This window comes from Streptomyces sp. NPDC102514 (assembly GCF_055584525.1).
Genome location: NZ_JBVJLW010000015.1, coordinates 115,344 through 169,341, shown reverse-complemented (window position 1 = coordinate 169,341; position 53,998 = coordinate 115,344). Strand labels below are relative to the sequence as shown.

Annotated in this window: 51 protein-coding genes and 2 pseudogenes (1 of these 53 running past the window's edge); 22 read left to right on the top strand and 31 right to left on the bottom strand. The window is 70.8% G+C overall.

The window, feature by feature from the left end; genetic code table 11:
- Together ACZ60E_RS32920 and ACZ60E_RS32915 are read left to right on the top strand one after the other, a co-directional pair.
- The coding region (locus ACZ60E_RS32920) for a WD40 repeat domain-containing protein (protein WP_469445155.1) at positions 1-490 on the top strand (490 nt) is incomplete at its 5' end.
- Positions 491-729: 239 nt separating this feature from the next.
- Positions 730-960 (top strand): hypothetical protein, encoded by a 231-nt coding sequence (locus ACZ60E_RS32915; RefSeq protein ID WP_469445153.1) that lies wholly within the window; start codon positions 730-732, stop codon positions 958-960.
- Between the two features lie 148 nt (positions 961-1,108).
- Here the strand turns inward: ACZ60E_RS32915 and ACZ60E_RS32910 are convergent, their stop codons facing one another.
- The 5 genes from ACZ60E_RS32910 to ACZ60E_RS32890 form a co-directional block, all read right to left on the bottom strand.
- Positions 1,109-1,654, bottom strand: a complete 546-nt coding sequence (locus ACZ60E_RS32910; protein WP_469445151.1) for a hypothetical protein — start codon at positions 1,652-1,654, stop codon at positions 1,109-1,111.
- On the bottom strand, positions 1,654-2,616 hold the full coding sequence (locus tag ACZ60E_RS32905) for a hypothetical protein (RefSeq protein ID WP_469445149.1): 963 nt from the start codon (positions 2,614-2,616) through the stop codon (positions 1,654-1,656). Before ACZ60E_RS32905 ends, ACZ60E_RS32910 begins: the two co-directional genes overlap by 1 nt.
- An 8-nt stretch (positions 2,617-2,624) precedes the next feature.
- The gene (locus ACZ60E_RS32900; protein ID WP_469445148.1) at positions 2,625-4,832 is read right to left on the bottom strand and encodes a hypothetical protein; all 2,208 of its coding nucleotides are present in this window, start codon (positions 4,830-4,832) and stop codon (positions 2,625-2,627) included.
- Complete coding sequence (locus ACZ60E_RS32895) at positions 4,829-5,578, bottom strand: hypothetical protein (RefSeq protein ID WP_469445146.1); 750 nt, start codon at positions 5,576-5,578, stop codon at positions 4,829-4,831. The genes ACZ60E_RS32900 and ACZ60E_RS32895 overlap by 4 nt, the downstream gene beginning before the upstream one ends.
- Before the next feature lie 127 nt (positions 5,579-5,705).
- A complete protein-coding gene (locus ACZ60E_RS32890; protein ID WP_469445144.1) occupies positions 5,706-6,254 on the bottom strand; it encodes a Pycsar system effector family protein in 549 nt (182 codons plus the stop codon).
- 89 nt (positions 6,255-6,343) lie between these two features.
- Here ACZ60E_RS32890 and ACZ60E_RS32885 point away from each other — a divergent pair, with 89 nt between their 5' ends.
- A complete protein-coding gene (locus ACZ60E_RS32885) occupies positions 6,344-6,667 on the top strand; it encodes a hypothetical protein (protein WP_469445143.1) in 324 nt (107 codons plus the stop codon).
- 40 nt (positions 6,668-6,707) lie between these two features.
- Here ACZ60E_RS32885 and ACZ60E_RS32880 read toward each other — a convergent pair whose 3' ends face one another.
- Positions 6,708-7,157, bottom strand: coding sequence for a spore-associated protein (locus tag ACZ60E_RS32880; protein WP_469445141.1), 450 nt, complete (start codon positions 7,155-7,157; stop codon positions 6,708-6,710).
- A gap of 131 nt (positions 7,158-7,288) precedes the next feature.
- Here ACZ60E_RS32880 and ACZ60E_RS32875 point away from each other — a divergent pair, with 131 nt between their 5' ends.
- On the top strand, positions 7,289-7,861 hold the full coding sequence (locus ACZ60E_RS32875; RefSeq protein WP_469445140.1) for a dihydrofolate reductase family protein: 573 nt from the start codon (positions 7,289-7,291) through the stop codon (positions 7,859-7,861).
- A gap of 17 nt (positions 7,862-7,878) precedes the next feature.
- Here ACZ60E_RS32875 and ACZ60E_RS32870 read toward each other — a convergent pair whose 3' ends face one another.
- From ACZ60E_RS32870 to ACZ60E_RS32855, 4 genes and pseudogenes are all read right to left on the bottom strand, one after another.
- Positions 7,879-8,601: a restriction endonuclease gene (locus tag ACZ60E_RS32870; RefSeq protein WP_469445138.1), complete on the bottom strand. Its 723-nt coding sequence runs from the start codon at positions 8,599-8,601 to the stop codon at positions 7,879-7,881.
- 222 nt (positions 8,602-8,823) lie between these two features.
- A pseudogene (locus ACZ60E_RS32865) lies at positions 8,824-9,543 on the bottom strand (polysaccharide deacetylase family protein); the annotation flags it as partial.
- Positions 9,540-10,211 carry a glycoside hydrolase family 11 protein gene (locus tag ACZ60E_RS32860; protein WP_469445136.1) on the bottom strand — a complete coding sequence of 224 codons (672 nt, stop codon included), beginning with the start codon at positions 10,209-10,211 and terminating at the stop codon, positions 9,540-9,542. The pseudogene ACZ60E_RS32865 and the gene ACZ60E_RS32860, both read right to left, overlap by 4 nt.
- A 260-nt stretch (positions 10,212-10,471) precedes the next feature.
- Positions 10,472-11,155 (bottom strand): TetR/AcrR family transcriptional regulator, encoded by a 684-nt coding sequence (locus tag ACZ60E_RS32855; RefSeq protein WP_469445134.1) that lies wholly within the window; start codon positions 11,153-11,155, stop codon positions 10,472-10,474.
- Between the two features lie 112 nt (positions 11,156-11,267).
- Between ACZ60E_RS32855 and ACZ60E_RS32850 the strand changes: the two genes are divergently transcribed.
- Positions 11,268-12,071 (top strand): SDR family NAD(P)-dependent oxidoreductase, encoded by an 804-nt coding sequence (locus ACZ60E_RS32850; protein WP_469445131.1) that lies wholly within the window; start codon positions 11,268-11,270, stop codon positions 12,069-12,071.
- Positions 12,072-12,099: 28 nt separating this feature from the next.
- Here the strand turns inward: ACZ60E_RS32850 and ACZ60E_RS32845 are convergent, their stop codons facing one another.
- Positions 12,100-12,771: an enoyl-CoA hydratase-related protein gene (locus tag ACZ60E_RS32845; RefSeq protein WP_385834419.1), complete on the bottom strand. Its 672-nt coding sequence runs from the start codon at positions 12,769-12,771 to the stop codon at positions 12,100-12,102.
- 339 nt (positions 12,772-13,110) lie between these two features.
- On the opposite strand from ACZ60E_RS32845, the gene ACZ60E_RS32840 reads away from it, so the two are divergent.
- Both ACZ60E_RS32840 and ACZ60E_RS32835 read left to right on the top strand, forming a co-directional pair.
- Positions 13,111-14,571 carry an extracellular catalytic domain type 1 short-chain-length polyhydroxyalkanoate depolymerase gene (locus ACZ60E_RS32840; RefSeq protein ID WP_469445129.1) on the top strand — a complete coding sequence of 487 codons (1,461 nt, stop codon included), beginning with the start codon at positions 13,111-13,113 and terminating at the stop codon, positions 14,569-14,571.
- A gap of 5 nt (positions 14,572-14,576) precedes the next feature.
- Positions 14,577-15,955: pseudogene (locus ACZ60E_RS32835) on the top strand (SGNH/GDSL hydrolase family protein).
- A 26-nt stretch (positions 15,956-15,981) separates the two neighbouring features.
- Here ACZ60E_RS32835 and ACZ60E_RS32830 read toward each other — a convergent pair.
- Positions 15,982-16,524, bottom strand: coding sequence for a MarR family winged helix-turn-helix transcriptional regulator (locus ACZ60E_RS32830; RefSeq protein WP_469445127.1), 543 nt, complete (start codon positions 16,522-16,524; stop codon positions 15,982-15,984).
- Positions 16,525-16,642: 118 nt separating this feature from the next.
- On the opposite strand from ACZ60E_RS32830, the gene ACZ60E_RS32825 reads away from it, so the two are divergent.
- Entirely contained in the window at positions 16,643-17,176 is a 534-nt protein-coding gene (locus ACZ60E_RS32825; protein ID WP_469445126.1) for a YceI family protein, read from the top strand.
- 183 nt (positions 17,177-17,359) lie between these two features.
- Here ACZ60E_RS32825 and ACZ60E_RS32820 read toward each other — a convergent pair whose 3' ends face one another.
- The 5 genes from ACZ60E_RS32820 to ACZ60E_RS32800 form a co-directional block, all read right to left on the bottom strand.
- Positions 17,360-17,683: a MazG-like family protein gene (locus ACZ60E_RS32820; RefSeq protein WP_469445124.1), complete on the bottom strand. Its 324-nt coding sequence runs from the start codon at positions 17,681-17,683 to the stop codon at positions 17,360-17,362.
- A gap of 5 nt (positions 17,684-17,688) precedes the next feature.
- Positions 17,689-18,249 (bottom strand): DoxX family protein, encoded by a 561-nt coding sequence (locus ACZ60E_RS32815; RefSeq protein ID WP_469445122.1) that lies wholly within the window; start codon positions 18,247-18,249, stop codon positions 17,689-17,691.
- A 188-nt stretch (positions 18,250-18,437) separates the two neighbouring features.
- Positions 18,438-19,130, bottom strand: a complete 693-nt coding sequence (locus ACZ60E_RS32810) for an ABC transporter ATP-binding protein (RefSeq protein WP_385834427.1) — start codon at positions 19,128-19,130, stop codon at positions 18,438-18,440.
- A 53-nt stretch (positions 19,131-19,183) separates the two neighbouring features.
- Positions 19,184-20,674, bottom strand: coding sequence for an ABC transporter permease (locus ACZ60E_RS32805; protein ID WP_469445120.1), 1,491 nt, complete (start codon positions 20,672-20,674; stop codon positions 19,184-19,186).
- A gap of 284 nt (positions 20,675-20,958) precedes the next feature.
- On the bottom strand, positions 20,959-21,768 hold the full coding sequence (locus ACZ60E_RS32800; protein ID WP_469445118.1) for an SDR family oxidoreductase: 810 nt from the start codon (positions 21,766-21,768) through the stop codon (positions 20,959-20,961).
- Between the two features lie 145 nt (positions 21,769-21,913).
- Between ACZ60E_RS32800 and ACZ60E_RS32795 the strand changes: the two genes are divergently transcribed.
- Positions 21,914-23,560 carry an alkaline phosphatase D family protein gene (locus ACZ60E_RS32795; RefSeq protein ID WP_469445116.1) on the top strand — a complete coding sequence of 549 codons (1,647 nt, stop codon included), beginning with the start codon at positions 21,914-21,916 and terminating at the stop codon, positions 23,558-23,560.
- 161 nt (positions 23,561-23,721) lie between these two features.
- Here ACZ60E_RS32795 and ACZ60E_RS32790 read toward each other — a convergent pair whose 3' ends face one another.
- Positions 23,722-24,723 (bottom strand): Gfo/Idh/MocA family protein, encoded by a 1,002-nt coding sequence (locus ACZ60E_RS32790; protein WP_469445115.1) that lies wholly within the window; start codon positions 24,721-24,723, stop codon positions 23,722-23,724.
- Between the two features lie 123 nt (positions 24,724-24,846).
- On the opposite strand from ACZ60E_RS32790, the gene ACZ60E_RS32785 reads away from it, so the two are divergent.
- The 4 genes from ACZ60E_RS32785 (at position 24,847) to ACZ60E_RS32770 (ending at position 29,183) form a co-directional block, all read left to right on the top strand.
- Entirely contained in the window at positions 24,847-26,214 is a 1,368-nt protein-coding gene (locus ACZ60E_RS32785; protein WP_384812616.1) for a Bcr/CflA family multidrug efflux MFS transporter, read from the top strand.
- Complete coding sequence (locus ACZ60E_RS32780; RefSeq protein WP_469445112.1) at positions 26,142-27,344, top strand: serine hydrolase domain-containing protein; 1,203 nt, start codon at positions 26,142-26,144, stop codon at positions 27,342-27,344. The genes ACZ60E_RS32785 and ACZ60E_RS32780 overlap by 73 nt, the downstream gene beginning before the upstream one ends.
- A gap of 22 nt (positions 27,345-27,366) precedes the next feature.
- Complete coding sequence (locus tag ACZ60E_RS32775) at positions 27,367-28,359, top strand: small ribosomal subunit Rsm22 family protein (protein ID WP_384812621.1); 993 nt, start codon at positions 27,367-27,369, stop codon at positions 28,357-28,359.
- Positions 28,360-28,568: 209 nt separating this feature from the next.
- On the top strand, positions 28,569-29,183 hold the full coding sequence (locus ACZ60E_RS32770; protein WP_453796125.1) for a TetR/AcrR family transcriptional regulator: 615 nt from the start codon (positions 28,569-28,571) through the stop codon (positions 29,181-29,183).
- On the opposite strand, the gene ACZ60E_RS32765 is transcribed toward ACZ60E_RS32770, so the two are convergent.
- A complete protein-coding gene (locus ACZ60E_RS32765) occupies positions 29,162-30,052 on the bottom strand; it encodes a glycerophosphodiester phosphodiesterase (RefSeq protein WP_453796124.1) in 891 nt (296 codons plus the stop codon). The two genes, ACZ60E_RS32770 and ACZ60E_RS32765, sit on opposite strands and share 22 nt — an antisense overlap.
- Positions 30,053-30,221: 169 nt before the next feature.
- On the opposite strand from ACZ60E_RS32765, the gene ACZ60E_RS32760 reads away from it, so the two are divergent.
- Complete coding sequence (locus tag ACZ60E_RS32760; protein WP_384814091.1) at positions 30,222-30,953, top strand: bifunctional DNA primase/polymerase; 732 nt, start codon at positions 30,222-30,224, stop codon at positions 30,951-30,953.
- Positions 30,954-31,069: 116 nt separating this feature from the next.
- On the opposite strand, the gene ACZ60E_RS32755 is transcribed toward ACZ60E_RS32760, so the two are convergent.
- The 7 genes from ACZ60E_RS32755 to ACZ60E_RS32725 all read right to left on the bottom strand — a co-directional run bounded on the left by ACZ60E_RS32755 (position 31,070) and on the right by ACZ60E_RS32725 (position 38,829).
- Positions 31,070-32,092: an SCO2278 family lipoprotein gene (locus ACZ60E_RS32755; RefSeq protein ID WP_469445109.1), complete on the bottom strand. Its 1,023-nt coding sequence runs from the start codon at positions 32,090-32,092 to the stop codon at positions 31,070-31,072.
- A gap of 139 nt (positions 32,093-32,231) precedes the next feature.
- Positions 32,232-33,080 (bottom strand): iron uptake transporter permease EfeU, encoded by an 849-nt coding sequence (gene efeU / locus ACZ60E_RS32750; RefSeq protein WP_469445107.1) that lies wholly within the window; start codon positions 33,078-33,080, stop codon positions 32,232-32,234.
- A 3-nt stretch (positions 33,081-33,083) separates the two neighbouring features.
- Positions 33,084-34,433 carry an iron uptake transporter deferrochelatase/peroxidase subunit gene (gene efeB / locus ACZ60E_RS32745; protein WP_469445104.1) on the bottom strand — a complete coding sequence of 450 codons (1,350 nt, stop codon included), beginning with the start codon at positions 34,431-34,433 and terminating at the stop codon, positions 33,084-33,086.
- A gap of 10 nt (positions 34,434-34,443) precedes the next feature.
- Entirely contained in the window at positions 34,444-35,604 is a 1,161-nt protein-coding gene (efeO, locus tag ACZ60E_RS32740) for an iron uptake system protein EfeO (protein WP_469445102.1), read from the bottom strand.
- A 188-nt stretch (positions 35,605-35,792) separates the two neighbouring features.
- Entirely contained in the window at positions 35,793-36,629 is an 837-nt protein-coding gene (locus ACZ60E_RS32735; RefSeq protein ID WP_469445100.1) for a heme ABC transporter ATP-binding protein, read from the bottom strand.
- Positions 36,626-37,843, bottom strand: a complete 1,218-nt coding sequence (locus ACZ60E_RS32730) for a FecCD family ABC transporter permease (protein ID WP_469445099.1) — start codon at positions 37,841-37,843, stop codon at positions 36,626-36,628. Before ACZ60E_RS32730 ends, ACZ60E_RS32735 begins: the two co-directional genes overlap by 4 nt.
- A 2-nt stretch (positions 37,844-37,845) precedes the next feature.
- Positions 37,846-38,829, bottom strand: a complete 984-nt coding sequence (locus ACZ60E_RS32725; RefSeq protein ID WP_469445098.1) for a heme/hemin ABC transporter substrate-binding protein — start codon at positions 38,827-38,829, stop codon at positions 37,846-37,848.
- A gap of 265 nt (positions 38,830-39,094) precedes the next feature.
- Between ACZ60E_RS32725 and ACZ60E_RS32720 the strand changes: the two genes are divergently transcribed.
- The 3 genes from ACZ60E_RS32720 (at position 39,095) to ACZ60E_RS32710 (ending at position 42,887) form a co-directional block, all read left to right on the top strand.
- Positions 39,095-40,564, top strand: a complete 1,470-nt coding sequence (locus ACZ60E_RS32720; RefSeq protein WP_469445097.1) for an HtaA domain-containing protein — start codon at positions 39,095-39,097, stop codon at positions 40,562-40,564.
- A gap of 75 nt (positions 40,565-40,639) precedes the next feature.
- A complete protein-coding gene (locus ACZ60E_RS32715) occupies positions 40,640-42,127 on the top strand; it encodes an HtaA domain-containing protein (RefSeq protein ID WP_469445096.1) in 1,488 nt (495 codons plus the stop codon).
- A 76-nt stretch (positions 42,128-42,203) separates the two neighbouring features.
- A complete protein-coding gene (locus ACZ60E_RS32710) occupies positions 42,204-42,887 on the top strand; it encodes a PhzF family phenazine biosynthesis protein (protein WP_469445094.1) in 684 nt (227 codons plus the stop codon).
- 256 nt (positions 42,888-43,143) lie between these two features.
- Here ACZ60E_RS32710 and ACZ60E_RS32705 read toward each other — a convergent pair whose 3' ends face one another.
- Complete coding sequence (locus ACZ60E_RS32705) at positions 43,144-43,803, bottom strand: biliverdin-producing heme oxygenase (protein ID WP_469445092.1); 660 nt, start codon at positions 43,801-43,803, stop codon at positions 43,144-43,146.
- A 182-nt stretch (positions 43,804-43,985) separates the two neighbouring features.
- Positions 43,986-44,843: a type I methionyl aminopeptidase gene (gene map / locus ACZ60E_RS32700; protein WP_384814123.1), complete on the bottom strand. Its 858-nt coding sequence runs from the start codon at positions 44,841-44,843 to the stop codon at positions 43,986-43,988.
- Positions 44,844-44,901: 58 nt separating this feature from the next.
- Here map and ACZ60E_RS32695 point away from each other — a divergent pair, with 58 nt between their 5' ends.
- Entirely contained in the window at positions 44,902-45,132 is a 231-nt protein-coding gene (locus ACZ60E_RS32695; protein WP_384814125.1) for a hypothetical protein, read from the top strand.
- A gap of 252 nt (positions 45,133-45,384) precedes the next feature.
- Here ACZ60E_RS32695 and ACZ60E_RS32690 read toward each other — a convergent pair whose 3' ends face one another.
- Positions 45,385-46,689: an MFS transporter gene (locus ACZ60E_RS32690; RefSeq protein WP_469445089.1), complete on the bottom strand. Its 1,305-nt coding sequence runs from the start codon at positions 46,687-46,689 to the stop codon at positions 45,385-45,387.
- Between the two features lie 81 nt (positions 46,690-46,770).
- The gene (locus ACZ60E_RS32685) at positions 46,771-47,385 is read right to left on the bottom strand and encodes a hypothetical protein (protein ID WP_384814131.1); all 615 of its coding nucleotides are present in this window, start codon (positions 47,383-47,385) and stop codon (positions 46,771-46,773) included.
- 107 nt (positions 47,386-47,492) lie between these two features.
- Between ACZ60E_RS32685 and ACZ60E_RS32680 the strand changes: the two genes are divergently transcribed.
- The 3 genes from ACZ60E_RS32680 to ACZ60E_RS32670 all read left to right on the top strand — a co-directional run bounded on the left by ACZ60E_RS32680 (position 47,493) and on the right by ACZ60E_RS32670 (position 49,682).
- Positions 47,493-48,620, top strand: a complete 1,128-nt coding sequence (locus tag ACZ60E_RS32680; RefSeq protein ID WP_469445087.1) for a sialidase family protein — start codon at positions 47,493-47,495, stop codon at positions 48,618-48,620.
- Between the two features lie 37 nt (positions 48,621-48,657).
- Positions 48,658-49,362, top strand: coding sequence for an NADPH-dependent F420 reductase (gene npdG / locus ACZ60E_RS32675; RefSeq protein ID WP_328496716.1), 705 nt, complete (start codon positions 48,658-48,660; stop codon positions 49,360-49,362).
- 131 nt (positions 49,363-49,493) lie between these two features.
- The gene (locus ACZ60E_RS32670; protein ID WP_453795573.1) at positions 49,494-49,682 is read left to right on the top strand and encodes a hypothetical protein; all 189 of its coding nucleotides are present in this window, start codon (positions 49,494-49,496) and stop codon (positions 49,680-49,682) included.
- Here ACZ60E_RS32670 and ACZ60E_RS32665 read toward each other — a convergent pair.
- Positions 49,672-50,472 carry a site-2 protease family protein gene (locus ACZ60E_RS32665; protein WP_384814140.1) on the bottom strand — a complete coding sequence of 267 codons (801 nt, stop codon included), beginning with the start codon at positions 50,470-50,472 and terminating at the stop codon, positions 49,672-49,674. The two genes, ACZ60E_RS32670 and ACZ60E_RS32665, sit on opposite strands and share 11 nt — an antisense overlap.
- Positions 50,473-50,664: 192 nt before the next feature.
- Here ACZ60E_RS32665 and ACZ60E_RS32660 point away from each other — a divergent pair, with 192 nt between their 5' ends.
- Positions 50,665-53,998, top strand: the 5' portion of a protein-coding gene (locus tag ACZ60E_RS32660; protein ID WP_469445085.1) for an AfsR/SARP family transcriptional regulator. The gene runs 41 nt beyond the window's last position; the window shows 3,334 of its 3,375 coding nt (coding positions 1-3,334); the start codon lies at positions 50,665-50,667; its stop codon lies off the right edge, out of view.

Here is a 53,998-nt window from a genome sequence, read left to right as displayed (position 1 = left end):
GGTGATGTCGGTGGCGATTGCGCCGGATGGGACCTGGCTCGCCACCGCCAGCGATGACAGGACGGTGCGGATCTGGGAGCGGGCGACCGGGACCTGTATCGCCATCCTTACTGGTCACACCAGGGCGGTGATGTCGGTGGCGATTGCGCCGGATGGGACCTGGCTCGCCACCGCCAGTGCCGACAGGACGGTGCGGATCTGGGAGCGGGCGACCGGGACCTGTACCGCCATCCTTACCGGTCACGCCGGCCCGGTGTGCTCGGTGGCGATTGCGCCGGATGGGACCTGGCTCGCCACCGCCAGCAATGACCAGAGCTGGCTCGCCACCGCCAGCAATGACAACACGGTGAGGATCTGGTCTGTCTGGGATCAGCGCACTGTGGCGATAGCGCGAAGTGAAGAATGGCTCTTGTCGTGTTTCTGGGGAGCTAGCGGCGACCTCGCGGTGGCGAGCAAGCGGGGCCTCTTCCTCTTCGCCCTCCTCACCTGAGAGGCGGCCCGCCGCGAGTTCGCTCGCGCCGTAATTTCATCAGGCCCCTGACAGCCCACTGGAGGCACGCACTGTGTGCGTTGAGTAAGGAGGGCGGCGTAGGTAGCCATCAAGGTAGCCATGGAGAGGGCGAATCTGTGTGTTCGCACAGGTCATAGCGTTGCGGTGATTCTCCCCGGCGTACAGCCCGACTCGTCCTGTCGCACCCCTCCGGCCCTGGTCGGAGGGGTGTTCCTCTCGTGCTCGGGTTTGTGCTCTACGGCATCAAACACAACGGTGACCTGCACTGGCACGGGCTGGACGGACGGCACGGTACGTTGGCCGCCGGAGCCGGAGCCGGAGCCGGAGCCGGAGCCGGAGCCGGAGCCGGAGCCGGAGCCGGAGCCGGAGCCGGAGCCGGAGCCGGAGCCGGAGCCGGGGAACAGGATCAGCGGCGGTTGGAGCATGTACAGCAGGGTGTTCAGTGGTGACGCGTATCGGGTCGCTTGAGCCGAGCGTGAGTGAGAAGCTGCAGCGGGTCGGCCCCGCCTCATTGCCGACGAGGCACCTTGCACCTCCGCCATGTGAGAGAAATGCGTCTCCCTGGACCCCCAAGTCCGCTTCGCCCTTAGGGCCCCCTCAAACACCGACGGGGCCGGGTTTGCGCTGGCCCTCCAGCAGGTCCGAGTCCGGCAGGTGCCACCAGACGTCGAGGTCGTTCCACCAGGTGACGACCGGGGCGTCCGTGCCTGGCCCGTTGGCGGGGCCGACGACGTGCATGTTGTAGCCGAGGAGGTAGACGACCACGACGATCACGGCGGCCGCGAACGGCATGCCGGAGGCCTTGGCGGCGCCCCGACCCAGCAGACGGCCCAGCTCGCAGACCCAGTCCGTGACGTTCTCGACCCAGTCTCCGTAGACCCGGACGGCCACCGGTATGCCGGTGCCGTTCCTGATGAGGAGCTGGGTGACCGCGTACTCCGGGAGGAGGAGCGCCGAACCGAGGAGGCGGCCGATGCGGGCCATGAGCCAGGGCGGCAGCGCCTTGAGCGCGGGGAGTAACCAGCGGGCCACGGCGTACAGCAGGAGAACCGCCGTGACAGTCGCGACCGGAACGCGGACGGGGTAGACGAGCCAGGAGAAACTGTCGGACCAGAGGTCCCGGAAGTCGTCGACGAGTTCCATCAGCGGTCCGGGTTGAGATCGCGCGGCTCGTCGGTGCCTTCGGAAGCGGAGCTGGCGCCGCCCTCGCCCCGCAGGCGGCGGTCGCGACGGCGGTCGTGGCCCTTGGCGAAAGGTTCGTCGCGGGGTTCCGGCACGTCTTTCGAGCCGGAGGGGAGTTCGGTCAGGGACGTGGGCAGGTCGTTGCGGAGGCGTTCCAGGAAGCCGTTGATGACAGCGTGCCGCTCGTGTTCCTCCGTGCTGTCGGAGATGGCGACCGCCTTCGCCATCTCCAACTCGGCCAGGAGCTCGACCCGTTCGTCCTGGCGCATGTCCTCGTAGATCCGCATGGCGCTCTCGGGGTCGTCGGCGAGGACCTTCTTCATGATGCCCGCCTTGCCTTGCGCAAGTACCTCGCCCGCCGCGTTGTGCTTGATGCCGTCGATGGTGACTTTGCGCATGACGCCTGTGACCTCGGTGTCGGAACGCAGCAAGCAGGCGATCCGCTCCACCGCCAGCAGTTCGTCACGCGGCGCCCATCCGTACACCTCCTGGCTGATCTGGTCCTCCAGCTCGTCGACCTGCGCCATGCCGTACCTCCTGGCCAAGCGGTTGAGCGGGGGCAGCAACCACCGCTCCAGGGTCGCGGCCACGCTGAACGGGGCTTCCTCCACGGCTCGTTCGGCGCTGCTGACCCGCCAGTCGACGTCCACGGTGCCTTGGAAACGCAATCCGGTGTCGGAGCTGTCGAGTTCGACTTCGAGGGTGGTGCCCTTGGTGCGCATGTCGACGATCCAGTACTGGCCTTTGGGGCGGAACCAGTTCATGCCGGAGGTCGGCATCTGGCCCTTCGGGAGGACGTTCGTACCGGCCCCCAGGTTCACGACCACTGCCTCACCGGTGCCGACTGTCGCCTCGGGCCGCACATCCCGGGGGCGCATCACCTGGAAAGGCCCGCGTACGGGGCTGTCTATGTAGGAGACCATCGTTGTCCTCATTTCTCCAGCAGTGCGCTGAGCTCGCGCCATGCCTTGCCTGCGGTGTGCGAGGGCCGTTTCCGGTCTTGGGCCAGGCGTCCGATGTGGTGTTCGAGTCTGCGGACGGCGGTTTCGCCTTCCGCGAGGAAGTCCAGCAGGTCGAGCAGGACCTCGCTGAACCCGCCCCGTTCGTCCGCCCAGCGGATCCAGGTGGTCAGGATTCCGAGGGCGGTTGTCCGGGTGGCGCGGGCGTCGAGGGCGGCGCGCCACAGGTCTGTGATGTCGTCGTGGGTTCGGCGTGCGGACCCAGACCTGGGTCTGGAACCCGCCCACTGCCGGGACCCGTTGTCGTCGCGGCTGTCGCCGCGGCCGAGGGAGCTGTCGAACATCCACAGGACTGTCGGCCAGGCGTTAGCGTCCGGGCGGCCTTTCGCCCCTCTGACCAGGCACAGCCGAAGGAAGGCGGCAACGAGGTTGTTCCGGGCGTCGCCGGCGGTGTCCGGCAGCCAGGTGCCCATGGCGTCCAGCACCAGCGGCTCAAGGCCGCCGGTGAAGGTGGTCACCAGCCCGGCCTGGACGGCGCTGCAGATGCCGGTGTCGGTGGTCCACAGCAGGCGCCGCAGCCCGCGCAGGCCGACCACCGGCTGGAGCGGGCTGATGCCGATGCCCCAGGCCAGCGCGGCGGTCATCCGGCGGTAGCGGTTGCCGCCCACGCCCCAGGATTCCACCAGGCCCATGGCGTGCGGGGCCACGACCGGGTCGCGGACCGCGACGGACACCGCGAGCGCCGCGGCCCAGCGATCACGCGGATCCGGTGACAAGGCCCACTCCTGGAGCACACCCTCCGCGATCTGGGTGAAGTCCAGCAGCGATAACCTCCCCAGCGACACGGCGGCCCGCCGCCGCACCGCCTCCATTGGGTGGCGGGCCAGTCCGGAGAGCCAGCGGAGCAGCAGACCCGGGGTGTCGTACTCCTTCCACAGCACGTCGATCAGCGCGTCCGCCAGTCCGGCGCCGATGAAGTCGACGGTCTCGGCGGGGCTACTGCCGTACGGGGTGGCCACCACCGACGACACCGTGGACGCCAGCACCAGATCAAGCCGCTGCGAACGAGTGGCGGCCAGGAAGGAGCGGGGGCGGAGCGTGTCGTGGCCCGCCGCTTCGTAGGTCAGGTCGGCCAGTCCTTCCTCCAGTCCGAGCACGGTGGAGTAGGCCAGGCCGCCGAAGAAGGCGATGGCGGTGGCGAGTTCCCAGGAGGCTTCGGTGCGGCCTAGCAGGGCCCGGGCGTCCTCGGTGGCGCGGGCGCCGACCTGGGCCAGGCAGTCCGTGACGGACCGGCCTACGGCCAGACCCTGGGCGAGGGCGCGGGCGGCGTGCGCGATCTCGGCCGGGGACGGCTCGGAGGCCAGCCAGTCGGCGAGTTCGGGCAGTGCGACCACCTCCTCGGCCCGATGCGCGTCCTTGGCCGGCCGGCTTGTGGGCCGACGGAGTTGAAGGTGGCGGAGCAGCATCTCCCGGCGGTCGCAGACGGCTTTCTGCTCGACCGTCCACTCCCGCAGCTCCTCGAAGACCTGGAGCGAGGCGTCGACGACGATCACCAGGTGCGCGTGCCGCTCGCCCAACAGCCGGGAGATGCGTGACAGGTGGAATGCCGAGGGGACGTACGTTGTGCCGGCCGCGAGGACATAGGCGCAGTCCCGCGCGATGTCGTCGATGCTCAGCATGTCGGGGTCAGTGCCGGGGGCCAGCAGCCGGCACTCGCCGTCCGAGCTGTGCACGGCGGCGGCAAGTGCCCTGGCGTAGAAGTGCTTTCCCGTACGACCGAGGCCGTGCACGACGAGCACCCGCTGACGGCGGAGCTGCCGCTGTGCCTCGGCCGCGCCGGGCGGCGCCACGAAGACGGCGTCGAGTTCTGCGGACTCGCGGCGCGAGAAGCGGCGCCAACTCGGGCGTGGGGCAGCCGAGTCATTGAGATTGATGATGAACTGGTCGCGTCCGACCAGGGATTCGGCGCGGACCTGCTCGTCGAAGTACACCGAGCCGGAGGAGCCGGAGGTGTTGAAACGGCGTACGTCGTGTTCCAGGACGGAGCGGAGGCGCTGGACGTCGTCCGTGCCGTAGGGGTCGTGCTCACGCTCGGCGGAGTCGTTGGGTGGGGTGTCCTTCGCGAAACGGGCCTTGTCCGTGCCGGGGTTCTGGCCGGCGCCCGGGTCCGGGCCGGTCATCCACGCCGCCTGTCGTCACGTCCGACGATGTTCTTCGCGCGGACCGTGCCGTTGAAGACGACGGAGTCGCGCATCTCACTCTTGGCTTCAGCTGCGGCCGCAGGCGCTTGTCTGATGCGATCCTCCTGCGGGGAGAGGGTCGGATCCTCCGCACCCACTGCGGTCAACTCCGTTCCGGGGGAGCTTCGTTCGGGTGGCTCCGGCGTGATCCAGGCCAGTGTCTCGCCACTCTTGTGGGTCAGCATCAGCGGCGCGTAGTTCTCCGGCTCCAGCTCCCCGTGTCCGTGCCGTACAACTCCTTGCCAGACCGGCTCGGAGACCGCGAGCACCCAGGGGGCACGGGAGGTGCCGAGGGCGGCGCGGAGCTGGCCGGCGTCCAGCATGCGGTGCAGCAACACTACGTCGGCACCGTCGGCGTCCGTGCCGTCCGGGGTGGGCACCAGGTAGCCGTCGTGCACCACGAAGCGCAGCTCCAGCCGCAGGCCGGGCGAAACCAACTTGTTGTGCGCCCGCAGCAGCGAGGGGACCGACACCGTGACCGCCTCGATCACCGGGACGGGCGAAACGCCCGGCGCGAAGTCGTAGCGGCCGCCGTCGCCCCGGCTGCGCTGCGCGTAATCCTTCGGCCCGACGCCGTGCCGCGCCAGCGCGTCGCGGAGTATCCGCTGCCAGGCCGCGCGTAGTTCGGGGAGCAGGCTGTCGTCCCGCTGCGGATCGCTCGAACCGCGGATATCGATGCCGAGCATGACGTGATGTGTCGGGTACGGGCTTGAGCTGTTCAGCAAGAACACCGCCTGCCAGGTCGCACATGGTCGCAGTCGCAGTCAGGAAATGTAGCCGCCGGACCCCGACATTTACTAATTGATCATCAGATCATGACCATGCTGACACGAGCAGTAGTCCCAGCAGGGCGACGCCCGCGACCACTGCGCAGCTCAACGCCTTGCGGAAGGCGGAGTACTTGAGCCGCGCAATTCCCGCGAGGTCCACGGCGTGCTGCCAGGCCTCGGCGCGCACCTGGCCGGGCGCCACGGCGGCGTAACCCTTCGGATCGGCGTCGGCGAGGATCGGCCAGGCGTACCGAGTGGGCAACCCGACGGTGGCGCGGGGCACCAGCGTGCTCCGGACGAACCATGCAGCAGCAGCCAGGCTCAGCACGACCAGGTGGGAGAGGAGCAGCAGGACCCAGTCCCGGACGGATTCCGGCGGCAAAGCGTCACGCAGCTGGCTCACCTGGGTCCCGAAGCCGCCTGCGAAGACGCCGAGCAGCGCCGCGAGCAGGCCCGCCTTCGTGTCGGCGCCCGATACCCAGCCCGTGACCTGGTCGATGGCCAGTTCTGCGTCCGCGCCGGGGGATGCGATCCCCTCGCCGTTCGTGTCGCCGCTTGCGTCGCGTGTGGCATCCGTGCCCGCATTACTCATATGCGCCCCCTGCTCGCCTCCACCAATCTGTCCCGCCGCCGGGTGGTTCATGCAAGGGATGGGTGCGACACCGAACATACGCTCCCTTTGTGAGTGATTTCGTCCTGGAACAGATCGCAACGCAGTCCTGGACCGTCTCGAAATCCGACAGCCCGTGCGGAGACTGCAAGGTGATCGCGGCGGCATGCTCGGCCGCCTGTTCGCCGACGGATACATGTCCGCGGACATCTCAGCCGGAACAGCTCGCGACGATGCTCGTCCAGAAACGCGAACACACTCCCGGACGGAATCAGATCACGGCACGTCTCCCTCACCTCCGGTCCGGCCATCTAGCCGATCCGCTCACCTATCACCACATGACGATTCTGGCCCTGCCGCTCGCGCGGCAGGGCCAGAATCCAAGATCTTCATGAGCCTTCTCGGGCCCGTTCCCTGAGGCACCGCCCACATGCGTCAGTGCGTCGATGTGACCCGCGTTTCCTTCAGGGTGCCGCAGTTCGAGCCTGTGATCTGGACGAAGACGTTGTTGATGCTGCCGCCCCAGTCGATGCAGTGGCCCTTGCCGTACACGTAGGTCGGGCCCGCGTACGACGTGTAGGCGCCGTCGTCGCTGGCGCCTTCCTGGGTTTCGGGGACGTAGACGTACGCGGACATGTTCACCGCGGTGCCCGGGTTGCTGCGGATGGTGGCCACACAGTTCTGGCCGTTCGAGGCGTTGTACGTCAGATAGACGGTGCCCTGGGTGCCGACGGCCGCCGAGTTCACGGTCTTGTAGGCGCTTCCGCAGACCTTCTGCGGCGTGGTGTTGGGCGCGGCCGAGGCGGGCACCGCCAGCGCGGTCGTGGTCCCCACCGCCAGGGCGGCGAACGCGGCAGCGGTCAGGACGGAACGGTTGAAACTCATGCTTCCCCCTTGTGGTCCAAGATCTGTGGTGCGAGTTCTGTGGTGCGCGGGGTTCAGTGTCCGTGCCTGTGTTCACGTGCCGCAAAGCTTTCAATGATGGTCAAATAGTCCGGACGCGGGGAGGACTTCTGATGCGCAACGTGACCTATTCGATGAACGTCTCGCTCGACGGCTACATCGTCGGGCCGGACGGCGGCTTCAATTGGACGGGACCCAACGAGGAGGTCTTCCGTTTCACCATCGAGGAGACGCGGAAGGTCGGCGCCTACCTGCTGGGACGACGGCTCTACGAGACGATGCTGTACTGGGAGGACGCCGTCCAGGACCCGTCGCTCGACGAGTCGAGGCTGGAGTGGGCCGGGGTCTGGAACCCGCTCCCCAAGGTCGTGTTCTCCCACACTCTGTCGTCGGTGCGGGGCAGTGCCCGTCTGGCCTCCGGTGGCCTGGCGGAGGAGATCGAGCGGTTGCGGGCCGAGCCGGGGGAGGGCGAGATCGCGGTCGGTGGGGCGACCCTCGCCGCCGAGGCTTCCGCGCTGGGTCTGATCGACGAATACCGGGTCAAGGTCTGCCCGTTGCTCGTCGGCGGTGGCATTCCGTTCTTCCCCCGGGCCGAGCGCCACGTGGATCTCGAACTCGTCGAGACCCGCACATTCGGTTCGAGTGGTTCAGACATTCTCTATCTTCGGTATCGCGTGGCGCGTTAGCCGACGCTTCCCGTCGGTCATTTGCCGTACGCCTGCCTCCAGCGCGCCCGGTGGCGGAAGTCCCCCTGGCCCCGGCCGTTCACGCCCCATAAAGAGGCGAGCGGGACTCCGTTGTTCCAGAGCCCCAGGTGGTCCCGGTGCACGGCGAGGATTCCGTGCTGGACCGCGAACTCCTCGGAAGGGCGGCTGAATCGCGTGGTCGCCACGAAGACGGCCAGATCTGCCCGGAAGTGCACCTTGGCGCCCAGCAGATCGCGCAGTTCGCGGCTCGCGATCGTGCTGCTCGGTGTGTACCGCTTGCACTGGATCACCATGGTCCGGCCGTCCGGGAGCCGCCCGAGGACATCGGCGCCGTTGTCGTGCGAACCGCCCACCCGACGGACCTCCGTACATCCGTCGCGGCGGCACAGACCGGCGACCAGTTCCTCGAACTCGGTGCCGCTCATGGCGTCCACCTCCGCGAGGGTCCGGCGGCCGGCCTCCACCTCGTCGTTCCGACGCCAGCGGCGGTCCTGCGCGCGCACGATCCGGTCGGTGCGCCACAGCCACCAGCCCACCGTCCCGATGGCGCCGAAGAGCACGGCAGCCATGACGTACGGCCACACGGTCGACCAGAACACCGCGAGGAGGGCCAGCAGTACGACGCCGCCGATCACGGCCGCCTTCAACCGAGCACGTGCCTGTGCCCGTGCCCGTACCTGCGTCCGTGCCCGTGACCTCTGCCGCTTGCGAGCAGTCATCCCCGTACCCTCCTGACGTTCCGCCGTTCTCACGTTCTGCCGTTCTGCCGTTCCGTTGGGCAGTCTGGGCAGTGCGTCGGTGGGCCGGAAGAGCGCGAGTCGGCCACGGTCCGATCGCCCTCCGCGCCTCACTCGACGGTGACGGCCGACACCAGGCCGGTCGTCACCGACGAGCAGGTCGTACGGTCGTACAGGTGGTGTCCGGCGTCTGGCGGTGGGTCAGGGAGCCACCGCCTGGCCGGTCTGCGGGGAGATCCTGCCGGCGCACAGGCCTCGCGCGGTCAGGCCCTGCGCGATGCGCGGGATCGCGGCGAGCGTGTTGGCCGGCCAGTCGTGCATGAGGATGACCTGGCCGTTTCCGAGCCGCCCGGCGGCCTGCACGATCGCGTCGGTGCTCGCGCCGTTCCAGTCCTGCGAGTCCACGTTCCAGATGATCTCGGTCAGCCCGTACTTGGCCTCGACCGCCCGCACCGTCGCGTTGGTCTCGCCGTACGGCGGCCGGAACAGTTTCGGCGTACCGCCGCCCGCGGCCGCGATCGCCTGCTGGGTCCGCGAGATCTCCGAGTCGATCTGCGACTGGCCGAGCTGGGTCAGATGCGGGTGGGTGTAGCTGTGGTTGCCGACCCACATACCCGCGCTGACCTGGGCCTGGACCCGGGACGGGTTGGCCGCGGCGTAATTGCCCTGGTTGAACATCGTGGCCCGCAGCCCGTTTCGCGTGAGTGCGCTGAGCAGGGCCGGTGTGCTGCTGGACGGGCCGTCGTCGAAGGTCAGCCCGACGTATCCGTTGCAGGCGGCAGCAGCAGTGCCGGCGGCAGTGGTGGCAGCAGCCGCTTGCGCCTGGGATGCGTCGGCGGCGCCGGCGGTGAGCGTGCCCGTCGCCGTCAGCGCGACGGCGGCCAGCGCGGTCGTCCAGGGGCGTGTCCGGGCGCCGGTGCTCATGCCGCCACCGTGATGCTTGAGCTGCCGCTGCTCTGGTAACCCTCGGTCGCGAGGATCATGTAGTACTTGAAGGTGCCGAGGGGCATCCCGGCCCGTGACCAGGCGTCGAAGTGGTTGCCTGTGGTGATGCTGCCGCCGGTCCTCCTCGACTGCCGGACGCTCCAGTACTGGTTGAAGGTCTTCGTGCCTTCGACGGACGGGGCGTTGTACCGCGTCGTCTGGTAGATGTCGTACGTGCCGCCGTCGCTGGTGACCGTGCCCTTGTACGTACCCGTGGGCCGGTAGGTGCCCCAGTTGTCGACGATGTAGTACTCGACCAGCGGGTTCGCCGTCCAGCCGTAGAGGGTCAGGTAGGCGTTGCCGGACGGGCTGAAGGAGCCGGAGTAGGTCACGGTCCTGCGGCTGCCGTTGCTCCAGCCCTTGCCGGTGACGAAGTTCCCGGTGTTCCGCCAGGTCGTGCCGTAACTGCCGCCGGAGCCCAGGTTCATGGAGACCGTGCCCTGTGCGTCGGTCCAGAACGAGTAGTAGTACCCGTTGTTGGTGCCGGTCTGGTTCGTGGTGACGACCGTGTCGGCGTGGGCCGTGCCGGGCAGCGTGAGCGCGGTCGCGGCGCCCAGCAGCAGGGCGCAGGCCTGCCTGCGGTTCGGCTGTGCGGGGGTGAGGTTCATGTGCGGGTTCCCTCCGTCTTCCACGGGGCGGGTTTGGTCGAACAGTGTTGACCTGGACCCGTCAAGCGTCAACAGTTTCGCCCATGATTACGAAACATTCGTGTCGCGTGGAGTGGCCTAGAGGGTCTAACTGCCTGGTGGGAGGCACCAGTTAGCGCCCTCGCGGCATTGTGTGCGGGGTATCCATCCAGGGGAGATCAGATAAAGGAGGTCACATCTTCGAATGTTTCGAAGAACTTACGGAGCGAAGTGCCGCGACATCATTCGGCGGTCGGGGCCGCCGCAGGCCCTTCCGTTCCCCAGCCCGCCGCCCTCGCCGTGCCGATGAGCAGCGGCCAGAGCGCGGCGGCCATCGTCTCGGGTGTGCCGGGGCAGTCGCGGCGGAGCCAGTCGATGACCGTGCCGAGCACCGCGCCCGCCACGAACGCGGCAGCCGGATCGTGCGGGACGTCCGCCGGGTCCTCGTCGGTGGGCGCGGGCGCGGGAGCCGGCGCGGGGTGTACGGGGGCGTCGGCCGCCTCTGCCGTCTCGGCCGGGACGCGGCGGACGTGTGCCGCGACCGTCATCCGGTGCAGCAGGTGGTTGATCACGCGGGCGCTGCCGTCGTCGCCCAGCAGGGCCCGGTAGAGCGGGGCGTGCTCGGCGACGTGCGCGAACAGCTCCGGCAGCAGCTCGACGGTGGGGCTGCCCTCGGCGTTGAGCGGCGGAACGACCGTCGGGCTGGCCGCCACCAGCTCGTCGAAGACCGTCGTGCACGCGGCGGCGGCCAGATCGTGCACGTCGGAGTAGTGCTCGTAGAACGTCGACCGGTTGACGCTCGCGCGCTTGGTGATGTCGGAGACCGAGATCTGGCTGAGGTCGCGCTCGGCGATGAGTTCCCGCAGGGCGGTCTCCAGGGCGGCACGGGAGCGGCGGGTGCGGGGATCCATGGAGCGCGCGGGCATGGTTCGAGCCTATCCTTTCCAGCATCTGTCGGATAACCGACACATGCTGGATAGTGGGGGATCAGCTGAGTACGGGCCGCGTGTCCGTGCGGACCTCCAGGGAGCACCAGCGATGAGCCCCACCAGGGACACCACGAGCACCATGAGCACCGCGAGCACCACGGGACTGTCCGGCAAGTCGGTCGTCGTCACCGGGGCCGGTTCCGGGATCGGCCGTGCCGCCGCGCTGCGCTTCGCGGCCGAGGGCGCCCGTGTCGTCCTCGCCGACCTCAACACCGACGGTACGAAGGCGGTCGCCGAGGAGATCTCCGAGGCCGGGGGCGCCGCCGTCGCCGTGATCGGGGACCTCGGCGATCAGCGGGTCGTCGACCGGGTCGTCGCCACCGCCGTGGACGCCTTCGGAGGCATCGACGTGCTGGTCAACAACGCGGGCGTCATGGACAGGATGTCGGCCGCCGCCGACACCGCCGACGAGGAGTGGGAGCGCGTCCTGCGGATCAATCTGACCGCGCCGTTCCTGCTCAGCCGGGCCGCGCTGCCCCACCTCCTCGCGAGCGGCGACGCGGCCATCGTGTTCACCGCCTCCGAGGCGTCCCTGCGGGGCAGCGCCGCCGGTACCGCGTACACGGTCTCCAAGCACGGCGTGGTCGGCCTCACCAAGTCCCTCGCCGTCATGTACCGCGCCAAGGGGGTGCGGACGAACGCGATCGCCCCGGGTGGCACGGTGACGGGCATCCAGGTCGACGTGGACGCGGAGGCGCACGGGCCGTCCGTGCTCATGGGCCACCTGGGCGCCATGGGCCGTACGGCGACCGCCGACGAACAGGCCGCCGCCATCGTCTTTTTGGCCTCCGACGCCGCGAGCAACATCAACGGGGTCGTCCTCCCGGTGGACAACGGCTGGTCCGCCGTCTAGGACGGGTTCAAGTCGGGTTCAAGTCGGGTCAGCCGAGAGGGTTGTCCCTGGTGCGCAGGGTGTCCAGGACGGGCGCGTACATACGGGACTTGATGGTGCCGAGGGTCGGCCCGGCCTTGCCGGCCTGCGCCCCGGCGAGTTCCACCGCCTTCGCGCGTACGGAGTCCTCGGCCACCGCGTGGTCGACGAGCCCGGCGTCGAGGGCGTCGCCGCCTCCGTAGCGGCGGGCGGTCAGCATGGCCTCGTGTGCGGTACGCGGATGCAGCCGGGACTGGATCAGCGCGGACATGCCCGGGGTGAAGGGGATGTTGATCTCGGCCTCGGGCAGGCACCAGTAACCGCGGTCGGCCCGCATCACGCGGAAGTCGTGGGCCAGGGAGAACATCGCTCCGGCCGCGAAGGTGTGCCCCTGCAGGGCGGCCACGGTGATCACGGGCAGGGACAGCGTCCGCGCGAACAGCTCCTGGACGCCGCGGACATAGTCCTCCTGCTGGTCGGCGTGGGCGAACAGCCAGTCCAGGTCGAGGCCGTTGGAGTAGAACTTGCCGGTGGCGGCGGTCACCAGGGCGCGCGGCCCCTCCGCCTTCTCGACCTCGTCCAGTGCGGCGTTGGCGGAGGCGAGCCAGTCGGGGTGGAAACGGTTCTCGCCGTCTCCGAGATCGAGAACGAAAACGTCGTCCTGGCGGTCGAGCGTCGGCATGGTGACTCCTCGCGGTAGCTACTTGTGAGTAACTTAATGCGTCAACCTAATGCGCGACGTGCGGGTCGTGCAATGGATGCGGCCGATCGCCCCGTCGAAATCATTCGTCCCCGCTGGCCGGTTTCGGTCTCCACCCCGTCCCCGTGGGAGCGCTTCCATGGCAGGGCGACAGCGCAGTCATGCGCATGCCATGCGGCTGGCCCCGTCTCTGGCCCCGTCTCCTGGCGTCGCTCCACCGCGCCATCCCTGCGTGCCTGAATGCCCGCGCTCCTGAATTCCCGTACGCCCGAATGTCCGCACGCCCGCATTCCTCACAGTCGTGCTCCGGAAGGGACGGACATGTCCGCCACTGGACGCAACACCGTGCACAGCCGCACCGCCGACCATCACGCCGTGCCCAGCAAGGCGGTACCCGGCAACGCCGTGTCCGGCAACACCGCGCGCAGACGCCCGCGTTCGGGGCTCGCGGTGCTCTTCGCCGTACTGGTGTCCCTGGCGTCCCTGCTCGCGACGACGCTCCTCTCCGCCCCCGGGGCCGTCGCCCGCGAGCCTGTCGAGAAGGCGCCTGTCGAGAAGGCGCCCGTCAAGAAGGCGCCGGTCGCGCAGGCCGCCGCCGCGCCCGCCGCGGCCCTCACCGAGGTCACCAACTTCGGCAGCAACCCCAGCAACCTCCAGATGTACCTCTACGTACCGGACAGCGTCACCGCGAACCCCGCCGTGGTGGTGGCCGTCCACTACTGCACGGGCTCCGGCCCGGCGATGTACTCGGGCACCGAGTACGCCTCGCTCGCCGACCAGTACGGGTTCATCGTCGTGTACCCGTCGGTCACCCGCGCCAGCAAGTGCTTCGACGTCTCCTCGCCCCAGGCGCTGACCCGCGGTGGCGGCAGCGACCCGGTCGGCATCAAGTCGATGGTCGACTATGTGACGCGCACCTACTCCGCCGACACCGGACGCGTCTTCGCCACCGGCATCTCCTCCGGCGCGATGATGACGAACGTCCTGCTCGGCGACTACCCGGACGTGTTCGCCGCGGGCGCCGCGTTCTCGGGCGTACCGTTCGGCTGCTTCGCGACCACGGACGGCTCCGAGTGGAACAGCGCCTGCTCCGGCGGCACGGTTCTCCACACCCCGCAGGAGTGGGGCAACCTGGTCCGCAACGCCTACCCCGGCTACACCGGCCCGAGGCCGCGCATGCAGGTGTGGCACGGCACCGAGGACGACGTGCTGCGCTACCCCAACTTCGGGGAGGAGATCGAGCAGTGGACGAACGTGCTGGGCGTCAGCCAGACCCCGGCCGTCACCGACTCGCCCCAGTCCGGCTGGACCCGTACGCGCTACGGAGCCACCGGTGACCAGGCCCCCGTCGAGGCCGTCAGCCTCCAGGGCGTCGGCCACAACCTGTACGCCTGGGGCATGGCGGCCCGCGTCCTCACGTTCTTCGGCCTGGACAGCTCGGGCCCCGGCCCCCAGCCCCAGCCGGGCGCCTGCAAGGTGACCGCCACGACCAGCGCCTGGAACACGGGGCTGACCGGCTCCGTGACGATCACCAACACCGGCACCTCCCGCATCGAGGGCTGGCAGCTGGGCTTCACCCTGCCGTCCGGGCAGAGCATCACCAACGGCTGGGGCGCCACGTACGCCCCGGCGAGCGGCGCGGTGACGGCCACGAACGCCTCGTACAACAGCACGATCGCGGCGAACGCGAGCGTCAGCATCGGCTATCAGGCGAGTCATACGGGGAACAGCTCGGCGCCGATCGCCTTCACTCTCAACGGCACTGTGTGCAGCGGTAGTTGAGGGATATGAGACCGGTACGGCCCGTGCCGCCGTCGAGAGCGCACTCCTTCGTCCGTCTCGTCACCGCCTTCGTCCTCGTCCTGGTCCTCGCCGTGAGCGCGTCCGCCGTGGTGGCCCTCGTCGAGGGGGCGCGGGGTGCGGACCGTGGTTCCGCCGGGCCGGCCGGGGCGGGTGCCCGGCACTGGGTCAACACCTGGACAGCGATGCCGCAGCTCACCGAGCCGGGCAATATGCCGCCCCGCCGTTCACCGAGGAGCGGGCCGTCCTGGTCGACACCACCCTGCGGCAGACCGTGCGGGTCTCGACCGGCGGCGGGCGCGTCCGGCTGCGGTTCTCCAACGCGTTCGGCGACACCGCGCTGCCCCTCACCGCCGTGAGCGTGGCTCTTCCGCTCGGCGGGCGGGCCGGAGTCAGTGCCGTCGAACCCGGCTCGCCGCGGCGCGTGACCTTCGCCGGACGCGCGTCGGCGACCGTGCCCGTCGGGGCCCAACTCGTCTCCGATCCGCTGGACTTCGGGCTGGCACCGGGTTCCGCGCTGACCGTGACCGCGTACCTCGCCGAGGGGCAGCCGTCCACCGCGCTCACCTCGCACCCCGGGTCGCGCACCACCTCGTACCTCCAGAAGGCCGGTCACGCCGACCGCACCCGGGATCTCGATCTCCCGGGGGCGACCGCCGTCAACCACTGGTACCTCCTCAGCGATGTCGAGGTGCTTTCCGGCCCCGGTACGGCGGCGGTCGCCGTCCTCGGCGACTCCCTGACCGACGGGCGCGGCTCCACCACCAACGGCAACGACCGCTGGACCGACCGCCTGCTGGACCGGCTCCGCGCGCACCCCGCGACCGACGGGGTCGCGGTGCTCAACCAGGCCGCCGGCGGCAACCGCGTCCTCAACGACGGCCTCGGCCCCAACGTCCTCGCCCGCCTCGACCGCGACGTCCTGTCCCGCAGCGGAGTCTCCTGGCTGGTCGTCTTCGAGGGGGTCAACGACCTCGGAACCGCCGCCGCCACCCCCACCGCCCAGCGGAGCGTCACGACCGAACTGATCGCCGCGTACGAGCAGATCGTCGTCCGGGCGCACGCGCAGGGCATCCGCGTGTACGGGGCCACGCTGACGCCGTTCGGCGGCAACGCGATGTACGACGACCCCGAGGGGCGCCGTGAATCGTCGCGGCAGGAGGTCAACTCCTGGATCCGTACGAGTGGACGGTTCGACGCGGTCGTCGACTTCGACCGGGCCGTCCGTGACCCGGCGGATCCGCGGCGCCTGCGGTCCGCGCTGCACGACGGGGACTGGCTGCATCTCAATCCGGAGGGGTATCGCGTGCTCGCCGCCGCGGTGCCGCTCCGGTTGTTCCGGTCGTCCCGGACGCGAACCGGCTGACTCGGGCGATCGGCCGACCGGCCGGGTCAGGTGGGCTTTTCCGTAGGGTCGGCGGGCAGGGGCAGAGGCAGGAGGTCGTGGAGCTGCGTGTACCGCTGGGCGCAGGCCGTCCGCGCGATGGCCTGCGAGACGGCGTCGGCGAGCGGGCCCGTGGACTCGCTCAGCAGACGGCGGGCCTTGTCCGTGAGGGCCACCTCGATACCGCGCCGGTCGCCGCACGCGGAGTTCTTGGTGATCAGACCCGCGTGCTGCAGACAGGCGACCTGGTACGTCAGCCGGGTCTTCGGGCGGCCCAGCAGTTCCGCGATGCGGGTCATCCGCAGGCTGGAGCCCGGCTGGTCCGCCAGCAGGCACAGCACCAGGAACTCGTCGTGCGAGACCCCCATGGCGTCCTTCACCCGCGAACGCAGCTGTTGCTCGATCGCGCCGGCCGCCGCCAGCAGGCGCATCCAGGAACGGAGTTCGGCGGGCAGCAGGCCGTTCTCCGGTGCGCCCTCGCCGATCTCGTCGATCTCGTCGTCCGGCGGGACGGATGCGGGCTGGTCGGCGGGGGTGGAAGAGGCGGCCATGGTGGCACAGTCTACCGGTTGTCCATTTTTGGATGACCGGCTAGCGTGGGGTCATCCAAATTTGGATTACTGATCCAGTTGTCCGTGAACGACCGCACTCATCTTCAGGAGAAGTCCCATGACCGTCGCTGTGGAAACCGGCCTGTGGCAGCTCGATGCCGTTCGCTCCGCCATCGCCATCAAGCACAAGACGATGTGGGGTCTGGTCACGGTGAAGGGCGCCTTCGGTGGGGTCGTCGGTGAAGGTGAGGTCGAGGCGGGCGGCACCGCGCACGGCACGATCACGGTGGAGGCCGGGTCGCTCGACACCAAGAACGCGAAGCGTGACGCGCATCTGCGGGGTGCGGACTTCTTCGATGCCGAGCGGCATCCGACGCTCGTGTTCGCCGTCCGTGACGCGGTGGTCCGGCCGGACGACAGCGTCACGATCAGCGGGGAGCTGACCGTCCGCGGCGTCAGCCGCCCGCAGTCCGTGACCGGCACGGTGACCGAGTCGAGCGCCGAGGCGGTGACGCTTGCCGCTGAGTTCACCGTGGACCGGTCGCAGTTCAATCTGGGGTGGAACCAGATGGGGATGATCCGGGGGCTGACCACTGTGACTGCGACGCTCAGGTTCACGCGACGCGGTTCCGCCTCCGGCGAGGGGGTGTAGTTCGACTGCGGGTCGGTGGGGGCTGGTTGCGCAGTTCCCCGCGCCCCTTAGGGGGCTTGGGGCGGCGTCGGACGAGAGGTTGCGCTGTTCCCCGCGCCCCTGAGGGGTGGGGTGGCTGAGGTCGGGTTTCGGCTGCGGGTCGGTGGGGGCTGGTCGCGCAGTTCCCCGCGCCCCTTCGGGGGGCTAGGGGTGGGAGCGGGCTGTTACGTGTGCCAAGTGGGTGGTGAAGATCTCTTGGGCGTCGGGGGTGAGGGTTCGTAGGGCCACCGCGGCTGTGATGATCACGTCGCAGAGTTCTGCGCGCACGTCGTCCCACGTGTGCGACATGCCCTTGCGGGGGTTCTGGCCGGTGGCGCCGATGACCGCCTCGGCGACCTCGCCCACCTCCTCCGAGAGTTTCAGCACCCGCAGGAGCAGGGTCTCCTGGGGCGGGCGGTCCGGCTGGTTCCGGGCCAGCCAGTCCTGGAGGTGCTCGATGGACTGCCAGAGATCACCGTCGTCGCTCATGACGGTCAGACTGCCACGCCCTCCTCGTCGAACAACTCGCCCTGCTCGCCCTCTTCCTGGCCGCGCACTCGCGCGTACCGCGCTCCGATCACCGCCAGGGTCGCCGCGGCCGTCACCGCGAGGGCGACCGGCACCATCCAGTTCCGGTCGACCGTGTGCCCCAGGGCGTGGTCCAGGGAGATCCGGCCGGGGCCCGTGACGGCCAGGCCCGCCGCCGTGAGACCCAGGGAGGCCGCGTGCTCGTAGCCGCCGCTCTGCGCGAAGAAGCCGTTGGGCGCGTGCAGGGCGGAGGCGCCCGCCATCGCCCCGGCCGCGGCGGCTCCGGCCGCCGGGGTGGCGAGGCCCAGCGCGAGCAGCGTGCCGCCGCCCGTCTCCGCCAGGCCCGCCGCGGCGGCGCTGGCCCGGCCGGGCGCGTACCCCACGGACTCCATGAACGCGCCGGTCCCGGAGAGGCCGCCCCCGCCGAACCAGCCGAAGAGCTTCTGTGCCCCGTGCGCCGCCAGCACTCCGCCCGTACCGAGGCGGAGCAGCAGCAGTCCCAGGTCGCGTCGGTCGAAACAGGTCACGGTTCCCGTCACTCCTCGCAGGTCACAGCATGGATGCGTCTGCTCACCGTCGCACCGGACCGCCGGCCGGGTCCTGGCCCGCGCCGCCGTTCGGGTGACCGCCGTGACCGCCGTGACCGGCGCGACCGCGAGAGGCCGCCCACCGGTGAGGGTGAGCGGCCTCTTGGAACGCCGTACGGGCGGACCGGTCAGAGCGCGGGCTGCGGCTGCTGCTCGGTCAGGGCGATCCGGCCCTTCTTGATGGTCGCGAGCCGGGGTGCGCGCCGGGCGATCGACGAGTCGTGCGTGACCATGACGAACGTCAGCCCGTGCTCCCTCCACAGCCCTTCGAGCAGGGCCATGATGTCGTCGCGGGTGCCCTCGTCGAGGTTGCCCGTGGGTTCGTCGGCGAGGAGGACCTTCGGGTTCTTGACCAGCGCGCGGGCGATCGCGACGCGCTGCTGCTGACCGCCGGACAGCTCGCTGGGCGCGTGGGTGAGGCGGTCGCCGAGACCGACCGAACCCAGCGCCTCGGCGGCCTTCGCGCGCCGCTCGGACGGCTTGACCCCGAGGGGTACGAGCGCGGTCTCGACGTTCTCCTGCGCGGTGAGCGTGGGGATGAGGTTGAACGACTGGAAGATGATGCCGATCTTTTCGGCGCGCACCCGGGTCAGCTTTGCCTCGCTGATGGACGCGAGGTCCACGCCGTCCAGTTCGACGCTGCCGGAGGACGGGCGGTCCAGGCCGCCGATCATCTGCAGCAGGGTCGACTTGCCGCCGCCGGTGGGGCCCTGGATGACGAGCTGGTCGCCGTCCTCGATGGTGAGGTCGACGCCGCGCAGCGCCTCCACGGTCTCCTTGCCCCTCGTGTAGTTCTTGGTGACGCCGGTGAGCTTGTACATACGTCTTCTCCGTAACGAACGTGACGTGCCGTGGTGTTGGGGGGGGGCGGGGGTTACGACACGCTGCGCAGGGCGTCGGCCGGACGCATCCGGGAGGCGCGCCAGCCGCCCATCGCGCCGGCGATCAGACCGCCCGCGACCGCGAGGCCCACGGCGAGCGCGATGGTGGTGACGGAGACCGGCGCGGACAGCGCGATGTCGAGGGTGCTCGACGCGCTCTGCCCACCGGGGCCGCCACCCCCACCGGGTCCACCGCCGCCGGGACCGCCGCCTTGGCCGCCGCCCGTGGAACCGAGTTCGGCGGTGAGGGTGGGGCTGATCGCCGTGACCGCGTAGGCCGCCGCCAGGCCGAGGGCGATACCGAGCGCTCCGCCGAGCAGGCCGTTCACGACCGACTCGCCGACGACCTGCCGGGTGACCTTGCGGCTCGGCCAGCCGAGCGCCTTCAGCGTGCCGAACTCCCGCACCCGGCGGCTGACCGCCGATGAGGTGAGCAGCGCGGCGACGAGGAACGCGGCCACCAGCACCGCGATGGAGAGCCACTTGCCCACGCTGGTCGCGAGGTTGGAGGCGGTCGACAGCGAGCCGGAGACGGTGTCCGCGAGATCGGCCGAGGTCGTGACCGTCGTACCGTCTATGTTCTTCTGGATGGCCGCCTTGACCGCGTCGATCCGCTGGGAGTCGGACGCCTTCACATAGATCGTGGAGATCTTGTTCTTGGAGTCACCGAGCGTCTGGGCCTGCTCGAGCGGCAGATAGACGTCGGTCGTCGACTCGCTGCTGTCCGGGGTCGCGATCCCGATGACCTTGTACTTGGTGCCGGAGATCTTGATGCTCTCGCCGACGGTGTACTTGTTCTCCTTGGCGTACGACGTGCTGAGCACCGCGACCTTCGCGTTCGTCTGCGCGGCCGTGAACGACGTGCCCTTGCTGATCTTCGTGGTGGCGAGCGGGCCCAGATCCTGGTTCGTGACGTCGACACCCGAGACCGAGTACGAGTTGACGTCGAAGGAGGCGCCGCCGCCCTGCACCTGGGGCTGACCGGTCGAACCGCCGCCGCCCGTACCGCCGGGGCCGCCGCCCTGGCCCTGGGAGCCCTGAGAGGAGGTGTCGGTCTTGGCCTTGCCCTGGGTGAAACTGCCGTCGACCTTTGTGACGTTCAGGGTCAGCGCGCCCACCGCGCTCGCCACGTTCTTCTGCGCGGCGACCTTTTCGATGAGGGAGGACTTGAGTGTCTGACCGCCCTGAGTCGTCACGCGGTCCGAACTCTGCTCCTCGTCGTCGTCGGAACCGGCGTCGAATTCGAAATTCGGTCTGCCCGACTGGTTGTTGCCGGCGGAAGGGGCCTCCCTGGCCTTGGTCACCGTCATGTCGGTGCCGAGTCCGTACAGCGACTGGAGGACCTTGTCCTGTGCCTGTGACATGCCGGCCGACACCGAGTTGACGGTGATGACCAGCGCGATTCCGAGCGCCAGACCCATGGCGATGACCAGAGCCGACTTCTTGCGCCGGCTCAGCTCACGCTTGAGATAGATGCCAAACATCCCTGTCCCTAAGGTTCTTGGCGCCCGCTGTGGGCGCTGCCACAAGCTATGGACGAACCTTTGAGACACCCTGAGTAGGGAATGTGTAAGACCTGAGAATGCACTCCCGGGAATCAGAATCCCGTAAGACAGCTGATTCCTGACCGACTCAGGGCCGGTTCCCAGGAAAGGGGTGTTGTCTGTGCCCCTTCAGGGGCGCGGGGAACTGCGCGCCCAGCCACGACGAACCCGCAGGTTCAAACAACCCGCGGCCCCCGGCGCCCCGGCGAGCCCCGCCGATGGAGCTACCCCCGCCCCACATAAGGCATGCCGCTGGCGAGAACCGTCGCGAACTGCACGTTGGCCTCCAGCGGCAGCTCCGCCATATGGCGGACCGTCCGCGCCACATCCCCCACATCCATCACCGGCTCCGCGGCCACCTCCCCGTTCGCCTGCAACGCCCCGGTCGTCATCCGCGAGGTCATGTCCGTCGCCGCGTTCCCGATGTCGATCTGCCCGCAGACGATCCGGTACGGCCGCCCGTCCAGCGACAGCGACTTCGTGAGGCCGGTCAGCGCGTGCTTCGTAGACGTGTACGCCGCCGACCGCGGCCGGGGCGTGTGCGCCGAGATCGAGCCATTGTTGATGATCCTTCCGCCCTGCGGATCCTGCTCCTTCATCTGCCGGTAGGCCGCCTGCGCGCACAGGAACGCCCCGTCGAGATTCGTACCGACCACATGCCGCCAGGCGTCGTAGGGCAGGTCCTCGAACGGCACACCGCCGGGTCCGAACGTGCCGGCGTTGTTGAAGAGCAGGTCCAAGCGGCCGAAGCGGTTCCGCGTGGCGTCGAACAGCGCGGCCACCTCCTCGGGCCGCGACACGTCGGTGCGTACGCACAACGACGTGCTCTCTTTCCCGGCCGGTTCCTCGGCGGCCCCCGGCGACGCGTCCGCGAGGGCCGCCCGCGCGAGCGCCGCCGTCTCCTCCAGCCGCTCCGCGCGGCGGCCGGCGAGCGTCACCGACCAGCCGGTCCGCAGCAGTTCGACGGCCACGGCACGGCCGATTCCCGAGCCCGCGCCTGTCACGATCGCGATCTTCGTTCGATGGGCGTTCATGGCCCCGCAGCGTACGGGAGGCCATGGTCGACGGTCCGCCATTTGGAACTCATCCGTCCGACATCTGACTGTTGTGTACGTGACGGTCCGCCGTTGACTCTGACCACTCCAATTCCTTGTACAACAACCGTCAGGGGAGGGCCAGATGACATCCACCGGCCACCAGCAACCGTCGCAGCACGCCCCCGAACTCCGCGCCGCCGCCCGTCACCTCGGGCGCCGCCGGCTCTTCACCGTCACCGGCGCGGCCGCCGTCCTGGCGTTCGCCACCAACCTGCCGACCGCGGGCGTGGCGGGCGCAGCCGAGTTCGACGCGGCGAAGATCACCGAGAATCCCTTCACCCTCGGTGTGGCCTCCGGCGACCCGCAGGCCGCCTCCGTGCTGCTGTGGACCCGGCTCGCCCCCACCCCGTACCAGGCGGACTCCGGACTGCCCCCGGAACGCGTCACCGTGCACTGGGAACTCGCCCGCGACGAACGGTTCCGCCACGTCGTCAGACGGGGGGCGACCTTCGCCCACCCCGAGTTCCACCACTCCGTGCACGTCGAGGTCGGCCACCTCGACTCCGACCGGGTCTTCTACTACCGCTTCAGGACGGGCAGCTGGATCAGCGAGACCGGGCGCACCCGCACCGCGCCCTCGTCCCGCGCGCGCGTCGACGAACTGCGGCTGGCCGCGGTCTCCTGCCAGGCCTACCACGACGGGTACTTCACCGCGTACGGCCATCTCGCCGAGGACGACGTCGACGTCGTCTTCCACGTCGGCGACTACCTCTACGAGTACGCGGTCGACTCCGTGGGCGGCGCCCGCAACTACACCGACCGCGTACTGCCCGACCTCTTCAACCACGAGACGATCACCCTGGAGGACTACCGCCTGCGGTACGCCCTCTACAAGACCGACCCCGACCTGCGGGCCGTGCACGCCGCCCACCCCTTCGTGGTCACCTGGGACGACCACGAGGTCGAGAACAACTACGCGGACGACATACCCGAGAACTCCGTACCGCCGGAGGAGTTCCTGCTGCGCCGCGCCGCCGGATACCGCGCCTACTGGGAGAACCTGCCGCTGCGCCGCCCGCAGCGGCCCGAGGGCCCCGACATGCAGATGTACCGGCGGCTGAACTGGGGCCGCCTCGCACAGTTCGACATCCTCGACACCCGGCAGTACCGCTCCGACCAGGCGTACGGGGACGGGGCGGACGTGCCCGGCCCCGAGACGGACGATCCGGCACGCACGATCACCGGGGCGGCGCAGGAGCGGTGGCTGCTGGACGGGTGGCAGGCCTCGCAGGCGCTGTGGAACGTCGTCCCGCAGCAGGTCATCTTCTCCCAGCGGAACTTCGACCTGACCGCGCCGTCCCGGGTGTCCATGGACGCGTGGGACGGCTACCGGGCCTCGCGGGGGCGGGTGCTGGCCGGAGCGGAGGCCGCCGGGGTCGACAACCTGATGGTGCTCACCGGGGACGTCCACGTCGGGTACGCCTTCGACATCAAGGACGACTTCGACGATCCCTCGTCCCGGACGCTCGGTACGGAGATCGTGACCACCTCGATCACCAGTGGGCGGGACGGGACGGAGAAGCCCGCCAACTGGGAGACGTACATGGCGGCGAATCCGCATCTGAAGTTCTACAACGGGCGGCGGGGATACACGACCGTGCGGTTGGGGCGGGAGGAGGCTCGGGCCGACTTCAAGACCGTGCCGGCGGTCACTGTGCCGGGGGCTGCGATCAGTACGGCCGCGTCGTTCGTCACGGAGGTCGGTGACCAGGGGCTGAAGCCGGCGTAGTGGCCTCGCCCGGCTTTTCAGGGGCGGGGGCTGCGTGTTCGTTGTCGGCTGCGGGTCCGTCGTGGCCGGTCGCGCAGTTCCCCGCGCCCCTGGGGGGCTCCGCCCCCTAAAGACATAAAGATTGCGCCGTTCCCCGCGCCCCTGGTCGGGCTCGGCCCCTCCTAGAGGGATTCGCCGGGGTAGGTGACTCCTACCTCTGCCCTTACCGCGTCCAGGGTGCGCATTACCGCCAGGGTGCCGTTCAGGGGGACCAGGGGGGATTCCTTCTCGTCGGCTCGGAGGGCTCGCATCACCTCTGTCGCCTCGTGCTTGAGGCTGGCGCGGGTGCCGTCCGCCGCGTTCGCCGTGTACTCCTGCGGGTCGCGGCCGTCGCGGTGCAGGACGAAGCGGTCCGAGTGGAAGAAGCCGTGCGGGATGTCGATGCGGCCCTCGGAGCCGGTGACCGACGCGGCCGTCGACGTACCGCCGACCAGGGAGCAGTGCAGTGCGGCGAGCGCGCCGCTGTCGTACGAGAGCAGCATGCCCGTCTGGAGGTCGACGTCCTCCTCCGAGAGCACCGCCTTCGCCGTCACCTCGGAGGGCTCGCCGAGCAGCAGATGCGCGAACGACACCGGATAGACGCCCAGGTCGAGCAGCGCGCCGCCGCCCTGCGCGGGATCGCGCAGCCGGTGGGTGGGAGGGAACGGACCCGAGAGGCCGAAGTCGGCCTGGACCGTGCGGACCTCACCGATCGCCCCGTCGTCCACCAGCGCCTTGAGCTGCCGGATCAGCGGGTTGCAGTACATCCACATGGCCTCCATGAGGAAGCTGTCGTGCTGCTTCGCGAGGCCGACCAGTTCCTCGGCCTCGCGCGCGTTCAGCGTGAACGCCTTCTCGCACAGCACATTGCGCCCCGCCTCCAGACAGAGCCCGGCCGCCGCCCGGTGGGCCGAGTGCGGAGTCGCCACGTACACGACGTCGACGTCCTCGTCCGCCGCGAGGGACTCCCAGTCGCCGTACGCCCGGGGGATCCCGAACCGCTCCGCGAACCCCTTCGCCGACTCCTCGGTGCGCGACGCCACCGCCACCACCTCGGCATCGGGCAGGTCGATCAGATCCGCGGTGAACGCCGCAGCGATCCCACCGGTCGCCAGCACACCCCAGCGCACGCGTTCCTCAGTCATGCCCGACCCCTCGCTCCGTGCCGTCGACGCCCGCGGCGCCCTCGACCGCTTCGACCATCTGTACGAGACCACCCGTACGAGCTGAGAGCATAGGTGGCGGATCACACGGAGAGGGAGGGGCGCATGCCCGAGCGCGGCCGTACGACGAGGGACCCGGACGGCCCGGAGGCCCGCATACCCGGCACGGCGGTGACAGAGGAGAGCGTGGTCGCCGCCTCGGCGCCGCCGGTACCGCCACCGGCCGCCCGCCGTTCCGTGGGACTCCTGGTCACGCTCATCCTCGGCGGGCTCACGGCCGTACCGCCGCTGTCCATGGACATGTACCTCCCGGCGCTCCCGGACGTCACCGACGCGCTGCACGCCTCGGCGGCCACCGTCCAGCTGACGCTCACCGCGTGCCTCGCGGGGATGGCGCTCGGGCAGCTGGTCGTCGGGCCGATGAGCGACAAGTGGGGCCGCAGACGGCCGCTGATCGCCGGGCTCGTCGTCTACATCCTCGCCACCGCCGTCTGCGCGATCGCCCCCACCATCGAACTCCTCATCGCCTTCCGGCTGCTCCAGGGCCTCGCGGGCGCCGCCGGGATCGTGATCGCCCGGGCCGTCGTCCGCGACCTGTACGACGGCGTGGACATGGCGCGGTTCTTCTCCACGCTCATGCTGATCTCCGGGGTCGCGCCGATCATCGCGCCGCTCATCGGCGGCCAGGTGCTGCGGATCACCGACTGGCGGGGCGTCTTCTACATCCTGACCGTCATCGGGATCGCGCTCACCGCCGTCGTCTGGCGGCTGCTGCCCGAGACGCTCCCGCCCGCCGAACGTCATGACGGCGGTACCGTCGAAGCGCTGCGTACCATGCGCGGACTGCTCGCCGACCGGGTCTTCACCGGCTACATGCTCACCGGCGGCTTCGCGTTCGCGGCGCTCTTCGCGTACATCTCCGCCTCGCCGTTCGTGGTCCAGGAGATCTACGGCGCCTCCCCGCAGACGTACAGCATCCTCTTCGGCGTCAACTCCGTCGGACTGGTGATCGTCGGCCAGATCAACGGCAAGATCCTCGTCGGCCGGGTCAGCCTCGACAAGGTGCTCGCGGTCGGCCTCGCGATCATCACCGTCGCGTCGGCCGCGCTGCTCCTGATGTCGGCCGGGGTGTTCGGCGAGGTGGGCCTCGTCCCGATCGCCGTCGGCCTCTTCGTGCTCATGTCGGCGATGAGCCTGTGCATGCCCAACACCAACGCGCTCGCCCTCATGCGCACCCGGCACTCCGCGGGCTCCGCGTCCGCACTGCTCGGCACGTCCTCGTTCCTCGTCGGCGCGATCGCCACCCCCCTGGTGGGCGTCGCCGGTGAGCACACGGCCGTCCCGATGGCCGTCGTCCAGCTCGCGTGTTCACTGGTCGCCGTCGCCTGCTTCATGGCACTGTGCCGTCCCTGGCGGAAACAGCCGAACGCCATGGCGGGCAAGCGGGCGGGATCGAAGGGAGCGGGGAACTGAGCGCACCGAGACTGCGCCCCGGCACGGCGGAACGTGCCGGGCTCGACCCCGGGGAACTCGACGTTCTGGTACGGGAGTTCCGCGCGATCACCGCCGGGGACCGGCCCTGGGCCGCGGGCGCCGTACTGGTCGCCGGACGCGGGCCCGTGATCGCCGTCGAGGAGGCGGCGGGCTGGGCGGTGCGCTACCGCGCGTACGACGCGGACACGGACGCGGGCGTGGAACTGCCGCGCGGCGAACGCGTGCCGATGACTGTCCGCACCCCCTTCGACCTGGCCTCCCTCACGAAGCTCTTCACGAGCGTCGCGGCCGTGCAGCAGCTGGAGCGCGGCACCCTGGGCATCGACGCGCGCGTGGGGGCGTACCTGCCGGGCTTCGCCGCCGCCACCGAGTACGGCATCACCGTGCGGCACCTCCTCACCCACACCTCCGGGCTGCGGCCCGAACTCCCGCTGTACGACTGCCGGGACGACAGGGCACGGTTCGCCCTGCTGCGGGCGGAGAAGCCGGTGACGGCGCCGGGCACCGCGTACGGCTACTCGGACCTCAACATGCTGCTGCTCCAGCAGGTCCTCGAACGCATCACCCGGCGCCCGCTGGACGCCCTCGTCCGGGACGGGATCACCCGGCCGCTCGGCATGACCGACACCGCCTACGGCCCCTGCCCGCGCGCGGCCGCCACCGAGGACCAGCGGCGGCCCTGGGCCAAGGCCGACCGGGGCATGCTGCGGGGCACGGTCCACGACGAGAACGCGTGGGCGCTCGGCGGGGTCGCGGGCCACGCCGGCCTCTTCTCCACAGCCGCCGACCTCGCCGTCTTCTGCCGCACCCTCCTCGCGGGCGGCTCCTACGGCACCGCCCGCATCCTCGGCCCCGACTACGTCGAACTGCTCCTCTCCCCGCCGGGCCTCGGCTTCGCCCTCGACCAGCCGTCGTTCATGGGCGCCCTCGCCGGCCACGGAGCCGCGGGCCACACGGGCTTCACGGGTACGTCGCTGGTGATGGACCCCTCGACGGACACGTTCCTGGTGCTCCTGGCGAACACGGTCCACCCACGCCGCCGGCCCGCGGACCACGGACCCCGCGCGACGGCGGCCACACGGCTGGCCCGGGCGGTCAGGGGGGCCTGAGCGGTGCTCGTAGACTTCCCTCGTGACCGCCCCCGTTTCCCCAGCTGAGACCCTGCGCACGGCCCTCGCGGGCCTGCTCGACGGACTGCCGCCCAAGGTGGCCGCGCAGGCCGTCGACCGGCTGATCGCGAACTACCGGGGCACCACCCCGACCGACGCCCCCATCCTGCGCGACCGCGCGGACGTCGCCGCGTACGCCGCCTACCGGATGCCCGCGACCTTCGAGGCCGTACGGGCCGCGCTCGCCGCCTTCGCGGACGCGGCACCCGAGTGGACGCCGGGCAGCCACGTCGACGTCGGCGGCGGCACGGGCGCGGCGACCTGGGCCGTGAACGCCACCTGGCCCGGGGAGCGGCCGGTCACCGTGCTCGACTGGGCGGAGCCCGCGCTCGTCCTCGGCCGTGAACTCGCCTCGGCCAGTACGGAGTTGAGGTCCGCCGAGTGGCGCCGCTCCCGGATCGGCGCGGAGCTGGCCCTGCCGGACGCCGACCTCGTCACCGTGTCGTACGTCCTCGGCGAGCTGACCGAGGCGGGCCGCGGCGCCGTCGTGGACGCCGCGGTGGCCGCCGCGCGGGCCGTCGTGATCATCGAGCCGGGGACGCCGGACGGGTACGCCCGGGTCATCGCCGCGCGTGACCGGTTGACCGGCGCCGGGTTCTCCGTCGCGGCGCCCTGCCCGCACAGCGGTGCCTGCCCGATCGTGCCGGGGGAGGACTGGTGCCACTTCTCCGCCCGGGTGAGCCGGTCCTCGTTGCACCGGCAGGTCAAGGGCGGTTCCCTGCCCTACGAGGACGAGAAGTTCAGCTATGTCGCCGCGACGCGGTTCGCCGTGGAGCCGGTTGCCGCGCGGGTGGTGCGGCGGCCCCAGATCCGTAAGGGGCAGGTGCTGCTGGATCTGTGCGAGGTGGGGGGTGGGCTGGGGCGCTCCACGGTGACGAAGCGGCACGGGTCCCTCTACAAGGAGGCACGGGACGCGGCATGGGGCGACGGGTGGCCCCCGGCCGAGCCCGAGTAGGGGCGTTTTCTCGCCCCCGCCGCCCCTACCCGTTCCCGTCCACGCATGGGGCTGCGCCCCTCGCCCCCTTTGTCCTCAAACGCCGGACGGGCTGATTTTCAGCCCGTCCGGCGTTTGAGGACACAGTGACGGGAAGGGTAGGGGCGGCGGGGGCGAAGGAAAGTCTTTGGCGAGACGGCCCGTCTTGTCGTGCTGGTAGGTTCGGGCGCATGCCTCCCGACTCCAACCGCCGCAGCGAAAAGTCCCGCCGCGCGATCTACGCCGCCGCCCTCACCCTCGTAGCAGAGGTCGGCTACCCCAAAACCACCATCGAGGCCATCGCGGCCCGCGCGGGCGTGGGCAAACAGACCATCTACCGGTGGTGGTCGTCGAAGGCCGAGGTCCTCATGGAGGCCTTCGTCGACCTGGGCGCCCAGGCGGCGGAGGCGGCCGGGGGCGGGGACTGGGCGGAAACGGACGGCATCCCCGACACCGGGGACCTGGAGGCCGACCTCAAGACCGTCCTGCGTGCCACCGTCGACGAGCTGAACGACCCGCGCTACGAGGCCCCGGCCCGCGCGCTCGCAGCGGAGGGCGTGGGCAACCCCGCCTTCGCGAAGGAGTTCGTCGCCACCCTGCTCCTGCCCTCGCTGGAACTGTACGTACGACGCCTGCGGGCAGCCCAGGACGCGGGCCAGGTGCGCGCGGACGTGGACCCGTACATCGCGCGCGACCTGTTCGTCTCGCCCCTCGCCCAGCGCTGGCTCCAGGGCACAGGACCGCTCGACCACGCCTTCGCGGACAAGCTCGTCGGGTACGCCCTCTACGGCATCGCCCCTCGCTGACCCTGGCCCCGCCCCTGCCCCTGACGCCGGCCCCAGGCCCGGACCCGTACCCGGGCCAGCCGTCCCGGGGCGTCCGTGATGATCCCGTCGCAGCCGAGCGCGAGGGCGCGGTCGCGCTGCGCCGGGGTCACCACCGTGTGCGCCCACACCCGGGGGATGCCGGACCGCACGGCCCGTACGAGATCGCGGTCCCGGGCCTTGTGGTCCACGTCCAGGACGTCCACGAACGGCCGCCATTGTGCGGGCCGGTCCGTACGCATCTGGTGCGCCGAACGCCACAGCTGCGAGAGCAGGCCCAGGCGGTGGGTGCGCAGGGCCACGGCGGGATGATTGGAGTTGACCAGCACCGAACGCGTCAGACCGCGTTCCCTGAGCATGGCGGCGATGGCCCGCAGACTCCGCGGGTCCTTGGCCTCCAGCATCAGCACCACCCGCCCGCCGAACCGGTCCAGCACCTCGGCGAGCGTCGGCGGCCGTTCCGAGCGCCAGCTCCCGGGGAGCGTGTCCTTGGGGCGCAGCCGTACCCCCTGCCAGTCCCGCCGGTCGAGCGCGTGCACGGGCCCGCCCATGTAGGTCGTGCGGTTCAGGGTGGCGTCGTGCATGACCACCATCGTCCCGTCCCGCAGTATCCGGGTGTCCAGGTCGAGCACCTGGGCCGTCCCGCGCTCGTACGCCGTCATGAGGCCCGTCATGCTGTTCTCCGGCACCTCGCGGGCGCCGCCGCGGTGGGCCGTGTAGACGACGCGGGGCAGCGCCGACACCGTCAGGGGGCCGGGGCCCCATTCCAGAGGGGTGATCGCCCCGCTCTGTCCCACGAGAGCCAGTGACGTGAGACCGGCGATGCCCGTCAGCGCAGTCCGTGTGACCATGCCGACACCGTAGGCGGGCATATCGTGTCAAAGTACGCAATGACACTCGATCACTGCCCCGGGCGGGCATCACCCCACCTACCCCGGATGTGGGCTCCGGCCCCCCGGAGCGCAGGATGGTGGGAGCATGAGGCATGCTGTCCGCACAACAGCCAGGCGAGGGCAATATATGAGCGCAGAGATGGGCCGCCGCTCCGGCGGGCAGGGCAGGATCTCCCAGTGGTTGCGCGGTCGGCGCCCACGGACGGACGCCGCGGACGACTCCGCGAGCCGTGAGGAACTGCTGCTGGCCGCCGCCGGAGCCGGGCTGCCGCTCGCGCCCGCCGCCCATCCCTCCGCCTACCGGTGTTCGTGTGACCGCGTCGGGTGTCCGACCCCCGCGCGCCACCCCGTTTCCTTCGCCTGGCAGACGCAGTCCACGACCGACCGGGCGCAGATCGAGCGCTGGGCACGGCATCAGCCGCTCGCCAACTTCATCACCGCGACCGGCATGGTGCACGACGTGCTGGACGTGCCGCTGGAGGCCGGGCAGGAGGCGCTGGAGCGGCTGCTCGGCTCCGGGATCGAGGTGGGGCCGGTCGCGTTGTCCGGGGACGACCGGATGCTCTTCTTCACGGCCACGCGCGGTACGCCCGAGGACGAGGACGAGTGGTGGCCGTGCGAGCTGGACTGCCATCCCGAGACGATGGATGAGCATCCGGGGCTTCGGTGGCACTGTCGGGGGTCGTACGTGCTGGTGCCTCCGGCCCGGTTGCCGGGGGAGCTTTCCGTGGTGTGGGTGCGGGGGCCCGAGCATCCGTTGCCGGATCCGTTGTCCTTGCTGGAAGTTCTGACGGATGAATGTGCGCGGTATGCGGGGGTTGAGCGGGAGCAGATTGCTGCGTGGCCCCTTCGGGGATGACGCCGGGTTTTGTCTGCGGGTGAGTGGGGGCTGGTCGCGCCGTTCCCCGCGCCCCTAAAAGCCAAAGACTGCGCCGTTCCCCGCGCCCCTAGAAGCGCGCTCCCGAAGGCGGTCGGCTATTCGCCCTTTGCCGCCGTCAGGCCCTGGATTCGGCTCAGGAATTTTATTCTTTGGTCCGAGGCCGACTTCGGGGGGTCCAGGACCGCCTGGTTGGAGATGGATTCCAGGGTCAGGGACTGTTTGGGGTCGCCGGTCATCAGGGCCTTCACGTCGACGTTGGTGACGTTGATCGGGACACCCGGGGCCGCCGTCTGCTTCTGGTAGTGGCGGGTCGTGAAGAAGACGAGGGCGCCGCCGTCCGCCGTGCGCAGGCCGACCGGGGCGTAGTCGCCGGACGTCAGCGGCTCGTCGATGTACTGCTGGGCGAGCCCCGGACGCGCGGCGCTCTTCGCCCGGTCGGAGCGCCACTTCGTGGTGTGGGCGCCGTCCGCGAAGGTGCTGCCGCCGTCCTTGAGGTACGTCGCGTACTGCTGGGGGAGCTTCCCGGGGGCGACCGCCAGATCCGCCGCGTTCGCCGTGACCGGCTCGGCCCAGCCGTCCTTGTTCTTCTTGAACGTCGGTATCGCCTCGGCGGAGGAGATCGTCAGATACGCGACCTGCCACACCTCGTTCGCGTCGCCGCGGGTGAACACCATCAGCCAACGGTCCTCGGCGCGGCCCTTGTTGGCCTTCGAGTCGGTGACGAACCAGCGCGGCCAGCCGGCCTTCTCCGGGATCGTGAACTCGGTGTCGGTCAGCTTCAGCGGCACGTAGTTGGCGTTGCCGCCCGGCTGGTTCTTGCCGCCGGCCTTCAGCTTCGCCCCGTCGATGTCCCCGAGAGCGCCGGTGACCCGGTCCGCGTCCAGGGACGGGTCGTTGGCGCCGTTCGCCTTGTTGTAGGCGGTGGTGAAGTCCCGCAGGGCACGTGCGGCCTCGCTCTTCGTGGCCCCGGGAAGAATCTCCCGCTCCCCGTGCACCACCACGCACCCGCTCGCCGTCACCGTCAGCACGGTCACGGAGGCCGCCGTCAGCGCGCCGCGGCCAAGTCCGCGAGGCTTGCGAGGCCCAGGAGACCTACGAGGGCTGCGATCCCTGCTCATCGAGTCCCTTCACCTTCCCCGTCCCGAATCCCGGTTCGCGATCCCGATTCCCGATCCCGGTTTCCCGGAGGCGAACCCTACCGGGGCCGGGAACCGCCCGGGCGGCGGGATGACGTACCGCGCCCTCCGCGCGCCGGTCTCACGCCTCTTCGCGCACCGGGGCGGGCGACTTGGTCCCGCTTCTGCCGGACCGCGAGGGCGCCAGGAAGAACGCCAGCGTCGGCACCAGGTAGAGGACCCACACGACGACTTGGAGGACGGTGGGGTCGGGTTGGAAGTTGAGGATGCCTTTGAGGAGGGTGCCGTACCAGCTGTCCGGGGGGATGGTTTCGCTGATGTCGAAGGCTTTGTTGGTGAGGCCGGGGAGGAAGTCGGCTTCCTGCAGGTCGTGGACGCCGTAGGCGAGGACGCCGGCGGCGACGATGACGAGCATGGCGCCGGTCCAGGTGAAGAACTTGGCGAGGTTGATGCGGACGGTGCCGCGGTAGAAGAGGTAGCCGAGGACGATCGCGGTGAGGATGCCCAGCATTACGCCGATGAGGGGGCCTTGGGTGCCGTCGTTGGAGGCGCGCACGGACGCCCACACGAAGAGGGCGGTCTCCAGGCCTTCGCGTCCGACGGCGAGGAAGGCGGTGGCGACGAGTGCGGCGGTGCCCATCTGCAGGGCCGCGTCGAGCCGCCCGTGCAGTTCGCTTTTGAGGTGGCGGGCGGTGCGGCGCATCCAGAAGACCATCCACGTCACGAGGCCGACGGCGATGATCGACAGGGAGCCGCCGAGGGCTTCCTGCGCTTCGAAGGTGAGTTCCTGGGAGCCGAATTCGAGGGCGAACCCGAAGCCGAGGGCCAGGACGATGGCGACCGCGATGCCGGTCCAGATGGGCTTGAGGGCGTCCCGGCGGCCGGTTTTGACCAGGTAGGCGATGAGGATGCAGACGACGAGGCTGGCTTCCAGTCCTTCGCGCAGGCCGATCAGATAGTTGCCGAACACGGCCTACGCCTCCTTGGGGTTCTTGGAGAACAGCGTGCGGCCCCACCAGTCGTCGTTGTCGCGGACGCCGGGTGGGATCGCGAACACGGCTGAGCCCACGTGCTGGATGTATTCGTTGAGTGCGTCGGTGGCCAGGCTGCGCTGGACGGGGATGAAGCCGGTGCGTACGTCGCGCTGGTAGGCGAGGAAGAACAGGCCCGCGTCGAGGCGGCCGAGTCCGTCGGTGCCGTCGGTGAAGGAGTAGCCGCGGCGCAGGAGGGTGGCGCCGGCGTTGGTGTCGGGGTGCGCGAGGCGCACGTGCGCGTCGGGCAGCATCGCTTTGAGGAAGGGTGTGTCGCGTTCTTTGGCTTTGCCGACGGGGGCGCCTTCGCCCTTGTCGCGGCCGAAGATGTCCTCCTGCTCCTGCAGCGAGGTGCGGTCCCAGGTCTCGATGTTCATCCGGATGCGCCGGGCGACGAGGTAGGAACCCCCGGCCATCCACGCCGAGTCCGCCGCGCCGTCCTTCCCCTTCTCGTTGGCGTCTTCGACCCATACGAATTTCTTGAGGCGGTCGGTTTCGGTGCCGGCGATGTTGCGGGTGCCGTCCTTGAAGCCCATGAGGTTGCGGGGGGTCTGGGCGTCGGGGGTGGTGGAGGAGGTTTTGCCGAAGCCGAGCTGGGACCAGCGGATGACGACCTTGCCGAAGCCGATGCGGGCCAGGTTGCGGATGGCGTGCACGGCGATCTGGGGGTCGTCGGCGCAGGCCTGGATGCACAGGTCGCCGCCGCTGCGGGTGGTGTCGAGGTTGTCGCCGGCGAACTTCGGCAGGTTGACGAGGGCCTCGGGCCGCCGGCCGGCAAGGTCGAACTTGTCGAAGAGGGAGGGGCCGAAGCCGAGGGTGAGGGTCAGCCGGGAGGGGGTGAGGCCGAGTGCTTCGCCGGTGTCGTCCGGTGGTGCCTCGGCGAGTCCGCCGTAGGCGCCCTCGCCGACGGCCTGTCCGGCGGTCATCCGCCGGGCCGCGTTCGTCCAGTCCTTCAGCAGCTGGACGAACGCGGCCCGGTCGGTCGTCTTCACGTCGAACGCGGCGAAGTGCAGCCGGTCCTGCACCGGGGTGGCGATACCCGCCTGATGAACACCGTGGAAGGCGACCTCACCCCCCGCCCCGGCAGCCCCGGCCCCGGCCGGTTCGGCGTCGTCGACCGAGCGGGCCACCGCCACCGCGCCACCGGCCGCGGCGGCACCCAGCGCGAGCCCGGCACCACCCCAGCCGATCAGCGAACGCCGCGACGGAGCCGCCGCGGCAGTGGGCGCGGAGGATGTGACCTGCCCGGGGGGCGTGGGTTTCCCGGTGTTCCCGGCGGGGGTGTCGGTCATGGCCGGCCCCCTACTTCTTCGCGACGACGGCGGCGGCGAGCTTGGACAGCGGCTCCGCGAGCGCGTTCACCGCGTCCGAGAGCTCCTTCTGGTCCGCCTTGGAGACCTTGTCGTAGGAGGTGAAGTCGTAGGAGGTCTTGTCCTTGCGGTAGGTGTCCAGCAGGGTGTCGAGCGCCGCGAACTGCCGGTCCAGCTCGGTGACCAGCGCCGCGTCGTTCTCCTTCGCCACCGGCTTCAGCAGCTCGTAGGACTTCTCCGCGCCCTCGACGTTCGCCTTGAAGTCGACCAGGTCGGTGTGCGAGTACCGCTCCTCCTCACCGGTGACCTTGCCGGTGGCGACCTCGTCGAGGAGTTCCTTGGCACCGTTGGCCATCGACGTCGGAGTGATCTCCGCCTTGCCGACCCGCTTCTGCCAGTCGGTGAGGTCCACGATCAGCTGGCCGGCCAGCTCGGTGTCCCGGTCGGTGAGCTTCTTGTCCTTCCACAGCGAGCGCTCCAGGCGGTGCCAGCCCGTCCAGTCCTTCTCCGGGTCCTGGCCCTCCTCCAGACCGTCCTCACGCACATCGACCTTCGGGTCGATGTCCCCGAACGACTCCGCGACCGGCTCGGTGCGCTCCCAGCCGATCCGGGAGGTGGCGTACGCCTTCTTCGCACCCTCGATGTCCCCGGCCTTCACCGCGTCCGCGAACACCTTCGCCTTCGGCAGGGTCGCGTCGGCCTGCTCCTGCGCGTACTGCCGGTAGGCGGCCACCGCCGCATCCAGCCGCGGATCACGCTTGGCGGTCTTGCCGCCGCCGGTGACCGTGACGTCCTGCCGGATGCCCTTGCCCTTCATACCGGGCTTGCAGGCGATCCGGTAGTCGCCTGCCTTCACCTCGGCGGTGACCTTCTGCCGGGTGCCGGGGCCGATGTTCTCCCGCTCGGTGACGATCCGGTCATCAGGGAACAGCAGGTACACCTCGGTGACCTTGGAGCCCTTGTTCGTCACGTCGAGCTGGACGTGACCGGCAGGAAACTCCTTCTTCGACACCTCGCACTTGCTGTCCGTCGCCGTCACCTCCACGACGTGATCGTCGCTCGACGCATCGCTCTTCTCGGTGCAACCCGTGACAGCGGCCAGCGCCGCCGCGGTCGCGGCAGCGGTGACGACGGAGAGTCGGACGGCTCGCATACAGGCTCCAAGAGGGTCACAGGGGAAACACGGTTGCTTCACAGCGGCTCAGTGAGGCTGCCCTAACTTATCTGAGGCTTACCTGACTGAAAGCCGCCCGTCCAGTGATTCAGCTCTCATGGACGGCGTACGAGCACGGCACGGTCACGGAGGCGCTATCCACCCCCCACGAAACGGTCAAAGACGGGTCAAGAACCCCTGACAGGGGCCACCATGACCCCGCCCGTGCGCGGGTGGGGAAACACCTCCACCGGCTGTTTGTAGACGTCCGAAAGCAGTCGGTCGGTGAAGACCTCCGAGGGCGCCCCGTCGGCCACCGCGCGCCCGGCGCACAGGATCACCACCCGGTGCGCGTACGCGGCGGCGAGACCCAGATCGTGCAACACCACGACCACCGCGTCCCCTGCGTGCGCCCTTTCGCGGCAGACCCGCAGCACCAACTCCTGGTGTCTGAGGTCCAGTGCGGCCGTCGGCTCGTCGAGCAGCAGCAGCCGCGCCCGCTGGGCGAGCACCCGGGCGAGTGCGACCCTGGCCCGCTCGCCGCCGCTGAGTGCCGAGAAGGTCCGGCCCGCGAATTCGGTGACCTCGGTCGCCTTCATGGCCGACGCCACCGCCGTGTCGTCCTCGGCCTCCTCGGGCCGGCCGGCCCAGGGCGCCCGCCCCATCCGTACGACCTCCTCGACCGGGAAGGGGAAGGAGAGCGAGGCGGACTGGGGGAGCACCGCCCGGCGCAGGGCCAGTTCACGCGCCGACCAGTCGGACACCGGGCGACCGTGGACGCGTACGACACCCTCGGCCGCCGGGAGGTCGGCGGCGAGCGCGCCCAACAGGGTTGATTTGCCCGCCCCGTTGGGGCCGACGAGTGCCAGCACCTCGCCCGCGCGGGCCTCGACGTCCACGCCGGACAGCACCTCGCGGGCGCCGAGCCGGACGTGCAGGGCCTCGGCCCCGGCGAGCACGTCACCGGCGGCCACGGGACCGGGCGGCACGCTCCCCGTACGGAGCCATCCCCTGCGCCTCCTCATGCCCAGCCTCCCTGCCTGCGACGGGTCCTGCGCAGCAGCCAGAAGAAGAACGGGCTGCCGAAGAGAGCGGTCAGCACCCCGAGCGGCAGCTCGGCGGGCTCGGCGACGGTACGCGCCGCGAGGTCGCCCGCGAGCAGCACGACCGCACCGCCCAGGGCGCTGCCGGGAACGAGGAAGCGGTGGCCCGGCCCCGCGGCCATCCGCAGCAGATGCGGGACGACGAGCCCCACGAAACCGATGACCCCGGAGACGCTGACGGCCGCGGCCGTCAGCAGCGCGACGACCAGGACCAGCACGACACGCAGCCGTTCGACGTCCACACCCAGATGCCGGGCCGGGCGCTCGCCGAGCGCCAGCAGGTCCAACTTGCGTGCGTACAAGGGGGCGACGGCGAGACCGGCCACCGCGCACGGCAGTACCGCCAGCACCTTCGGCCAGGTCGCCTGGGAGAGCGAACCGAGCTGCCAGAAGGTGATCTGGTTCACCGCGGCGGTGTCCGCCAGGAAGATGAACAGGCCGATCAGCGCGCCCGCGAAGGCGTTCACCGCGATACCGGTGAGGATCAGCGTCACGACCTCGGTCCGGCCGCCCGAGCGGGACGTCGAGTACACGAGCAGGGCGGTGCCGAGACCCGCGACGAAGGCGAAGACCGGGATCGTCCAGGTGCCCAGGAAGCTCAGGCCCAGCGAGATCGCGGCGACCGCGCCGACCGCCGCGCCCGCCGAGACGCCGATGACGCTCGGTTCGGCGAGCGGATTGCCGAACACGCCCTGCATCAGCGCGCCCGCGCAGCCCAGCGAGGCACCGACGAGCAGCGCGAGCACGATCCGCGGGAAGCGCACGTTCCACAGCACGGACTCGGGGACCCGCTCCAGTCCGCCACCGCCGAGACCGGCGCGGTGCGCGACGGAGGACAGGACGTCCCCGGGCGGGATCTCGTACGCGCCGAGTCCGGCGGAGGCGAGGGTGAGGAGAAGGAGGAGGGCGGCCAGGCCGACCGTGAGCAGCCAGGGCACGCTGCGGCGAGGGCGCGTGACACCGCCGCGGGCGAAGGCGGCGGGGGTGTCGGGAGCCGGGGCTTCGGGAGCCGGACCTTCGGGGGCCGGAGCTTCGGAAGAGGGCGTCCCGGAAGAGGGATTCTCGGCAGGGGAAGTCCCGGCAGGAGAAGTTTCGGCGGGGTTCTCGGGAGTCCGGGGTGCGGTCTTGTCGGTCACGCTCACTTCTCGTCCCCGTACAACTGGCCGACGATGGACTTCAGTACGGCGTCCGTGCGGGGCCCGTAGTTGAGGAGTACGCCGTCCTCGACGGAGACGACCCGGCGGTCCATCCCGGCGGGGGTCTGCGCGACGCCGGGAATCTTGACCAGGCCGTCGATGCCGCCGACGGACTCAAGTCCCTTCGACATGACGAGGATCGCGTCGGGGGCCGCCTGGGCGAGGGCCTCCGTGGTGATCGCGGTGAAGTCCTTCTTCAGGCCCGACTCCGCGCCCGCGTCCACCGCGCCCGCCGCTTCGAGCAGCGAGGTGGCTCCCGAGCCCTTGCCCCCGATCAGATAGACGGACGCGGAGCCGCGGAGGTAGAGGAAGGCGACACGCGGTGCGTCGGTCTTCTTCGGAACGTCCTGGCTCACGGCGGCGATCCGGTCCTCGGAGCGCTTGGTGAGCTCCTTGCCCGCGGCCGGTACGCCGAGGGCGCGGGCCACCGCCTCGATACGCGGGCCCACGTCGTCGAGGCCCTGCGCCGGGTCGACGACGAGGACGGGTATGCCCGCGTCGCGGATCTGGCCCATCGCCTCCGCGGGCCCGGTGGTGGCCTCGGCGAGCACCAGATCGGGCTTGAGGGACAGCACGCTCTCGGCGGAGACGTCGTGGTTGCGGGTGACCACCGGCAGTTTCTCCGCCTGCGCGAAGGTGGCGGTGATGTCACGGGCGACGACCCGGTCGCCGAGACCGAGGGTGAAGACGATCTCGCTGAGGCTGCCGGAGAGCGGAACGATGCGTTCGGCGTCCTCGACCGTGACGTCATGGCCGTCGGCCGACCGTACGGTGACCGGGAGTCGGGGCTCCGGCGTGCCGGCGAGCGGCTCGACGCGATCGGCGACGGCGCGGGCCTTCGTGTCCGTCCCGGGTGCCTCCTCACCGGAGGCGCACCCCGCCACCACAAGCACCGCAAGCAGCGCACCCGCCACTCGTCCACGCATGCGTCCCACGGTCGTGTGGTTCCTTTCGATCGGCCAAATCGGCAACTGGGCCCCACGCGGGCGGGGCTGCGCCCCGTCAGGAGTGCGGGGAACTGCGCGACAAGCCACGACGAACCGTCAGTGAACCGTCCGTCGAAAAACAACCCGCGGTCCCCGTATGTCTCATCCCATGCTTCCCGTCCCGGCAGGACATAGCTTAGGTTAGCCTTACCTTTCCCGCCAGGACGCAGCCGTATCCGGCCAGATCCCCCGCCCCGGAGGACGCATGCCAGCCCGCCCGCACCTACGAACCCACGTGACCCTGCTCTGCGCAGCAGTACTCGCGGCGCTGCTCCCGGCCGGCCAGGCCCACGCGGCGAGCCGGACCGTGCAGGGCGGACGCCTTGACTGGGGCATCAAATCCTCCTTCCAGAGCTACGTCACCGGCCCGATAGCGCACGGCAGTTTCTCCCTCACCGGGGGCGCGGCCACGGTCGGCGGCAGCCAGTTCCGCTTCCACTCGGCGACCGGCACGTACGACGGTTCCTCGGGTGCCTTCAACGCCGGCTTCTCCGGCGGTGTCCACTTCCTCGGACACAAGGAGGACAACGGCACCTACCAGCTCGACCTGACGATCAGCCGCCCCACCGTCCGCCTCGCGGGCAACGGCGGCACGCTCTACGTCGACATCATCAGCAAGGCGAAGGGCACCGGGGCGGTCACGACGTCCTCGCAGGTGCCCTTCGCCTCCCTCTCCCTGGGCGGCATCGACATGAAGGGCGGCGGCAACGCCGTCCAGCTGAACAACCTGCCCGCCACGCTGACCGCGCAGGGCGCCAAGTCCTTCGCCGGCTACTACACGGCGGGCACCGCCCTCGACCCGGTCAGCCTCTCCACGGACGTGAAGGCGGCTGCCGCCGAACCGGCCCGCACACCGTCGCCCTCGCCGACCGGGTCCACGTCCAAGCCGAAGGCCAAGAAGGAGACTTCGGGCCGGATCGAGAACGGCGCCGTGGACTGGGGGGTGCGCAGGACCTTCCGCGAGTACGTCACCGGCGCCATCGCGCAGGGCGAGTGGAAGCTCAGCGACGGCGCCCAGGACGGCGGCGCGCTCTTCCGCTTCCCCGAGGGCTCGGGCACGTACGACGAGAAGAAGCGGACCCTCGACGCGGCCTTCACCGGAGCCGTCCGCTTCACCGGTGAGCAGGGCCTCGACCTGAAGCTCGGCGGAATCCGGGCCGAGGTCACGGACGGCGGCAAGGGCACGCTGTACGCCGATGTCACGAGCGGCGGCGGCACGGGCAAGGCGAGCGGGACGGACAAGAAGGTGCCGCTGGTCACCTTCACCGCCAAGGATCTCAAGCCGAAGGACGGCCTCGCCCAGGTCACCGAGGCCCCCGCGAAGCTCACCGCCAAGGGCGCCGAGGCCTTCGGCGGGATGTACAGGGCGGGCACGGAGATGGACCCGGTGTCCCTCGCCGTCGCCCTGACCGACAAGGCCGAACTGCCCGCCCTGCCCGACCTGGGCAGCGCACGGTCGGCCACGCCCGAGGCGGCGGCGGCCGAACCGAAGAAGGCCGAGCCGAAGACCGAGGCCACCGCGAGCGAATCGGACGTTCCCGTCCTGCCCATCGGCCTCGCGGCCGCTTCCCTGGCCGCGGTCGCCGCGGCCTTCCTGATCATCCGCAGGCGCCGTACGCCGCAGACCGCCACCGCCGCGGCCCCCGACGCCCCCGACGCCCCCGACGAGAACTGAACTCTTCTCCGCTGTCCGCGAGTTGCGCGGACCCCCACACACTGAACGCACCCCGAACCGAGGAGATCCACGACCATGGCCGCCAACCGCCGCCGCCCGATAGCCCTTGCCGCAGCCTGCGCGACCGCCGTCACGCTCGGCGCCACCGCGCTCGCCGTCACGTCCGCCTCCGCCGCCGAAGTACCGCTCAAGGGCTACGAGTTGACCTGGGGCATCAAAGAGTCGTACCGCAACTACGTGACCGGCATGGCGGCCGGTACCTTCACGCCCGAGGCCGGCGCCACGCAGGCCAAGGACAACGGCGTGTTCACCTTCGTCAACGGCACCGGCAGCTACGACTCCGAGGCCCACACCGTCGCGCTCGGCTTCGAGGGCACCCTGAACATCGTCTCCAAGGCGCACGGCTTCGAACTGAAGCTGTCCGACGTGAAGTTCGACAGCAAGGACGCGAGAGTCACCGCCGATGTGACGAAGGCCGGTACGACCCAGCAGGACGTACCGCTCGCCGAGGTCACCGTCAACCGCACCATGACGGACATGACGACCAAGCTGACCAAGGAGGCGGGGGACGTCTTCGGCAGCTCCTCCTACTCGGGCGCGGCCGGCGACCCCCTGACAGTGGTCGAGAAGAAGGTCGAGTCGCCGTCCCCGACGCCCACGGACACCACCACCCCGCCGGCCACGCCGACCGGCACCCCCACGAGCACCCCGACCACCACCGCCACCCCGAAGCCGACGGGATCGACGACCCCGAAGCCCTCGCCCACCGAGGCCGCCACCAAGGGGGACATCAGCTACGGCACACTCGGCTGGGGCGTGAAGCAGTCCTTCCGTACGTACGTCGTCGACGGGGTCGCCAAGGGCAAAATCACCGTGTCGGGCGGAGCGGAGCAGGCGTCCGGCAACGGCGTCTTCACCTTCCCCGACGCCACCGGCACCTACGACACGGACGCCGACACCCTCAAGGCCTCCTTCAAGGGCTCGGTCAACTTCAAGGGCCACGAGGACAACGGCACGTACGGTCTCGACCTCACCCTCAGCGACCTCAAGGCGGAGATCGACGGCGGCTCCGGCAAACTGACCGCCGACGTCGACAGCCTCGGTGAGAAGTCCGAGGACGTGACCCTCGCCGAACTCAAGCCCAAGTCGGCCGACCTGACCGCGGAGAAGGACGTCATCACCCTCGACGGCGTCACCACCACCCTCACCAAGGCGGGCGCGGAGGCCTTCGGCGGCTTCTACCAGACCGGCGCCGAACTCGACCCGGTCGACATCGCGGTGGCCCTGACCGCGGACGCCGAACTCCCGGACCCCGACCCGACGTCGACGTCCGGGACGGGTGGCACGACAGGCGGGACCACGGGCGGCACGACCGGCGGCACCACCGGTGGCGCGGGTACGACCGGGTCCACCACGGGCGGTGTGACCGGCAACCTCGCCTCCACCGGCTCCGACGTCCCCGTCGGCGCGCTCGGAGCGGCTGCCGCGGCCACCGTCGCGGCGGGCGCGGGCGTGGTGTTCGCCGTACGCCGCCGCCGTCTGACGGACTCCACCCAGGCCTGACCTGCCCGACCGGCCTGACCGGCCCGACCTGGAAGTGCCCGCACACGCGTCGCCGTCATGATGTTTGAATGCCGGAGTGACTGATTACGACGTGGTGCGGGTCTTCTGCGGGCCCCGCGGCGAGTACGGCAATGAACTCGGGGTGGTACGGGAGGGTTCCGTACTCCCCGAGCAGGACGAACGGCAGACGTTCGCGGCGAAACTCGGCTTCAGCGAGACGGTGTTCGTCGATGACCCCGAGCGCGGGGTCATCGACATCTACACGCCCAGTGCGCGGCTGCCGTTCGCCGGATACCCCTGCGTGGGCGTGGCCTGGCTGCTGGACGTACCCGAACTCGTCACGCCCGCGGGCGTGGTGGGCACGCGGCTGGACGGCGAGTTCACCTGGATCGAGGCCCGCCCCGAGTGGCCGCGGCCCCGCACGCTGCGGCAGTACGCCACCGCCGCCGAGGTCGAGGCGCTGGCCGTGCCGGCGGCGGGGGAGCGAAGCGAGTTGGGGGTCCCCCCGGACGAAGTCCGGGGGAGGGTGTACGCCTGGGCGTGGGAGGACGAGGCGGCCGGCCGGGTCCGCGCCCGCGGGTTCCCCGGCCGGGGTGACGGCATCGACGAGGACGAGGCGACCGGGGCGGCGGCGCTCCAGCTGACGGCCCGGCTGGGCCGTGCCCTGAACATCGTCCAGGGCACGGGCTCCCAACTCCTCACCGCCCCGCAGCCGGAAGGCTGGATAGAACTGGGCGGCAGGGTCTTCCTGGAACGCTGACACGTCTTGGGCGGGGCGGGTGGGGGTCGCGTTGTTGGGTGCGGGCCCGGTGGGGGCTGGTCGCGCAGTTCCCCGCGCCCCTCAAAGGCGGGGCTGCGCCCCGGCCTTTGCCACCTCACGGGCGGGCTTGCGCTCCTGCCTTCGCCCCCTCAGGGGCGCGGGGAACTGCGCAATCTTTTTGCTTTAGGGGGCGCGGGGAACGGCGCGGCCAGCCCCCACCGGACCCCCACCCGAAAACGCGAACCCCAGTGGAACGTCACGCGCTGATGCGGAACTCTTCCCCCAGCGCCCGGAAAACCCCCGTGTTCAACGCGAACGCCCGCCGGCACTCGGCAACAACCCGCTGCTTCTCCAGGTCATCCACGGGAAGCGCGTCAAGCAGTTCCCGATACCCCCGCTTGAACGCCGCAGGGTTCCCGATGTCCTCGAAGACATAGAACCGCACCCCGTCACCCTTGCGGTCGAACCCCCACGTCTTCTCCGCGGTCCCACGAATGATCTGCCCACCGGAGAGATCCCCGAGATACCGCGTGTAGTGATGCGCCACATACCCCCCGGTCCACGTACGCGCACACTCGGCGACCCGCTCCGCGTACTCCAGCGTCGCCGGCAGCGCGGTGACTCCGTCGCGCCACCCCGGCCCCCGCAGATGGGCGAGATCCCGCTCCAGCGAGGCGAGCCGCATCAGCTCGGGCTGGATGAACGGCCCCGCGACCGGGTCGTCGGAGAGATCCCGCGCACCCGACTCCAGCGCCTCGTACACGAACCACAGCTGTTCCGTGTAGCGCGCGTACGCCTCCACGCCCAGCCTGCCGCCGAGCAGATCGCTCATGAAGGTCGAGGTCTCCGCCTCCACGTGCTGCTCGTGGGACGCGGTGCGGATGAGCGTCGAGAACGGCGTACTCGACGATGTCATGAGGACCTCCGGGGCTGAACGGGGGAGACGGGAGCCGGACCAATCTTCTATGGTTAGGCTTACCTAAGTCAATGGGTTCCCGACGTCCTGTCGGTAAAAACGTACCCCGAATCTCCGTCACTTCCACATGAAAGAAAAGAACCGCCCGCTCTCGGTGAGCGGGCGGCTTGATGGCAGGGCGGCTACGGGAGCGTGAGAACCTCGGCCCCGCTGTCCGTGACGACCAGGGTGTGCTCGAACTGCGCGGTCCGCAGCCGGTCCTTGGTGACGACCGTCCAGCCGTCGTCCCACATGTCGTAGTCGTACGAGCCCAGCGTCAGCATCGGCTCGATCGTGAACGTCATCCCGGGCTGCATCACGGTCGTCGCGTGCGGGCTGTCGTAGTGCGGGACGATCAGCCCGGAGTGGAACGACGAGTTGATGCCGTGGCCGGTGAAGTCCCGGACGACCCCGTACCCGAACCGCTTCGCGTACGACTCGATGACCCGGCCGATGATGTTGATCTGGCGGCCGGGCCTGACCGCCTTGATGGCCCGCTCCAGCGACTCACGGGTCCGCTCGACCAGCAGCCGCGACTCCTCGGCCACGTCACCCACGAGATACGTGGCGTTGTTGTCGCCGTGCACGCCCCCGATGTACGCCGTCACGTCGAGGTTGATGATGTCGCCGTCCCGCAGGACGGTGGAGTCCGGGATGCCGTGGCAGATGACCTCGTTCACGGAGGTGCACAGGGACTTCGGGAAGCCGCGGTAGCCGAGCGTGGACGGGTAGGCGCCGTGGTCGCACATATAGGCGTGCGCGACCCGGTCCAGTTCGTCGGTGGTGACGCCGGGCGCGATGAGCTTCGCGGCCTCGGCCATGGCTTGCGCGGCGATCCGGCCGGCGACGCGCATCGCCTCGATCGTCTCGGGGGTCTGCACCTCCGGCCCGGTGTACGGGGTCGGTGCGGGCTTGCCGACGTACTCCGGGCGGCGGATGTTACCGGGCACGGAACGGATGGGGGACAGTTCCCCTGGGACGAGCAGCGACTGGCCAGACATGCCAGCGAGTCTAACCAGCGGAGATGGGGGAACATGTCGGTGGCGAGAGGAGCTGGTCATGGCGCTGTTCAAGAAGCGGACGGTCGGTAAACCGGGCGAGTGGTACTACTGCCTGGAACACAAGAAGGTGGAGGAGGGCCCGGAGTGCCCGGCGAAGGACCGCTTCGGTCCGTACGCGTCCCGCGAGGAGGCCCAGCGGGCGATGGACACGGCCCGTGAGCGCAACCTCGACTGGGAAACGGACCCCCGCTGGCACGACCCCGGTACACGCCCCCCAGCCGACAACTGACCGTATCTCCCCCACCCCGCTCCCCGCCCGTCAGGGGCGCGGGGAACGGCGCGAGCGACCCCCACGCACCCGCAGCCACGACCGCACGGCCCGCCCCCCCCCGGGCCCATCAGGGGGCGCGGGGAACGGCGCAATCTGTTGCCTTGGCCTTTCAGGGGCGCGGGGAACGGCGCAATCGTTTGCCTTTGCCTTTGAGGGGCGCGGGGAACTGCGCAGTCTTCTGGCTCTTCAGGGGCGCGGGGAACCGCGCGCTCACCCCCCACCGGCCCGCACCGACTTCATCCGCACCGCGTGCTCGTTCGTCCGCACGTCGTACGACATGAGCTTCGGCAGGCACACCGCCAACACCCCCACCGCGGCCACGCACATCGCACCCCCGGCCCACACGGACGCCCGCACGGAGAACACCGCGGCCATCCCACCCGCCCGCACCTGCCCCAGCTGCGGCCCGGCCGAGTACGACAGCAGCTCGATCCCCGCCAGCCGCCCCCGCAGCTCGTCGGGAATCGTCTGGTTCCACATCGCCGCCCGGAAGATCCCGCTGACCATGTCGAAGCAGCCGGCGAGCGTCAGGAACAGCAGCACCAGCCACACCTCGCGAACCGCCCCCGCGGCCACCATCGCGAGCCCCCAGCACGCCGCCGCGAACACCACCATCCGCCCGTGCCGATGGATCCGCGAGGTCCACCCGCTGGTCAGGCTCACCAGCAGCGACCCCGCCGGCAGCGCCGCGTACATCAGCCCGAGCGACCACTCGGCGTCCAGCTCGTCCGCGAGGAAGGGCAGCACGGCGAGCGGGAAGGCGAAGAACATCGCGGCCAGGTCGATCGCGTACGTACCGAGCAGTTCCTTGCGGCTCCACGCGTACCGGGCGCCCTCCGCGATCGATCTCAGCGACGGCTTCGCCGCCTCGTGCGCGGCGGGTGACGCGGCGAGCCCCACGGCCAGGAAGAGCGAGACGGCGAACGTGCCGAGGTCCGCGGCATAGGCCCAGCCGAGCCCCGCGTACGCCACGACGAGCCCCGCGACCGCGGGTCCGGCGACCCCGCCGACCGTCCAGCGCAGCGAGTTGAGCGCGGCGGCGGCCGGCAGGTGCTCGTGCCGGACGATGCGCGGGGTGAGCGCGTCGAGCGCGGGCCGCTGCACCGCGACGAGTGCGGAGGACAGCGCGGCGACGACGTACAGCGGCCACACCAGCGGCTCCGGCAGCAGCGCGTTGACCAGCAGGACGGCCGACAGGACCCCCTGCCCCGCCTCCGTCCACATGATCAGCTTCCGCTTGTCCAGGGCGTCGGCGAGGGCCCCGCCGTACAGCCCGAACACGATCAGCGGTACGAGTTCCACGGCACCGATCGCGCCGACGGCGACCGCGGAACCGGTCAGCTCCTTCATCTGCACCGGCAGCGCGACGAACGTCAGGAAGCTGCCGAAGTTGGTGATGAGCCCGGCCACCCACAGCCGCCGGAAGTCGGCGGAGGTCCGCCACGGCGCGAGATCGGGCAGCAGCGCCCGCAATCGCGTACCGGCCTTGGGTTCGGGTTTGCTCAGTTCCGTCACGACGGGACATGCTGCGGTCGCGACCCCGCCGCGTACAAACGCTTTTTCGACCGGGGCGGCCCCGTCGGGGCGGCCCCCGGCTCACCAGCGCGCGGGCGGCGGTGCCGTCAGCCGGTCCGCCAGCCGCGACAGGCGGTCGGTGAACCGCCGCCGGCCCCGGGGCGCGGGCAGTGAGTTCTCCCCGGTGGCCGCACTGACCAGGTGCTGAACGGTGTCCAGATCGAGCCCCGTGTCCGGGCCCGGTCCGGGCGGCACCGCCAGCGACTCGTGTGCCATCGCGTGCAGTTCGCGGTCGCCCGAGTCCAGCGCGAGGACCGTCGCCCCGGCCCGGCGCGCGTCGTGCACCCGTTCCAGGAGTGGAGCGCCGGGCGCGCCCGGCGCCACGACGAGCAGTGTCTCGCCGCGCCGGGCCGCCTCGATCCGGCCGAGCCCCACCGCCAGATGGGCGGGGTCCCCGGGCCGCGCCCCGTGCCGTACCAGCGTCGGCGCCAGCTCCGGCGTGCCCGACCAGGCGGCCTCGTCCACCAGATGGGCGGCGAGGTGCCAGGGTTCGTACTCCGCCGTCCCCACCAGCAGCAGCCCGCCCCCGTGCGGCAGCACGGACGACCGCAGTACCCCCGCGAACCGCCGTGTGGCGCCCGGCCACTCGGTCCCGGCGAGCACTTCGCGCAACAAGGCCACCCGTACGGCATCCATGGGGCCGCATCCTGCCGCAGCGGACTGCTCGTCAGACGGCGTTCACGGCGAATTCGCCCATCCTGGGCAGAGTGGCCCGTCCACCCGGCCGGCGAGGAGAGGTTCCCATGACCAGTACTGAGCCAAGCACCGAGCCGAGCGGTCAGGCCGGCAGCGAGACCGGCAGCCAGGTGTCCGTGCCGTTCCGGGCCGGTCAGGAGGGCTACGCGAGTTTCCGTATCCCGGCCGTCGTCGTCACCGGCGAGGGAACCCTGCTCGCCTTCTGCGAGGGCAGGGTCGGCTCCCGCGACGACTTCGGGCACATCGACATCGTCCTGAAGCGGTCCACGGACGGCGGACTGACCTGGGGACCGCTCCAGGTGGCCGCCTCGAACGGCGAGGCGCTGGCCGGGAACCCGGCCCCCGTCGTCCTCGACACCGGCAGGATCCTCCTCGTCCACGTCCGGAACGCCGCCCTCGCCACCGAGGACACCATCCGCCGGGGCAAGGTGAGCGCCGCCGACGGGCGCCGCGTCTGGGTCCGGCACAGCGACGACGACGGCCGCACCTGGTCCGGCCCGCGCGAGATCACCGGGCAGGCGAAGAAGGCGCCCTGGCGCTGGTACGCCACCACTCCCGGCCACGCCCTCCGGCTCACCACCGGCCGGGTCGTCGTCCCCGCCAACCACTCCCTCCCGCCGGCCGGCACGGACACCGGCACCGAGGGCAAGTACAACGGCGGGCACTGTCTGCTCAGCGACGACCACGGCGCGACCTGGCGCATCGGGTACGTCGACGACAACCCCGGCAACCACATCAACGCGAACGAGACCACCGCCGCCGAACTCCCCGACGGCCGCGTCTACTTCAACACCCGCAACGACTCCACCGCCCCCGGCACCCGCGCCGACGCGTACTCGCGGGACGGCGGCCGGACCCTGGTCAAGCCCTTCCGCCCGCAGGCAGGACTCGTCGGTCCCGTCGTCGAGGGCAGCCTGCTCCAGCTCCGCGCACCCGACGTGCTCCTCTACTCGGGCCCCGCCGACCCCGGCTTCCGCGCCCTGATGACGGTCCGCGCCAGCACCGACGACGGCGTCACCTGGCGCACGGCACACACCGTCGACGGACTGCCCGCCGCGTACTCCGATCTCGTGCGCGTCGACGACGACACGGTCGGACTCCTCTATGAGACGGGCGACTTCAGCGCGTACGAGACGATCACCTTCCGGCGGATCCCCGTGACGGCTCTCACGTGAGCGGCGCCGACCGGAACCACGCACGTAAAGTCGGCCCATGACCTCTACTGACAGTGCACAGAAGGCCCCCGCCAAGGACCCCTGGGACCTTCCCGACGTCTCCGGGCTCGTCGTCGGCGTGCTCGGCGGCACCGGTCCGCAGGGCAAGGGTCTCGCCTACCGGCTGGCCCGCGCCGGGCAGAAGGTGATCATCGGTTCGCGGGCCGCGGAGCGCGCGCAGGCCGCCGCCGACGAGCTCGGACACGGCGTCGAGGGCGCCGACAACGCCGAGACCGCCCGCCGCAGCGACATCGTGATCGTCGCCGTGCCGTGGGACGGACACGGCAAGACCCTGGAGTCGCTGCGGGAGGAACTGGCCGGCAAGCTCGTCGTCGACTGCGTGAACCCGCTCGGCTTCGACAAGAAGGGCGCGTACGCGCTGAAGCCCGAGGAGGGCAGCGCCGCCGAACAGGCCGCCGCGCTGCTCCCGGACTCCCGTGTCACCGCCGCCTTCCACCACCTGTCGGCCGTGCTGCTCCAGGACCCGGAGATCGAGGAGATCGACACCGACGTGATGGTGCTCGGCGAGGAGCGCGCCGACGTCGAGATCGTCCAGGCGCTGGCCGGCCGCATCCCGGGCATGCGCGGCATCTTCTCCGGGCGGCTGCGCAACGCCCACCAGGTCGAGTCGCTGGTCGCGAACCTCATCTCGGTGAACCGCCGGTACAAGGCCCACGCGGGCCTGCGCCTCACCGACCTGTAGGACCGCCGGGCCGCGGGACCGCGTACGGGCGCGTTCCGGACGTGGGGGACACTGGAGCCGAGCAGTGTCCCCCTCCGGAACCCGCGCGCTGTGGCGCCGGGCCCCGGAGTTCCCCGACAGGAGCAGACCCCATGTCCCGACTCGCCCTCTACGCCCTCGCCGTCTGCGTCCTCGCCACGACGGCGGCCGTCGTCTCCTTCGTCCAGGGCAGCTGGCTGGGGATCGTGTGGGTGCTGCTCGCGGGCCTGTCGTCCAACATGACCTGGTACTACCTGCGCCGGGACCGCATGCGCCGCAAGGCGCCCTCCGTCACCGGCTGACCGAGCAGTACTGGTCCGTCTCCGTCCAGAACCGGTAGAGGTTCTGCCCGCAGTACGTACGGATCTCGTCGATGCCCAGCGTCCGCAGCAGCGCGTCGATCGCGTCGAAGAACTGGTTGTTCACCTCCGGGATCCACAGGATCGCGAAGACGAAGAGCAGACCGAAGGGCGCGTACGGCTCCACCTGGCGGCGGATCTTGTGCGACAGCCAGGGCTCGATGACGCCGTAGCCGTCCAGGCCCGGGATCGGCAGGAAGTTCAGCAGCGCGGCCGTGACCTGGAGCAGCGCCAGGAACGCGAGGGCGAACTGGAAGTCGGCCGGTACGCCGTCCAGCGCGTCCAGCCAGAACGGGGCGGTGCAGACCACCGCGAACAGCACGTTCGTCAGCGGGCCCGCCGCCGAGATCAGGCTGTGCTTCCAGCGGCCCCGGATCCGGCTCCGCTCGATGAACACCGCGCCACCCGGCAGACCGATGCCGCCCATGATGACGAAGAGGACCGGCAGCACGATGCTGAGCAGCGCGTGCGTGTACTTCAGCGGGTTCAGGGTCAGATAGCCCTTCGCGCCGATCGAGATGTCGCCGCTGTGCAGGGCCGTGCGGGCGTGCGCGTACTCGTGCAGACAGAGCGAGACGATCCACGCCGCCGTCACGAACAGGAAGACGGCGACGCCGGGCTGCTCGGCGAAGCCCGTCCAGGTGGCCCAGCCGGTCACCGCCGCGACGGCCACGATCCCGAGGAACACGGGGCTGATGCGCCGGTCACTGTGCCGGCCGGTGGCGGTGGTCATGGGGTGGGGCTCCCTGGAATGTTCGAACGGGCTGGGCGTGCCGGGTAGACCGTACCGGTGGTGTGGGGGGAACGTCCTAGGGAGGGTCGGAGGTTCCTGCGGCCCTCCGCCCGCGTTCCCGGTCCTTTCTCGGCCACCCCCGGTTCATGCCGGTCCAAAATCCGGGGCGGACCAGGGGCGCAGACAGGGACAATGGTCTGCGTGCGCTATCGCATCCTCGGCACCACCCAGGCACTCCGTACCGACGGCACCCTCGTTCCGGTCGGCGGGGCGCGGCTGCGCGCCCTGCTGACGGTGCTCGCCCTGCGCCCCGGCCGGACCGTGTCCGTGGCCGTGCTGGTCGACGAGGTCTGGGGCGCGGACCCTCCGGCCGACGCCCCGGGCGCGCTCCAGGCCCTGGTGGGCCGGTTGCGCAGGGCGCTGGGCGCGGACGCGATCGGCTCCGACGAGGGCGGCTACCGGCTGCGCGCGGCGGCCGACGACGTCGACCTGCACCGGTTCGAACGGCTCGCGGGCGAGGGCTCACGCGCGCTGGCCGACGGCGACCCCGGCAAGGCGGCCGTCATCCTGGACGACGCCCTCGCCCTCTGGCAGGGCCCGGCCCTCACCGATCTCCCGGACCGTACGGCGGAGTCGTCGCGCTGGGAGGCCCGCCGGCTCGACGCCCGGCGCGCGCGTCTCGGGGCCGCCCTCGCCCTCGGCCACGCCGAGCAGTCCCTGCCCGACCTCACCGCCCTCTGCGACACCCACCCGCTGGACGAACCCCTCCAGGTGCTGCGCCTGCGGGCCCTGCGCGACGCGGGCCGCGCGGCGGAGGCCCTGGCCGCCTACGAGTCCGTACGCCGCCTGCTGGCCGACCGGCTGGGCACGGACCCGGGACCTGAACTGCGCTCCCTGCACACCGAGCTGCTGCAGGCCTCGTACAGCGGGGGTCCCGAGGCCGCCCCGGACCGTCGCGGCTCCGGTGCGACGCCGGACCGCCGGGACACCCGGGCCACCCCGCGCGAGCGGACCGTGTCGCTCGGGAACCTGCGGGCCCGGCTCACCTCCTTCGTCGGGCGGGACGGCGATCTGGCCACCATCCGCGGGGACCTCGCGGGGGCACGGCTCGTGACCCTGCTGGGGCCGGGCGGCGCCGGGAAGACCCGGCTGTCGCAGGAGGCGGCGGAGAGCGTCGCCCGGGACCTGCCCGACGGCGTGTGGCTGGCCGAACTCGCGCCCGTCGACGACCCGGACGCCGTCCCCGAGGCCGTGCTCACCGCGGTCGGCGCCCGGGAGACCGTGCTGCGCGGCGCCGGCGCCGAGGAGCTGCGGGCCGTCACCGACCGGCACGACGACCCGCTGGTCCGGCTCACCGAGCACTGCGCCAAACGCCGCATGCTGATCGTCCTCGACAACTGCGAACACGTCGTGGACGCCGCCGCCCGCCTCGTCGAGCAACTGCTCGAACGCTGCCCCGGACTGACCGTACTGGCCACGAGCCGCGAACCCCTCGGCGTACCGGGGGAGTTGCTGCGGCCCGTCGAGCCGCTGCCCGAGCCGTACGCGCTGAAGCTGCTCGCCGACCGGGGCGCCGCCGCCCGGCCCGGCTTCCGGATCGAGGACGATTCGGAGGCCGCCGCCGAGATCTGCCGGCGCCTGGACGGACTGCCGCTCGCCATCGAACTCGCCGCCGCCCGGCTGCGGATGCTCACCCCGCGCCAGATCGCCGACCGCCTCGACAACCGCTTCCGGCTGCTCACCTCGGGCAGCCGTACGGTCCTGCCGCGCCAGCAGACGTTGCGGGCCGTCGTCGACTGGTCCTGGGACCTCCTCGACGAGGACGAACGCGACGTACTGCGGCGGCTGTCCGTCTTCGCCGGCGGCTGCGACCTCGCCGCCGCCGAGGCGGTCTGCGGACCCGCCGCGCTGGAGGCGCTCGGCTCCCTCGTCGACAAGTCCCTCGTGGTGGCCGCCCCTTCGGGCGAGCACGCGGGGGAGGGGGCGGACGGGAGGGCGGGCTCGGGGCCGGGTGACGGGGAGATGCGCTACCGGCTCCTGGAGACCGTCGCCGAGTACGCCGGACAGCGGCTCGACGCGTCCGGCGAACGCCCCGCCACCGAGCGCGCCCACCTCACGTACTACCGCGAACTCGCCCGCACCACCGACCCGTTGCTGCGCGGCCCCGGCCAGCGCGCCGCCATCGAACTGTTCCAGCTCGAAAGCGAGAACACCCGCGCCGCACTGCAACGGGCCGTCGCCGCGCAGGACGAACAGGAGGCGCTCTGCCTCGTCCTGTCCCTCGCCTGGTACTGGCAGATCCGCGACCTGCGCATGATCACCCGCAACTGGACGCGCGAGGTCATGGCGATGGGCCCCGACCCCTTCGCACCGCCCACCGAACGAGCCGTCCCGCTGTACGAGTCCTGCATCGCCGAACCGCCGCCCATGAACCAGGACGTCCTCGTCGAGGCCAGGCGCGGCATCCACCTCCTCCATCTCGCCTGTATGGACCTGGAGCTGGACACCTGGCAGACACCGGAGGCGGAGGCCAAACTGCTCGCCGTCACCGAGGCCTACGAGCCGGGCCTGCCGCAGGTCTGCCGCAACCCCGGCTACCTCTGGTTCTTCGCCGTGCTGCTGACCGGCGACATGGACCGGCTGCGCCGGGTCATCGACGCGAGCGTGGAGACCTGCCGGGAACTCGGCACCCGCTGGGAGCTGGCCGTCGCCCTGCAGATGCGCGCCAACATGCTCGCCAACCGCGCCGACTGGGCGGGCGACGCGACCCGGGACGCCGACGAGTCGCTGGAGCTCTTCGTCGGCCTCGAAGACGCCTGGGGCGCCGCCGAGGCGCTCTCCGCGCGGGGCGAGGCCCATGAACGCAAGGGCGACTACCAACTCGCCGCGACGGACTACGAAACGGCCATCACCCACGCCGAACGCCTGGGCGCCCGCGCCCAGATGGCCATCCTCAGCACCCGTCTGGGCAGCGTGCTCATCGACGCGGGCGAGACCGGCCGGGGCGAGCGGCTGCTGCGCGAGGTCCTGGAACAGGGCGACGGCGCCCACAACGAGGCCATGCCCGGCGCCCGGCTCTTCCTCGCGATGTGGCTCGGCCGCACCGGCCGCGTCGCCGAGGCCCGTGCGCAGATGGAACGGCTGTGGGACGACTTCGGAGCCGTCAGGTTCGTGGTCTTCGACGGGTTCGTCATGGGCGTGGAGGCCTGGCTGGACTCGCAGGAGGGCCTGTACGACGAGGCGGTGGTGAAGGTGCGGGGAGCCCTGGAGCGGGCCAAGGACCCCCTGACCCAGATGATCGCGCCGCACATGTTCTCGGTGCATCTGGCGACCGCGTCCATCGCGCTCGCCGGGGCGGAGGGCGGCCGGCGCGCCGAGGACGCCGCCCGGTGCCTCGGCGCCGCCGACGAACTCCTGCCGCCCGGGCACTTCCGGGCCGTCGTGGAGCACGAGATCAGGGGACAGGCCGAGGCGGCGGCACGCCAGGTCCTCGACGACCAGGCGTACGACACCGCGTACGCGCAGG

Excerpts from the sequence above, each read along its gene's own strand:
- ACZ60E_RS32680 (WP_469445087.1), top strand. The coding sequence starts at position 47,493 with ATGACCAGTACTGAGCCAAGCACCGAGCCGAGCGGTCAGGCCGGCAGC.
- ACZ60E_RS32900 (WP_469445148.1), bottom strand. The coding sequence starts at position 4,832 with ATGACCGGCCCGGACCCGGGCGCCGGCCAGAACCCCGGCACGGACAAG.
- ACZ60E_RS32860 (WP_469445136.1), bottom strand. The coding sequence starts at position 10,211 with ATGAACCTCACCCCCGCACAGCCGAACCGCAGGCAGGCCTGCGCCCTG.
- ACZ60E_RS32840 (WP_469445129.1), top strand. The coding sequence starts at position 13,111 with ATGTCCGCCACTGGACGCAACACCGTGCACAGCCGCACCGCCGACCAT.
- ACZ60E_RS32770 (WP_453796125.1), top strand. The coding sequence starts at position 28,569 with ATGCCTCCCGACTCCAACCGCCGCAGCGAAAAGTCCCGCCGCGCGATC.
- ACZ60E_RS32870 (WP_469445138.1), bottom strand. The coding sequence starts at position 8,601 with ATGACTGCTCGCAAGCGGCAGAGGTCACGGGCACGGACGCAGGTACGG.
- ACZ60E_RS32755 (WP_469445109.1), bottom strand. The coding sequence starts at position 32,092 with ATGAGCAGGGATCGCAGCCCTCGTAGGTCTCCTGGGCCTCGCAAGCCT.
- ACZ60E_RS32820 (WP_469445124.1), bottom strand. The coding sequence starts at position 17,683 with ATGAGCGACGACGGTGATCTCTGGCAGTCCATCGAGCACCTCCAGGAC.
- ACZ60E_RS32880 (WP_469445141.1), bottom strand. The coding sequence starts at position 7,157 with ATGAGTTTCAACCGTTCCGTCCTGACCGCTGCCGCGTTCGCCGCCCTG.
- ACZ60E_RS32670 (WP_453795573.1), top strand. The coding sequence starts at position 49,494 with ATGTCCCGACTCGCCCTCTACGCCCTCGCCGTCTGCGTCCTCGCCACG.
- ACZ60E_RS32795 (WP_469445116.1), top strand. The coding sequence starts at position 21,914 with ATGACATCCACCGGCCACCAGCAACCGTCGCAGCACGCCCCCGAACTC.
- ACZ60E_RS32735 (WP_469445100.1), bottom strand. The coding sequence starts at position 36,629 with ATGAGGAGGCGCAGGGGATGGCTCCGTACGGGGAGCGTGCCGCCCGGT.
- efeB (WP_469445104.1), bottom strand. The coding sequence starts at position 34,433 with ATGACCGACACCCCCGCCGGGAACACCGGGAAACCCACGCCCCCCGGG.
- ACZ60E_RS32810 (WP_385834427.1), bottom strand. The coding sequence starts at position 19,130 with ATGTACAAGCTCACCGGCGTCACCAAGAACTACACGAGGGGCAAGGAG.
- ACZ60E_RS32830 (WP_469445127.1), bottom strand. The coding sequence starts at position 16,524 with ATGGCCGCCTCTTCCACCCCCGCCGACCAGCCCGCATCCGTCCCGCCG.
- ACZ60E_RS32790 (WP_469445115.1), bottom strand. The coding sequence starts at position 24,723 with ATGACTGAGGAACGCGTGCGCTGGGGTGTGCTGGCGACCGGTGGGATC.
- ACZ60E_RS32715 (WP_469445096.1), top strand. The coding sequence starts at position 40,640 with ATGGCCGCCAACCGCCGCCGCCCGATAGCCCTTGCCGCAGCCTGCGCG.
- ACZ60E_RS32850 (WP_469445131.1), top strand. The coding sequence starts at position 11,268 with ATGAGCCCCACCAGGGACACCACGAGCACCATGAGCACCGCGAGCACC.
- ACZ60E_RS32685 (WP_384814131.1), bottom strand. The coding sequence starts at position 47,385 with ATGGATGCCGTACGGGTGGCCTTGTTGCGCGAAGTGCTCGCCGGGACC.
- ACZ60E_RS32875 (WP_469445140.1), top strand. The coding sequence starts at position 7,289 with ATGCGCAACGTGACCTATTCGATGAACGTCTCGCTCGACGGCTACATC.
- npdG (WP_328496716.1), top strand. The coding sequence starts at position 48,658 with ATGACCTCTACTGACAGTGCACAGAAGGCCCCCGCCAAGGACCCCTGG.
- ACZ60E_RS32725 (WP_469445098.1), bottom strand. The coding sequence starts at position 38,829 with ATGCGTGGACGAGTGGCGGGTGCGCTGCTTGCGGTGCTTGTGGTGGCG.
- ACZ60E_RS32905 (WP_469445149.1), bottom strand. The coding sequence starts at position 2,616 with ATGGTCTCCTACATAGACAGCCCCGTACGCGGGCCTTTCCAGGTGATG.
- ACZ60E_RS32800 (WP_469445118.1), bottom strand. The coding sequence starts at position 21,768 with ATGAACGCCCATCGAACGAAGATCGCGATCGTGACAGGCGCGGGCTCG.
- ACZ60E_RS32805 (WP_469445120.1), bottom strand. The coding sequence starts at position 20,674 with ATGTTTGGCATCTATCTCAAGCGTGAGCTGAGCCGGCGCAAGAAGTCG.
- ACZ60E_RS32665 (WP_384814140.1), bottom strand. The coding sequence starts at position 50,472 with ATGACCACCGCCACCGGCCGGCACAGTGACCGGCGCATCAGCCCCGTG.
- efeO (WP_469445102.1), bottom strand. The coding sequence starts at position 35,604 with ATGCGAGCCGTCCGACTCTCCGTCGTCACCGCTGCCGCGACCGCGGCG.
- ACZ60E_RS32720 (WP_469445097.1), top strand. The coding sequence starts at position 39,095 with ATGCCAGCCCGCCCGCACCTACGAACCCACGTGACCCTGCTCTGCGCA.
- ACZ60E_RS32910 (WP_469445151.1), bottom strand. The coding sequence starts at position 1,654 with ATGGAACTCGTCGACGACTTCCGGGACCTCTGGTCCGACAGTTTCTCC.
- ACZ60E_RS32765 (WP_453796124.1), bottom strand. The coding sequence starts at position 30,052 with ATGGTCACACGGACTGCGCTGACGGGCATCGCCGGTCTCACGTCACTG.
- ACZ60E_RS32825 (WP_469445126.1), top strand. The coding sequence starts at position 16,643 with ATGACCGTCGCTGTGGAAACCGGCCTGTGGCAGCTCGATGCCGTTCGC.
- ACZ60E_RS32785 (WP_384812616.1), top strand. The coding sequence starts at position 24,847 with ATGCCCGAGCGCGGCCGTACGACGAGGGACCCGGACGGCCCGGAGGCC.
- map (WP_384814123.1), bottom strand. The coding sequence starts at position 44,843 with ATGTCTGGCCAGTCGCTGCTCGTCCCAGGGGAACTGTCCCCCATCCGT.
- ACZ60E_RS32855 (WP_469445134.1), bottom strand. The coding sequence starts at position 11,155 with ATGCCCGCGCGCTCCATGGATCCCCGCACCCGCCGCTCCCGTGCCGCC.
- ACZ60E_RS32705 (WP_469445092.1), bottom strand. The coding sequence starts at position 43,803 with ATGACATCGTCGAGTACGCCGTTCTCGACGCTCATCCGCACCGCGTCC.
- ACZ60E_RS32695 (WP_384814125.1), top strand. The coding sequence starts at position 44,902 with ATGGCGCTGTTCAAGAAGCGGACGGTCGGTAAACCGGGCGAGTGGTAC.
- ACZ60E_RS32845 (WP_385834419.1), bottom strand. The coding sequence starts at position 12,771 with ATGCCGACGCTCGACCGCCAGGACGACGTTTTCGTTCTCGATCTCGGA.
- ACZ60E_RS32890 (WP_469445144.1), bottom strand. The coding sequence starts at position 6,254 with ATGAGTAATGCGGGCACGGATGCCACACGCGACGCAAGCGGCGACACG.
- ACZ60E_RS32760 (WP_384814091.1), top strand. The coding sequence starts at position 30,222 with ATGAGCGCAGAGATGGGCCGCCGCTCCGGCGGGCAGGGCAGGATCTCC.
- ACZ60E_RS32895 (WP_469445146.1), bottom strand. The coding sequence starts at position 5,578 with ATGCTCGGCATCGATATCCGCGGTTCGAGCGATCCGCAGCGGGACGAC.